The 56,474-nt window shown below is 41.3% G+C and carries 64 protein-coding genes, 1 tRNA gene and 1 pseudogene (2 of these 66 cut by a window edge); 57 read left to right on the top strand and 9 right to left on the bottom strand.

Annotation, left to right across the window (positions count from 1 at the left end; translation table 11 throughout):
* From BP74_RS03805 to rpsG, 3 genes are all read left to right on the top strand, one after another.
* Nucleotides 1–268 carry the 3' portion of a branched-chain amino acid aminotransferase gene (locus tag BP74_RS03805; protein ID WP_496371220.1) on the top strand. Its footprint begins 797 nt before the window's first position, so 268 of the gene's 1,065 nt are visible here — the last part of the coding sequence; the start codon falls outside the window, past its left edge; the stop codon is at nt 266–268.
* A 172-nt stretch (nt 269–440) separates the two neighbouring features.
* On the top strand, nt 441–839 hold the full coding sequence (gene rpsL / locus BP74_RS03800; RefSeq protein ID WP_072833562.1) for a 30S ribosomal protein S12: 399 nt from the start codon (nt 441–443) through the stop codon (nt 837–839).
* Between the two features lie 87 nt (nt 840–926).
* Nucleotides 927–1,394 (top strand): 30S ribosomal protein S7, encoded by a 468-nt coding sequence (gene rpsG, locus BP74_RS03795; protein WP_496371218.1) that lies wholly within the window; start codon nt 927–929, stop codon nt 1,392–1,394.
* 69 nt (nt 1,395–1,463) lie between these two features.
* On the opposite strand, the gene BP74_RS03790 is transcribed toward rpsG, so the two are convergent.
* The gene (locus BP74_RS03790) at nt 1,464–1,604 is read right to left on the bottom strand and encodes a hypothetical protein (protein ID WP_496371216.1); all 141 of its coding nucleotides are present in this window, start codon (nt 1,602–1,604) and stop codon (nt 1,464–1,466) included.
* A 1-nt stretch (nt 1,605) separates the two neighbouring features.
* Between BP74_RS03790 and BP74_RS03785 the strand changes: the two genes are divergently transcribed.
* From BP74_RS03785 to rpsA, 32 genes are all read left to right on the top strand, one after another.
* Nucleotides 1,606–2,433, top strand: coding sequence for a hypothetical protein (locus tag BP74_RS03785; protein ID WP_496371214.1), 828 nt, complete (start codon nt 1,606–1,608; stop codon nt 2,431–2,433).
* A 353-nt stretch (nt 2,434–2,786) separates the two neighbouring features.
* A complete protein-coding gene (gene fusA, locus BP74_RS03780; protein WP_496371212.1) occupies nt 2,787–4,934 on the top strand; it encodes an elongation factor G in 2,148 nt (715 codons plus the stop codon).
* A gap of 292 nt (nt 4,935–5,226) precedes the next feature.
* Complete coding sequence (locus tag BP74_RS03775; protein WP_496371210.1) at nt 5,227–6,024, top strand: DUF4382 domain-containing protein; 798 nt, start codon at nt 5,227–5,229, stop codon at nt 6,022–6,024.
* A 113-nt stretch (nt 6,025–6,137) separates the two neighbouring features.
* Nucleotides 6,138–8,333: a right-handed parallel beta-helix repeat-containing protein gene (locus tag BP74_RS03770; protein WP_496371208.1), complete on the top strand. Its 2,196-nt coding sequence runs from the start codon at nt 6,138–6,140 to the stop codon at nt 8,331–8,333.
* Between the two features lie 124 nt (nt 8,334–8,457).
* Nucleotides 8,458–8,709, top strand: coding sequence for a hypothetical protein (locus tag BP74_RS03765; RefSeq protein WP_496371206.1), 252 nt, complete (start codon nt 8,458–8,460; stop codon nt 8,707–8,709).
* Nucleotides 8,710–8,856: 147 nt separating this feature from the next.
* The gene (locus BP74_RS03760; RefSeq protein ID WP_496371205.1) at nt 8,857–9,321 is read left to right on the top strand and encodes a BON domain-containing protein; all 465 of its coding nucleotides are present in this window, start codon (nt 8,857–8,859) and stop codon (nt 9,319–9,321) included.
* Nucleotides 9,322–9,618: 297 nt separating this feature from the next.
* Nucleotides 9,619–9,924, top strand: coding sequence for a 30S ribosomal protein S10 (gene rpsJ / locus BP74_RS03755; RefSeq protein WP_028787065.1), 306 nt, complete (start codon nt 9,619–9,621; stop codon nt 9,922–9,924).
* 315 nt (nt 9,925–10,239) lie between these two features.
* Complete coding sequence (rplC, locus tag BP74_RS03750) at nt 10,240–10,857, top strand: 50S ribosomal protein L3 (RefSeq protein WP_496371202.1); 618 nt, start codon at nt 10,240–10,242, stop codon at nt 10,855–10,857.
* 1 nt (nt 10,858) lies between these two features.
* Complete coding sequence (gene rplD / locus BP74_RS03745) at nt 10,859–11,500, top strand: 50S ribosomal protein L4 (protein ID WP_496371200.1); 642 nt, start codon at nt 10,859–10,861, stop codon at nt 11,498–11,500.
* A gap of 117 nt (nt 11,501–11,617) precedes the next feature.
* Nucleotides 11,618–11,917: a 50S ribosomal protein L23 gene (gene rplW / locus BP74_RS03740; RefSeq protein WP_496371198.1), complete on the top strand. Its 300-nt coding sequence runs from the start codon at nt 11,618–11,620 to the stop codon at nt 11,915–11,917.
* A 54-nt stretch (nt 11,918–11,971) separates the two neighbouring features.
* Nucleotides 11,972–12,811: a 50S ribosomal protein L2 gene (rplB, locus tag BP74_RS03735; RefSeq protein ID WP_496371196.1), complete on the top strand. Its 840-nt coding sequence runs from the start codon at nt 11,972–11,974 to the stop codon at nt 12,809–12,811.
* A gap of 30 nt (nt 12,812–12,841) precedes the next feature.
* Nucleotides 12,842–13,111, top strand: coding sequence for a 30S ribosomal protein S19 (gene rpsS, locus BP74_RS03730; protein WP_496371194.1), 270 nt, complete (start codon nt 12,842–12,844; stop codon nt 13,109–13,111).
* Between the two features lie 83 nt (nt 13,112–13,194).
* Nucleotides 13,195–13,533: a 50S ribosomal protein L22 gene (rplV, locus tag BP74_RS03725; protein WP_072833551.1), complete on the top strand. Its 339-nt coding sequence runs from the start codon at nt 13,195–13,197 to the stop codon at nt 13,531–13,533.
* Between the two features lie 22 nt (nt 13,534–13,555).
* Nucleotides 13,556–14,362 carry a 30S ribosomal protein S3 gene (gene rpsC / locus BP74_RS03720; protein ID WP_496371192.1) on the top strand — a complete coding sequence of 269 codons (807 nt, stop codon included), beginning with the start codon at nt 13,556–13,558 and terminating at the stop codon, nt 14,360–14,362.
* Nucleotides 14,363–14,461: 99 nt separating this feature from the next.
* Nucleotides 14,462–14,884, top strand: a complete 423-nt coding sequence (rplP, locus tag BP74_RS03715) for a 50S ribosomal protein L16 (protein ID WP_496371190.1) — start codon at nt 14,462–14,464, stop codon at nt 14,882–14,884.
* Nucleotides 14,885–14,973: 89 nt separating this feature from the next.
* Nucleotides 14,974–15,180 (top strand): 50S ribosomal protein L29, encoded by a 207-nt coding sequence (rpmC, locus tag BP74_RS03710; RefSeq protein WP_496371188.1) that lies wholly within the window; start codon nt 14,974–14,976, stop codon nt 15,178–15,180.
* Between the two features lie 70 nt (nt 15,181–15,250).
* On the top strand, nt 15,251–15,538 hold the full coding sequence (gene rpsQ, locus BP74_RS03705; protein WP_072833547.1) for a 30S ribosomal protein S17: 288 nt from the start codon (nt 15,251–15,253) through the stop codon (nt 15,536–15,538).
* A gap of 104 nt (nt 15,539–15,642) precedes the next feature.
* A complete protein-coding gene (gene rplN / locus BP74_RS03700; RefSeq protein ID WP_072833546.1) occupies nt 15,643–16,011 on the top strand; it encodes a 50S ribosomal protein L14 in 369 nt (122 codons plus the stop codon).
* A 51-nt stretch (nt 16,012–16,062) separates the two neighbouring features.
* Nucleotides 16,063–16,392, top strand: coding sequence for a 50S ribosomal protein L24 (gene rplX / locus BP74_RS03695; RefSeq protein ID WP_072833545.1), 330 nt, complete (start codon nt 16,063–16,065; stop codon nt 16,390–16,392).
* A 2-nt stretch (nt 16,393–16,394) separates the two neighbouring features.
* On the top strand, nt 16,395–16,961 hold the full coding sequence (gene rplE / locus BP74_RS03690) for a 50S ribosomal protein L5 (protein ID WP_072833544.1): 567 nt from the start codon (nt 16,395–16,397) through the stop codon (nt 16,959–16,961).
* A 65-nt stretch (nt 16,962–17,026) separates the two neighbouring features.
* The gene (gene rpsN, locus BP74_RS03685; RefSeq protein ID WP_496371185.1) at nt 17,027–17,296 is read left to right on the top strand and encodes a 30S ribosomal protein S14; all 270 of its coding nucleotides are present in this window, start codon (nt 17,027–17,029) and stop codon (nt 17,294–17,296) included.
* 125 nt (nt 17,297–17,421) lie between these two features.
* Nucleotides 17,422–17,820 (top strand): 30S ribosomal protein S8, encoded by a 399-nt coding sequence (gene rpsH, locus BP74_RS03680; protein WP_072833542.1) that lies wholly within the window; start codon nt 17,422–17,424, stop codon nt 17,818–17,820.
* Between the two features lie 90 nt (nt 17,821–17,910).
* A complete protein-coding gene (rplF, locus tag BP74_RS03675) occupies nt 17,911–18,465 on the top strand; it encodes a 50S ribosomal protein L6 (RefSeq protein ID WP_072833541.1) in 555 nt (184 codons plus the stop codon).
* Nucleotides 18,466–18,563: 98 nt separating this feature from the next.
* Nucleotides 18,564–18,923, top strand: coding sequence for a 50S ribosomal protein L18 (gene rplR / locus BP74_RS03670; protein WP_496371182.1), 360 nt, complete (start codon nt 18,564–18,566; stop codon nt 18,921–18,923).
* An 84-nt stretch (nt 18,924–19,007) separates the two neighbouring features.
* Nucleotides 19,008–19,526: a 30S ribosomal protein S5 gene (gene rpsE, locus BP74_RS03665; RefSeq protein ID WP_072833539.1), complete on the top strand. Its 519-nt coding sequence runs from the start codon at nt 19,008–19,010 to the stop codon at nt 19,524–19,526.
* A 68-nt stretch (nt 19,527–19,594) separates the two neighbouring features.
* The gene (gene rpmD, locus BP74_RS03660) at nt 19,595–19,777 is read left to right on the top strand and encodes a 50S ribosomal protein L30 (RefSeq protein WP_496371180.1); all 183 of its coding nucleotides are present in this window, start codon (nt 19,595–19,597) and stop codon (nt 19,775–19,777) included.
* Nucleotides 19,778–19,880: 103 nt separating this feature from the next.
* Complete coding sequence (gene rplO / locus BP74_RS03655; RefSeq protein WP_496371178.1) at nt 19,881–20,330, top strand: 50S ribosomal protein L15; 450 nt, start codon at nt 19,881–19,883, stop codon at nt 20,328–20,330.
* A 69-nt stretch (nt 20,331–20,399) separates the two neighbouring features.
* Entirely contained in the window at nt 20,400–21,749 is a 1,350-nt protein-coding gene (gene secY, locus BP74_RS03650) for a preprotein translocase subunit SecY (protein WP_496371176.1), read from the top strand.
* 117 nt (nt 21,750–21,866) lie between these two features.
* Complete coding sequence (map, locus tag BP74_RS03645) at nt 21,867–22,667, top strand: type I methionyl aminopeptidase (RefSeq protein WP_496371174.1); 801 nt, start codon at nt 21,867–21,869, stop codon at nt 22,665–22,667.
* 42 nt (nt 22,668–22,709) lie between these two features.
* Complete coding sequence (locus tag BP74_RS03640; protein ID WP_496371172.1) at nt 22,710–23,942, top strand: BaiN/RdsA family NAD(P)/FAD-dependent oxidoreductase; 1,233 nt, start codon at nt 22,710–22,712, stop codon at nt 23,940–23,942.
* Nucleotides 23,943–23,993: 51 nt separating this feature from the next.
* Nucleotides 23,994–24,518 (top strand): hypothetical protein, encoded by a 525-nt coding sequence (locus BP74_RS03635; protein WP_496371170.1) that lies wholly within the window; start codon nt 23,994–23,996, stop codon nt 24,516–24,518.
* A gap of 190 nt (nt 24,519–24,708) precedes the next feature.
* Complete coding sequence (gene rpsA, locus BP74_RS03630; RefSeq protein WP_496371168.1) at nt 24,709–26,655, top strand: 30S ribosomal protein S1; 1,947 nt, start codon at nt 24,709–24,711, stop codon at nt 26,653–26,655.
* Nucleotides 26,656–26,742: 87 nt separating this feature from the next.
* Here rpsA and BP74_RS03625 read toward each other — a convergent pair whose 3' ends face one another.
* Nucleotides 26,743–27,453: an SIMPL domain-containing protein gene (locus BP74_RS03625; RefSeq protein ID WP_496371166.1), complete on the bottom strand. Its 711-nt coding sequence runs from the start codon at nt 27,451–27,453 to the stop codon at nt 26,743–26,745.
* A 107-nt stretch (nt 27,454–27,560) separates the two neighbouring features.
* Between BP74_RS03625 and BP74_RS03620 the strand changes: the two genes are divergently transcribed.
* Nucleotides 27,561–28,334, top strand: coding sequence for a lysophospholipid acyltransferase family protein (locus BP74_RS03620; RefSeq protein ID WP_496371164.1), 774 nt, complete (start codon nt 27,561–27,563; stop codon nt 28,332–28,334).
* Between the two features lie 68 nt (nt 28,335–28,402).
* Complete coding sequence (locus BP74_RS03615; protein ID WP_496371162.1) at nt 28,403–28,876, top strand: Dps family protein; 474 nt, start codon at nt 28,403–28,405, stop codon at nt 28,874–28,876.
* 31 nt (nt 28,877–28,907) lie between these two features.
* On the opposite strand, the pseudogene BP74_RS03610 reads toward BP74_RS03615, so the two are convergent.
* Nucleotides 28,908–29,195, bottom strand: a pseudogene (locus tag BP74_RS03610) (DUF1330 domain-containing protein).
* A 6-nt stretch (nt 29,196–29,201) separates the two neighbouring features.
* Nucleotides 29,202–29,714 carry an acyl-CoA thioesterase gene (locus BP74_RS03605; protein WP_496371160.1) on the bottom strand — a complete coding sequence of 171 codons (513 nt, stop codon included), beginning with the start codon at nt 29,712–29,714 and terminating at the stop codon, nt 29,202–29,204.
* A gap of 151 nt (nt 29,715–29,865) precedes the next feature.
* Here BP74_RS03605 and BP74_RS03600 point away from each other — a divergent pair, with 151 nt between their 5' ends.
* The 3 genes from BP74_RS03600 to BP74_RS03590 all read left to right on the top strand — a co-directional run bounded on the left by BP74_RS03600 (nt 29,866) and on the right by BP74_RS03590 (nt 33,747).
* On the top strand, nt 29,866–31,113 hold the full coding sequence (locus tag BP74_RS03600; protein WP_496371158.1) for a proline dehydrogenase family protein: 1,248 nt from the start codon (nt 29,866–29,868) through the stop codon (nt 31,111–31,113).
* A gap of 78 nt (nt 31,114–31,191) precedes the next feature.
* A tRNA-Val gene (locus BP74_RS03595) sits at nt 31,192–31,266 on the top strand.
* Nucleotides 31,267–31,584: 318 nt separating this feature from the next.
* Nucleotides 31,585–33,747 (top strand): catalase, encoded by a 2,163-nt coding sequence (locus BP74_RS03590; RefSeq protein ID WP_496371156.1) that lies wholly within the window; start codon nt 31,585–31,587, stop codon nt 33,745–33,747.
* Nucleotides 33,748–34,087: 340 nt separating this feature from the next.
* Here the strand turns inward: BP74_RS03590 and BP74_RS03585 are convergent, their stop codons facing one another.
* A complete protein-coding gene (locus BP74_RS03585) occupies nt 34,088–35,182 on the bottom strand; it encodes an MBL fold metallo-hydrolase (RefSeq protein WP_496371154.1) in 1,095 nt (364 codons plus the stop codon).
* Nucleotides 35,183–35,354: 172 nt separating this feature from the next.
* On the opposite strand from BP74_RS03585, the gene BP74_RS03580 reads away from it, so the two are divergent.
* The 9 genes from BP74_RS03580 to BP74_RS03540 all read left to right on the top strand — a co-directional run bounded on the left by BP74_RS03580 (nt 35,355) and on the right by BP74_RS03540 (nt 45,565).
* On the top strand, nt 35,355–36,149 hold the full coding sequence (locus BP74_RS03580; protein ID WP_496371152.1) for a thymidylate synthase: 795 nt from the start codon (nt 35,355–35,357) through the stop codon (nt 36,147–36,149).
* A gap of 80 nt (nt 36,150–36,229) precedes the next feature.
* Nucleotides 36,230–36,766: a dihydrofolate reductase gene (locus BP74_RS03575; RefSeq protein WP_496371150.1), complete on the top strand. Its 537-nt coding sequence runs from the start codon at nt 36,230–36,232 to the stop codon at nt 36,764–36,766.
* Between the two features lie 129 nt (nt 36,767–36,895).
* Nucleotides 36,896–37,618, top strand: coding sequence for an O-methyltransferase (locus BP74_RS03570; protein WP_496371148.1), 723 nt, complete (start codon nt 36,896–36,898; stop codon nt 37,616–37,618).
* A 117-nt stretch (nt 37,619–37,735) separates the two neighbouring features.
* Nucleotides 37,736–38,848, top strand: a complete 1,113-nt coding sequence (locus BP74_RS03565; RefSeq protein WP_496371146.1) for a Re/Si-specific NAD(P)(+) transhydrogenase subunit alpha — start codon at nt 37,736–37,738, stop codon at nt 38,846–38,848.
* Between the two features lie 15 nt (nt 38,849–38,863).
* A complete protein-coding gene (locus tag BP74_RS03560; protein ID WP_496371144.1) occupies nt 38,864–39,184 on the top strand; it encodes an NAD(P) transhydrogenase subunit alpha part 2 in 321 nt (106 codons plus the stop codon).
* Nucleotides 39,181–40,734 carry an NAD(P)(+) transhydrogenase (Re/Si-specific) subunit beta gene (locus BP74_RS03555; protein ID WP_496371142.1) on the top strand — a complete coding sequence of 518 codons (1,554 nt, stop codon included), beginning with the start codon at nt 39,181–39,183 and terminating at the stop codon, nt 40,732–40,734. Before BP74_RS03560 ends, BP74_RS03555 begins: the two co-directional genes overlap by 4 nt.
* Before the next feature lie 101 nt (nt 40,735–40,835).
* The gene (locus BP74_RS03550; RefSeq protein WP_496371140.1) at nt 40,836–43,070 is read left to right on the top strand and encodes a transferrin receptor-like dimerization domain-containing protein; all 2,235 of its coding nucleotides are present in this window, start codon (nt 40,836–40,838) and stop codon (nt 43,068–43,070) included.
* Between the two features lie 59 nt (nt 43,071–43,129).
* Nucleotides 43,130–44,527, top strand: coding sequence for a methyltransferase RsmF C-terminal domain-like protein (locus BP74_RS03545; RefSeq protein ID WP_496371138.1), 1,398 nt, complete (start codon nt 43,130–43,132; stop codon nt 44,525–44,527).
* Nucleotides 44,528–44,602: 75 nt separating this feature from the next.
* On the top strand, nt 44,603–45,565 hold the full coding sequence (locus BP74_RS03540) for a LysM peptidoglycan-binding domain-containing protein (protein ID WP_496371136.1): 963 nt from the start codon (nt 44,603–44,605) through the stop codon (nt 45,563–45,565).
* A gap of 78 nt (nt 45,566–45,643) precedes the next feature.
* Here BP74_RS03540 and fmt read toward each other — a convergent pair whose 3' ends face one another.
* Both fmt and BP74_RS03530 read right to left on the bottom strand, forming a co-directional pair.
* The gene (fmt, locus tag BP74_RS03535; RefSeq protein WP_496371134.1) at nt 45,644–46,612 is read right to left on the bottom strand and encodes a methionyl-tRNA formyltransferase; all 969 of its coding nucleotides are present in this window, start codon (nt 46,610–46,612) and stop codon (nt 45,644–45,646) included.
* A 73-nt stretch (nt 46,613–46,685) separates the two neighbouring features.
* Nucleotides 46,686–47,966, bottom strand: coding sequence for an exo-beta-N-acetylmuramidase NamZ family protein (locus BP74_RS03530; RefSeq protein ID WP_496371132.1), 1,281 nt, complete (start codon nt 47,964–47,966; stop codon nt 46,686–46,688).
* Nucleotides 47,967–48,175: 209 nt separating this feature from the next.
* On the opposite strand from BP74_RS03530, the gene BP74_RS03525 reads away from it, so the two are divergent.
* A complete protein-coding gene (locus BP74_RS03525; RefSeq protein WP_496371130.1) occupies nt 48,176–48,628 on the top strand; it encodes an FKBP-type peptidyl-prolyl cis-trans isomerase in 453 nt (150 codons plus the stop codon).
* Between the two features lie 63 nt (nt 48,629–48,691).
* On the opposite strand, the gene BP74_RS03520 is transcribed toward BP74_RS03525, so the two are convergent.
* Nucleotides 48,692–49,294 (bottom strand): hypothetical protein, encoded by a 603-nt coding sequence (locus tag BP74_RS03520; RefSeq protein ID WP_496371128.1) that lies wholly within the window; start codon nt 49,292–49,294, stop codon nt 48,692–48,694.
* Between the two features lie 134 nt (nt 49,295–49,428).
* On the opposite strand from BP74_RS03520, the gene pepT reads away from it, so the two are divergent.
* The 5 genes from pepT to BP74_RS03495 all read left to right on the top strand — a co-directional run bounded on the left by pepT (nt 49,429) and on the right by BP74_RS03495 (nt 54,304).
* A complete protein-coding gene (gene pepT, locus BP74_RS03515) occupies nt 49,429–50,676 on the top strand; it encodes a peptidase T (RefSeq protein WP_496371126.1) in 1,248 nt (415 codons plus the stop codon).
* A 72-nt stretch (nt 50,677–50,748) separates the two neighbouring features.
* Nucleotides 50,749–51,849, top strand: a complete 1,101-nt coding sequence (locus tag BP74_RS03510) for an OmpA family protein (RefSeq protein WP_496371124.1) — start codon at nt 50,749–50,751, stop codon at nt 51,847–51,849.
* A 63-nt stretch (nt 51,850–51,912) separates the two neighbouring features.
* Nucleotides 51,913–52,878: an SPFH domain-containing protein gene (locus BP74_RS03505; RefSeq protein ID WP_496371122.1), complete on the top strand. Its 966-nt coding sequence runs from the start codon at nt 51,913–51,915 to the stop codon at nt 52,876–52,878.
* A gap of 243 nt (nt 52,879–53,121) precedes the next feature.
* Entirely contained in the window at nt 53,122–53,814 is a 693-nt protein-coding gene (locus BP74_RS03500; RefSeq protein WP_496371120.1) for a MotA/TolQ/ExbB proton channel family protein, read from the top strand.
* 91 nt (nt 53,815–53,905) lie between these two features.
* Entirely contained in the window at nt 53,906–54,304 is a 399-nt protein-coding gene (locus tag BP74_RS03495) for an ExbD/TolR family protein (protein ID WP_496371118.1), read from the top strand.
* Between the two features lie 75 nt (nt 54,305–54,379).
* Here the strand turns inward: BP74_RS03495 and prmC are convergent, their stop codons facing one another.
* Nucleotides 54,380–55,276 carry a peptide chain release factor N(5)-glutamine methyltransferase gene (gene prmC, locus BP74_RS03490; RefSeq protein ID WP_496371116.1) on the bottom strand — a complete coding sequence of 299 codons (897 nt, stop codon included), beginning with the start codon at nt 55,274–55,276 and terminating at the stop codon, nt 54,380–54,382.
* A 47-nt stretch (nt 55,277–55,323) separates the two neighbouring features.
* On the opposite strand from prmC, the gene ribD reads away from it, so the two are divergent.
* Together ribD and BP74_RS03480 are read left to right on the top strand one after the other, a co-directional pair.
* The gene (gene ribD, locus BP74_RS03485) at nt 55,324–56,433 is read left to right on the top strand and encodes a bifunctional diaminohydroxyphosphoribosylaminopyrimidine deaminase/5-amino-6-(5-phosphoribosylamino)uracil reductase RibD (protein WP_496371114.1); all 1,110 of its coding nucleotides are present in this window, start codon (nt 55,324–55,326) and stop codon (nt 56,431–56,433) included.
* Nucleotides 56,420–56,474, top strand: the 5' end (the start) of a protein-coding gene (locus tag BP74_RS03480; RefSeq protein WP_496371112.1) for an IMPACT family protein. The gene runs 557 nt beyond the window's last position; only the first 55 of its 612 coding nucleotides appear in the window; the start codon lies at nt 56,420–56,422; its stop codon lies beyond the right edge, outside the window. The genes ribD and BP74_RS03480 overlap by 14 nt, the downstream gene beginning before the upstream one ends.

Here is a 56,474-nt window from a genome sequence, read left to right as displayed (position 1 = left end):
CTTGCTGAAAGAAGCAGGATTTACTATCGAAGAAAGAGATTTAAGCATTGATGAGATCATAGAAGCCTATAAAGCGGGTATCTTATATGAAGTGTTTGGTACAGGTACTGCGGCTACCATTACTTATATTAAAGAGTTGAGATACAAGGACTTTGTGATGAATTTAGATACTGACCACTGGAAAACAGCACCAACCATTAAAAAATGGCTCACAGATATACGCGAAGGCAGAAGGGAGGATAAATATGGCTGGATGGTAAAGGTTTAAGTAGTTACCGCCACCTAAACAGTATTTAGATAGTATCTATATAATTTGGAATAAAGTCCCTGTAAAGGGGCTTTATTTGTTTTTAGGAAAGTTTTTTACAATTTAAATTTTCAAATTTTGGTTATTCACCCTCAGGTCTTTACCTTTGCCGTCCAAAATTTAAAGGTTCGTAATGCCTACTATTCAGCAATTAGTTCGTAAAGGAAGAGAGATCATTCGTGCAAAAAGCAAGTCAAGGGCTTTAGACAGCTGTCCGCAGCGTCGTGGTGTTTGTACCCGTGTGTATACCACTACTCCTAAAAAACCTAACTCCGCGCTGCGTAAAGTAGCAAAAGTTCGTTTGACCAATAAAGTTGAGGTGATCGCTTATATTCCAGGTGAAGGTCACAATTTGCAGGAACACTCTATCGTATTGATCCGTGGTGGTCGTGTAAAGGATTTACCAGGTGTACGTTACCATATTGTTCGTGGATCTTTGGATACTGCCGGTGTAAAAGACCGTAAGCAGAGCCGTTCCAAATATGGTACGAAAAAAGAGAAAGCCGGTGCAAAACCAGCAGCTAAAAAGTAATTATTTGTATAAACGACTGCAGCACAGAGTAAAGTTTTAATACTTGAAGACAATCTGCCGCTGTGGTGACTTAAAAATTAAAATTTCATGCGTAAAGCACAAGCCAAAAAACTTCCGTTAGCACCAGATCCTCGTTTTAACGATAAACTGGTTACCCGTTTTGTTAACAATATTATGTGGCAGGGCAAAAAAAGCGTTGCTTATGATATTTTCTACGATGCCGTTGATAAAGTAGCCAAGCAAACAGGAGAGGATGGCTACGAGATATGGAAAAGAGCTTTATCAAACGTTACACCTGCAGTTGAAGTGCGCAGCCGTCGTATTGGTGGTGCCACCTTCCAGATACCTTCAGAAGTTCGTGCCGACAGGAAAATTTCTTTAAGCATGAAATGGCTGATCCGTTACAGTCGTGAAAGAAATGGCCGTAGCATGGCTGATAAATTGGCCAATGAGATCGTAGCTGCTGCAAAAGGTGAAGGTGCTGCTTTCAAAAAGAAAGAAGATACCCATCGTATGGCTGAAGCTAACAAAGCCTTTGCCCACTTTAAAGTATAATTTTACCTCGTTAAGTATAAAAAAACCATCACCTGCAAAGTGATGGTTTTTTATTTGGTATCTGTTTAATTAAACATTATCACTGTTTTCCATTGATGAACCACCGGCAATGCCACTATCGAAAATATCTGTAGGCGTAGTAACAGCTTCAGGTGTCTGTGTTCCTGTGCTGATATCAGAACCCTGGTATTGACCAGAACCCGGGGTCATTGTGCTGTTGGTATTGTTGGCTGTGCTGCGGCTTCTGCTGCGGCTGCCACTTGAAGATGACCCGGTTTTGCCTGCAGCTTTGGTTCTTGAGCTTTTGCTTGCGGAAGTCATACCTCTTGAAGAAGAACTGCTTCTGCTGGCTGATGAGCTCCCTTTGCTTGCAGAAGATCCTCCGCGGCTGGCTGAAGAACGACTGGCTGATGAACCACCTTTAGATGCTGCAGTGCTTCTGCTGGAAGTGGAGCTACCCCTGCTGGCTGAAGAACCACCACGGCTTGAAGAACCTGTGCTGCGTGATGCACTACGGCCGGTTGAACTTTTAGAAGCAGTTTTTGAACCTCCACGGCTTGAAGACCCGCCACGGCTGGATGAACTACTTCTTCCTGATGATGAACCTCCACGTGATGATGCAGATTTTTTAGAAGCTGCACTACGGCTGGATGAGCTTTTTGCTGCTGACCTGCTGGCTCCGCCACGGCTTGCAGAAGACCTGGAAGCAGATTTTTTAGGAGCTGCCTTTTTAGGAGCCGCTTTTTTTGCTGCTGATTTTTTAGGAGCTGCTTTTTTACTTGCTACTTTTTTGGATGCTGCTTTTTTAGATGCTCCGCCCCTTGAAGCAGAGGACCTTGAGGATTTGGAGGCTGTTTTAGATGCTGTTCTACGACCAGAAGATGAGCCACCTCTTGAGGATGAGCTGCTGCGGCTGGCTGATTTAGATGCTCCTTTTTTGGAAGCTCCTTTTGAAGAAGATCTGCCGCCAGCGCTCTTGCTCGCCGATTTTTTAGGTGCGGCCTTCTTGGTTGATTTTGCCATTGTTGATAGGATTTAATGAGAGTTAATAAAATTTATGTTTTGAAATTACGAATGATTATATGAATTGCAAAAATTATGCATAAGGAAAGCAGTTGATTTATGGGCGATTATTCAACATTTGAATGCATTCATTTAACAAACATTGTTTCTCAGATTGCATGAAATGCGATGTATTTCCCTACCTTTGCACACTCAATTTTCAGTTTGGCGTAATCTGTGTGCATGAAATGGCTGAAACGTTGATGGGTAGCGGGTAAACAGGAACGATAGAAATGGATGTGAAGAATGCAATGTGTACCCAGGTATCTTGAAATTCCGGTAATAATTATTAGCGGAAAAATTATTTGACAATATTCAATTTTTATAATCATGGCAGATTTGAGATTTCAACGCAACTTTGGTATCGCCGCTCACATTGATGCGGGTAAGACTACCACTACTGAGCGTATTTTGCGCTACACCGGTATGATCCATAAAATTGGTGAAGTACACGATGGTGCCGCCACTACTGACTGGATGGAGCAGGAAAAAGAAAGAGGTATCACTATTACCTCCGCTGCTGTTAGCTGCCAGTGGAACTTCCCGACTGTAAAAGGAAAGGCAGACGCCAATACCAAAAAATATTATTTCAATATCATCGATACTCCAGGACACGTAGACTTCACCGTTGAAGTTGAACGTTCTATGCGTGTATTGGATGGTTTGATCGCGTTGTTCTCTGCCGTTGATGGTGTGGAACCACAGTCTGAAACTGTTTGGCGCCAGGCCAACCGTTACCGTGTACCACGTATCGGTTTTGTAAATAAAATGGACCGCTCCGGTGCAGACTTTTTAATGGTGGTAAACCAGGTAAAAGAAATGCTGGGTGCTAAAGCAGTGCCACTGCAATTGCCAATTGGTGCTGAAGATGATTTCAAAGGTGTTGTTGACCTGATCACCAATAAAGGTGTTGTTTGGCATATGGAAACAGAAGGTATGACCTTCGACGAAATTCCAGTTCCGGAAGACATGAAGGAAGACGTTGAATTGTGGAGACAGAATTTGATCGAGTCAATTGCAGAATATGATGATAAATTAATGGAGAAATTCTTTGATGATCCTAACACGATCACTGAAGATGAACTGCATGAAGCTATACGTAAAGCAACAATTGATCTGAGCATCGTACCAATGATGTGCGGATCTTCATTCAAGAATAAAGGTGTGCAGACTGCATTGGATGCTGTTTGTCGTTACCTGCCTTCTCCAATGGATATTGAAGCCGTAAATGGAGTGAATCCTGATACCGGTGAAACAGAAGCACGTAAGCCGGATGCAAAAGAACCATTTGCTGCCTTGGCTTTCAAGATCATGACTGACCCATTCGTTGGTCGCCTGGCCTTCTTCCGCGTATACTCTGGTCATCTTGATGCCGGTTCTTATGTATTGAATGTAAGAAGTGGTAAGAAAGAGCGTATCTCCCGTATCATGAAGATGTTTGCCAACAAGCAAAACCCGATCGACTTTATTGAAGCTGGTGATATTGGTGCCGCTGTTGGTTTTAAAGAGATCAAGACCGGTGATACATTGTGTGATGAGAATCACCCGATCACTTTGGAGAACATGTTCATCCCTGAGCCTGTAATCGCCATTGCAGTTGAGCCAAAAACCCAGGCTGACGTTGATAAAATGGGAATGGCTATCTCCAAGCTTGTTGAAGAAGATCCTACACTGCGTGTAAATACAGATGAAGATACCGGTCAGACCATTTTACGTGGTATGGGTGAATTGCACCTTGAGATCATCATCGATCGTATGCGTCGTGAATTTAAAGTTGAAGTAAACCAGGGTGCTCCCCAGGTTGCCTATAAAGAAGCTTTCAACACCACAGTTCAGCACAGGGAAGTCCTGAAAAAGCAGTCCGGTGGTCGTGGTAAGTTTGCCGACATCATGTTTGAATTAGGTCCTATAGATGCTGATTGGAAAGAAGCAAATCCTGACAAGCATTACCAGTTTGTGAACGACCTGTTTGGTGGATCAATTCCACGTGAATTTGTTCCTGCCATTCAAAAAGGTTTTGAAAACTCAATGGGAACTGGTGTATTAGCATCTTACCCTGTTGACAATATGAAGATCCGTGTGTATGATGGTAGTTTCCACGCGGTTGACTCTGATGCCATGTCATTTGAACTTTGTGCCAAGCAAGGTTTCCGTGAAGCAGCACGTAAGGCTAAGCCAGTATTACTGGAGCCAATCATGAAAGTGGAAGTGCTGACACCTGACCAGTACATGGGTGATGTTACCGGTGACCTTAACCGTCGTCGTGGTATGATGGAAGGTATGGATACACGTGCAGGCGTACAGGTTATAAAAGCAAAAGTTCCATTGAGCGAAATGTTTGGCTATGTTACGCAATTGCGTTCCCTGTCTTCAGGTCGTGCTTCATCTACCATGGAATTTTCTCACTATGCGCCGGCGCCAAATGGTATCGCTGAAGAAGTGATAGCAAAAAGCAAGGGAAAGGTGAGTGCTGAATAAGTAGAAATCACAAGATCATAATAGTTAAAACCCCTGGCATTTAGCGCAGGGGTTTTTTGTTTTGATAAATTTTAATTAAGATCAATGGATCGGGGATTTTAGGCATTGCATTTGTTTTGCTATGATTGTTCGATTCCCGTTTTTAGGATCCCGTTTTGATCCGGCCGTTGGGCTTATGAAAAACACCAATCTGGTAATTGAACCCTGGGCTCTTTGGAGCCCATTTTTATTAACACCCGCCTGGAATTGTTAAAATGGCATCAAACTTGCCAAGCTCTGCGTAAAGTAATCTATGAAACTCAAAACAATCCTTGCCTTAACATTCGTATCCATTACGACTGTGGCTATCTACTCGTGTTCTAAAGACAACTCAGCATCTGCAAGCGCAGGAAAATCCAGGCTACAGGTATACCTCACCGATGATCCGGGTAATTATGATGAAGTGGTAATTGATGTCCAGGATATCAAAGTGAATTATTCCACCGATTCTACCAACGGATGGGAAAGTCTTACCAGCGTAAATAAAGGTTCTTACGACATTTTGAAGTTGGTGAATGATAAGGATACCCTGCTGGGCGATGCGGAGTTGAATCCAGGTAAAATTGAACAGATACGCCTGATCCTGGGTCCCAATAATTATGTAACAGTAGATGGTCAAAAGATCCCGTTGACAACACCAAGTGCACAGCAATCAGGTTTGAAGCTGAATATAAACCAGGATGTGAATGCGGGGATTACCTACAAATTATTAATGGATTTTGATGCTTCACGGTCTATCGTAAAAACCGGTAATGGAAAATATATTTTAAAACCGGTTATACGTACCAGCCTGGCTGCAATTGGCGGAAGCATTAAAGGTTATGTGTTGCCAAATACCATCAACACTGCTGTATATGCTATACAGGGAACTGATACTATCACGGGTACTTATACTTCCAATGGAAGTTATATGGTAAAAGGTTTGAACGCCGGAAGTTATACACTGGCTTTTGCTCCTGGTGATACAACCTATAAAAGCCAGAATGTTACCGGAGTGAATGTTACCACAAATGCCGTAACAACTGTTGATACGGTAAGACTGGTGCATTAAAGAATAAATTATATACTATTAAGGCCACCCTTTGAATGGGTGGCTTTTTTTTGCCCGCGAATTTATTTTGTTAAGCTGTTTGGCAAATTTCATTTCATTAACTTGACGCTGAAATGAAAACGCTAATGATCAAATATTTTATCGGCTTAATTATGCTAATGGGAGCCTTTGCTTCCCAGGCGCAGGAAAGGACCTTGAAGAGTGGAATGATACTACGTACTTCTCAAAAAATAAAACCAGGAAAGTATGCCCTTAAGGCTTCTGACAGTTTGAATACAGCAGTCATTATTATCGAAGGTTCGGATATCACTATAGATTTCAATAATGCCGTGGTAAGCGGAGGTCTTTCAAGTGAAGCCCCCGACGATTTTTGCGGAGTCGCCATATATATCAGATCTGGTAAAAACATCACTATAAAAAATCTTTTAGTAAGTGGTTATAAAGTAGCCTTACTGGCCAGGAATATAGAAGGTCTGAAGATTGAAAATTGCGATCTGAGTTATAATTACAGGCCTCATTTAAACAGTAACCAGGAACAGGAGGATATTTCTGACTGGATGAGTTACCACCATAATGAAAACGATGAATGGTTGCGTTATGGTGCTGCCATGTACCTGCAGGGATGTAATAATGCTGCTATAACCAATTGCAAAGTTACCGGTGGGCAAAATGCTTTAATGATGGTGCAATGTAATAATGGTATGATCTATAATAATGACTTTTCCTTTAACTCGGGAATAGGTCTTGGTATGTATCGTTGCTCCAATAATAAGATTTGTTACAACAGGATCATTTTTAATGTAAGGGGATATAGTGACGGGGTGTACAATCGGGGACAGGATAGCGCCGGTATATTGATATATGAACAAAGCAATAACAACCTGTTTTATAAAAATGCTGTGACGCATGGCGGAGATGGATTTTTTCTTTGGGCCGGACAAACAACAATGGATACCGGCAAAGGGGGGTGTAATGATAATGTTTTATTGGATAATGATTTTTCTTACGCACCTACGAATGGGATAGAAGCCACTTTTAGCAGGAATAAGATCATTCACAACAGGGTTTTTGAATGTGATCATGGTATTTGGGGCGGGTATAGTTATGAGACAGATATCAGTAATAACCAATTCCGGTACAACCGGATTGCTATTGCTATAGAACATGGTTTAAATAACCGTATCCATCATAATTTATTTTATGAGGATAAGCAGGCCATGAAATTGTGGTCCAATAAAAATCAATCACCTGATTGGGGTTATCCAAAGTACAGGGACACCAGGAGTGCAGCTTACATTATTGCCGGGAACAGTTTTAACAAGAATCCTGTTGTTTATGATATAACGCGGACGGATAGCCTGAGAATTTTTGACAACAGGATATCACTATGTGATGTGGAATACAAAACTGATTCAACAGTAACGGCCATCGATACCGCATTCAATGAAGAATTAATGTACCAGCTTTCAGAAGATTACCAACCTGATCTTCCTGTAATAAACAATCCAAAAGATCCTTTTAAGGGTGGTGGCAAGCTGGCAGGTAGAAAAAACATAATGATCACGGAATGGGGTCCTTATGATTTCAGGTATCCTTTGATCTGGAATACCAATCCCGTTGATACTTCCGGCAAAATGAACTTCACTGTTTTAGGGCCAGCAGGTCGTTGGAAGATCATTTCAACAAAAGGGCTTAAAAATATTTCTATGACCAAAGGTGTACTGCCTGCAACTTTTACTGCGGAACTTCAAACCAAATCCCGAACGGATATCCAGGTCATAGCCGAATATAGCGGTCAGAGATTTACAGACCCATGGGGCAGGACTATTTCACCAGGTAAACCTTTCCGGTTCAAATTCAGAAAATTCTTTCAGCCCATAGATTTTACCGTAAAATGGTATGCGATTGATTCTTTCAATTTCAAAGATCCCAATGCTGTTCCTTCTATCATTAACCAGTCCATGCCTTTCAAAACTTCCACTGTAAATAAACTCAATTATGCCTGGTGGGGCGGGATAAAGGCAGGCGAAAAGCAATATTCCAAATTCCTGACCATTGCAGAAGGTAAGGCTGCAATGGAGGCAGGCAATTATGAAGTAAGAGTTTCATGGGACGATGCTGTTAAATTATATATTGATGGTAAGCTCATCATTAAAGAATGGGATCCTTCAAAATATGTATTTGATGAATCCCCTAACCGCAGGACAATCTTACATCTGGATAAGGGTATGCACCAGTTTAGGTTGGAACATGTGGAATTGGGAAATTTTGCCACTTTAAGCCTGAAACTTCAGAGACTGGATCAATAAGCCCATCACAAATTATAGTTGGAATTTGAACTGAACTCATCTGCAAGTCATTGAATGATAACAAGATGGGCATAATTTTTTATGTACATCCCATTATATTTCTTCATTTTAAAATCCTTATATTATGGCAAAGAATAATCAAAAGGATGATTTTCAATCTTACAACCAGGATTGGGAACAAAATCAAAATCGTAACTATGACCAGGACGATTATAACAAGGGAAATTATGGAAATGTAGGGTACAGGGGCTACAGCCAGAAGGATAAAAACCGGATGGGCTATGATAGATATCGTAATACTGGTAGCAGGAACCTGGAGAACAGGGGAAGAAATGACATGGACAACGAACAAAGAAATGATTGGAGAAATGTATAAAGGGGTTATGGTTCATCCTATGGAAGTGATTACAGGCAGGATGATGACTGGAACCGTGGGCAAGGTCAATGGAGGGATACGGGTAATTATGGACAATCATATGGCGTATCAGGAGGGTATGGCAACAATGAAAGAAACTATCATGGCATGAGTGGATACCGGGGAGATAATTATAGCTCACTGAACAGGGATATGTATGGTGGTAAATATAATACCAGCAATTATGGAGAAAGAAACAGGGGACAGGAAAGTATTTATGGCGGAGATACCAGTAATTATGGTAATGCCAACCAGGGAGGAGTTGACAGGGGCTGGTGGGATAAGACAAGGGATGAAGTTTCCTCCTGGTCTGGTGACGATGATGCAGAAAGAAGACGCCGGATGGATGAGCTTCGCTCTGGTGGAAATAGAGGGAAAGGGCCAAAGGATTACAGGAGATCTGCAGACCGGATAAGGGAAGATGTATGTGACAGGCTTAGTGATGATGATTACCTGGATGCCTCCAATATAGAAGTAAAAGTAGAAGGAGATGAGGTGATCCTTTCCGGTACAGCATCCTCACGAGAGGAAAAAAGAAGAGCCGAAGACCTGGGGAAGCGATTTCGGGGGTAAGAAATGTAGAGAACCGGATTCGTGTGGATTCAGGAACCTCATCTTATACAAGGGAATAACTATAGTTAATGCGGTAAGCAGTATAAAACGCCCCTGGTTTGGGGCGTTTTTCTTTTATTAAGAGTTGATTATGAAGCTTTATGCAATCTTTGATTAAGAAATGCAGCTATTTTTGGGTAGAATTTCTCACTTGTTTTTCCTTTAATGGTTTCTTCACAAAATTTGTTTGCTAAACTTTTGTCTGTTTAAACTCAACCCGTTACCTTTGCACTCCCATTCCAAAAATGGGTATGGCATATGTCACAAAGAATCAGAATCAAATTACAGTCTTACGACCACAACCTGGTAGATAAATCAGCAGAGAAAATAGTTAAGACTGTTCGCAGCACAGGTGCGGTAGTAACAGGTCCTATTCCTCTTCCTACCCGCAAGAAGATCTTTACAGTTTTACGATCACCACACGTGAACAAAAAAAGCCGTGAACAGTTCCAGCTAGCTACGCATAAGCGTTTGCTGGATATCTACACATCTTCTTCCAGAACAGTAGATGCACTTTCCAAGCTGGATCTTCCATCTGGTGTTGAGGTTGAGATCAAGGCATGACGGATGACCTGCATGACAGGTCCTTTAGAAAAAATTAGTTCTTATCAAAATAATAGTCATCTCTCAACTTCCCGCAGAAAGCAGGAAAGAAAAGAGCTCTGATCAAGAAACTTCCCCACTACCTACAGGTACGGGGGTTATATATAAACAAGCCCTTCGAGGTTTGTTTGTCACCGGTACTTCCGAATCGATACCCATCGAACCAAAGGAAAAGGTCGGCTGATGAACCAGGATTGACCCTTCGACAAGCTCAGGGATGAGCTTCCCAATCGAAGAATGTCTTGCATAACCTTGCGGGGAAAAACCGCAAAGAAAATGAAAGGAATCATTGGTAAAAAAATTGGGATGACCAGCATCTTCGATGCAAGCGGCAAACAGACTGCTTGTACGATCATTGAGGCTGGTCCTTGCGTTGTTACCCAGGTTAAGACGCAGGAATCAGACGGCTACAATGCCTTACAGGTCGCTTTCGGCGATAAGAAAGAGAAACACACGATCGGTGCAGAGAAAAATCACTTCGCTAAAGCCAATACTCCGGCTAAAAAGTGTGTAAAAGAATTCAGAAACTATTTCGAGGAAAAAAATATTGGTGATACCATCACTGTTGACATTTTCGCTGAAGGCGATAAAGTTGACGTAGTTGGTACAACAAAGGGTAAGGGTTTCCAGGGTGTTGTAAAGCGCCATGGATTCTCTGGTGTGGGTGAAGCATCCCACGGCCAGCACGACCGCCAGAGAGCTCCGGGTTCTATTGGTGGATCATCTTATCCAAGCCGTGTATTCAAAGGAATGCGCATGGCGGGCAGAATGGGCCAGGATAGGGTGAAAGTAAAAGGTCTGAAAGTAGTAAAGATCTTCGCTGATAAAAACTACATATTGGTTGGTGGTTCTGTTCCAGGCCACGATGGTTCAATCGTTTTAATCCAGAAGTAAAATGCAAGTAAAAGTATTAAACATACAAGGACAAGAAACAGGTAGAACTGTTGAACTTCCTGAAGAAATATTTGGTATCGAGCCAAATAACCACGCCATATATCTTGCTGTAAAGCAATACCTGGCTGCGCAGCGCCAGGGCACGCATAAAGTGAAAACCCGTGCCGAGGTACAAGGTGCCAGCCGTAAGCTTCACCGTCAGAAAGGTACCGGTGGATCCCGTAAGGGTAACATTCGTAACCCTTTATACAAGGGTGGTGGTACCATTTTCGGACCGAAGCCTCACAAATACGATATCAAATTGAATCGTAAAGTGAAGGACCTGGCCAAGATGTCGGCACTGGCTCACAAGGCTAAGGACAATGCGATCTTTGTTGTTGAGGATGTTCAATTAGAAACTCCAAAGACAAAAACGTTCATGAACATGCTGAACAGCCTGAAGGTTGGTGATAAGAAACTGATGTTCATTCTTCCTGAGTATAACGAAACAGTATATGTGAGCTCCCGTAACATTCCGTCTGTATTGACCATGTTAATGAGTGATGTGAACACATACGACCTGGTTAACTCTGAAGTATTGGTATTAACTGAAAGCGCTGCCAAAATATTTGCCGGCGGTGAGGAAGAAGAAGTAGCAGCATAATCAATTAGCCAACTGGCACTGCCAGTTGACTGATATAAGTTCTTATAGTAAAAGACAGGTGGTTTTGAATATTCATTGTCACATTGTTGAATTGTCAAATTTTCAAATTGAATTCAGATGAAACTTTCTGAAGTACTGATAAAACCAATTTTAACCGAAAAAGCAAACAGCCAGCAGGAAAGCCTGCGTCGTTATGCTTTCAAGGTTGCCCGTAAAGCCAACAAACTCGAGATCAAGAAAGCTATCGAAGAGTTTTACGGAGTAAGCGTAGTGGATGTAAACACTGCCGTTGTTCCTGGTAAGAACAAAACCCGTTATACAAAAAAAGGATTCACCAAGGGCCAGAAACCTGCTTACAAGAAAGCAATGGTTACTGTAGCAGAAGGTGAGAACATTGATTTGTATTCTAACATCTAATTCGTAAACAAGAATGGCTTCAACAGCCGCAAATGTTGAAAAAGAAATAAAGTCATGGCATTAAAAAAGTATAAACCCATCACAGCCGGTACTCGTTGGAGAATCGGTAATGCATACGCAGAGGTTACTACCAATGAGCCTGAAAAATCATTGGTTGAAATTAAGACACGTACTGGTGGTCGTAACTCCCAGGGTCGCAGGGCAATGCGCTACATAGGTGGCGGTCATAAGAAGATGTACCGTATCATTGATTTCAAAAGGAACAAGAAAGATATTCCTGGTACTGTTGCTACTATTGAGTATGATCCAAACAGAACCACATTCATCGCCTTGTTGCATTATGCAGACGGTGAAAAAAGATATATCCTGGCACCACAGGGCTTAACAGTTGGAATGACTGTAATAAGCGGTGATGCAGTTGCTCCTGAATTAGGAAATGCTTTACAGTTGAAGAACATGCCGTTGGGTACTGTTGTTCACAATATTGAAATGCAGCCTGGCCAGGGTGGAAAGATCGCCCGTAGCGCAGGTGCCTCAGCACAGCTTTCCAATAAGGAAGAAAAATATGCTGTTCTTAAAATGCCAAGTGGCGAGTTAAGAAAAGTTTTGATCAATTGTTATGCAACCGTTGGTATCGCTTCTAACAGTGATCACCAGTTGCAGTCAATGGGTAAGGCTGGTAGAAACCGTTGGAAAGGTATTAAGCCAAGAAACCGTGGTGTTGCGATGAACCCTGTAGATCACCCGATGGGTGGTGGTGAAGGTCGTGCTTCCGGAGGTCAACCTCGTAGCAGGACTGGTCAATACTCACGTGGTTTGAAGACCCGTACAAAGGGTAAAGGCAGTGATAAGCTGATCATTCAACGCAAGAACGGTAAGAAGCTGGCTAAATAATTAAACTGACAATTCTAAACAGAATATAAAATGGCTCGTTCAATTAAAAAAGGTCCTTATGTAGCAGCTAATCTTGAAGGCAAGGTGTTGGCTATCAACGAGGGCAAAAACAAGAAAGGTGTGATCAAAACCTGGAGCCGTCGCTCAACGATCACTCCTGATTTTGTAGGTCACACGTTTGCTGTACACAATGGGAACAAGTTCATCCCTGTGTATGTTACAGAGTTCATGGTGGGACATAAATTAGGTGAGTTTGCACCAACCAGGAACTTTAAAGGACATTCAAGTAAAAAAGGATAAAAAGGTTTATGGTTTGAGGTTGATGGTTTCTTGTTAAGAGACCAACCAAAAACCAAAAACTATAAACAAGAAATTATATAAAAATGGAAGCAGTAGCAAAACTGAGAAATTATCCAACATCTCCACGCAAGATGCGCTTACTCGCGGATTTGATCCGTGGCATGCAAGTAGAAAAGGCTTTGGCTGTTTTAGAGCACAACCCAAAGCACCCTGCAGTGCCAATGCGTAAGTTGGTGTTGAGTGCCATAAGCAACTGGAAGCAGAAGAACGAAGGTGGTGACGAAGGGCAGTTGTTTGTTAAGACCATATTTGTTGATGGAGCAAGAACATTAAAGCGTATGCGTCCGGCACCCCAGGGTCGCGGATACCGTGTACGCAAAAGAAGCAATCACGTAACTGTAATTGTAGACGCTAAACCTTAATTCAAATTATTAAAGTATAATCATGGGTCAAAAAGCAAATCCTATTGGTAACAGGTTAGGCATCATCAGGGGATGGGAATCTAACTGGTATGGCAATAAAAAAGACTTTGCAACCAAACTGATCGAAGACAACAAGATCAGGACATACCTGAATGCACGTATCAATAAAGGTGGCATAGCCAAGATCGTTATTGAGAGAACATTAGGAAAACTGATCGTTACCATTCATACATCCAAGCCTGGTATCATCATCGGTAAAGGTGGTGGCGAGGTGGATCGCATCAAGGAAGAGTTGAAGAAACTTACCGGTAAAGATGATGTGCAGATCAACATCCTGGAAATCCGTCGTCCTGAGCTGGATGCTATGATCGTAGGAGATACGATTGCCCGCCAGATCGAAAATCGTATCAACTTTAAAAGAGCTACTAAAATGGCTATTGCTTCTTCACTGCGCATGGGTGCTGAAGGAATAAAAGTAAAGTTAAGCGGCCGTTTAGGTGGAGCTGAGATCGCCCGTAGCGAAGAATTCAAGCAAGGCCGTACACCTCTTCATACATTCCGTATGGATATCGATTATGCCAATGTATTTGCTCAAACAGTATATGGTAAAATTGGTATCAAAGTATGGATCTGTAAAGGTGAAGTATTACAAAAGAGAGATCTGAATCCAAACTTTGTTGGTGGTAAGAGCGATGTAAGCGACAGAAGAGAAAGAAGAGACGAGAGAGGTGGTGGTTTCAGAGGTGGTGAAAGAAGGCAAGGCGGTGGAGGTCAGGGCGGAGGCCGTGATTTCAACAGGGGCCGTGGCGGAAGAGGTCAGCATCAATAAGTGGTCAGCCTTAGTTGACAAAGAGAAACAAAACGATTATAAAATAGGATATGCTGGTGTGAGAGCATTGGCAAATTATCGAATTATCAAATTGATTTTATGTTACAGCCGAAAAGAACAAAGCACAGGAAAATGCAGAAAGGTCGCATGAAAGGCGATGCTAAAAGGGGAACAACCATCTCTTTTGGTTCTTTTGCACTGAAAGCTTTGGAAAATCATTGGATCACCGATCGTCAGATAGAAGCGGCGAGACAAGCGTTAACCCGTCATATGAAACGTGAAGGTAACGTGTGGATCCGCATATTCCCTGATAAACCAATTACCAACAAGCCTGCAGAGGTGCGTATGGGTAAAGGTAAAGGTAACCTTGAGTACTGGGCTGCTGTAGTGAAGCCAGGTCGCATCCTTTTCGAGATTGATGGAGTAACTGAGGAAGTAGCAAAAGGAGCATTGAACCTTGCAGCAGGTAAATTACCCATTGCAACAAAATTTATCAAGCGCCGCGATTTAGCGGAGGCATAAGTAATTAGCAAATTTGGAAATTGGTTGGTGTGTAAATGAACTGTGTCATTTTTCAGATTTTCAAATTATAACATTTTCAAATTAAGAACATGTCAAAGACAGTAGATTTCAAAAAAAGCATTCAGGGTTTAAGCGAGCAGGATCTGCAAGCCCGTATCAAAGAAGACGAGCAACGCTTAAAAAAGCTTGAATTTGCACATGCTATTTCTCCATTGGAAAATCCAATGAACATCAGGAACCTGCGTAAGGAAGTAGCCCGTTTGAAAACTGAATTAAAAAAGAAACAACTAGGATAGAACAGCTGCAAGCTGTTAGCTGCGGGCCCTGGCTTGTAGCAAAACGCTTGAGGCTTAAAGCTTAAATAATATGGCTGAAAATACAACTACAGCAACAACAACGGAAAGCCGGAACCTGAGAAAAACCAGGATCGGTGTTGTTACCAGCAACAAAATGACTAAGACCATTACTGTTGCCGTGGAAAGAAAAGTTAAACACCCGATCTATGGTAAGTTCGTAAAAAAGACTACCAAGTTCCATGCTCATGATGAGAAGAATGAGGCAAGCATTGGAGATGTGGTTCGTATCATGGAGACTCGTCCTATGAGCAAGACCAAGCGTTGGAGATTAGTAGAGATCGTTGAGAAAGTGAAATAAGAAAGTCCTGCAGATCGGAAGCCCCGCTTTCTGCTGCAGATTCAAATAAATATTGTAATAATTGCTATTAGCTGTAAAGCTTATAGCTCAAAGCTTAAATAAAAATGATCCAGCAAGAATCCCGTTTAAACGTAGCGGATAACAGCGGTGCTAAAGAAGTGCTTTGTATCCGGGTATTGGGTAACAGTGGTCAGCGTTACGCAGGAGTGGGTGATAAGATTGTGGTGACTGTAAAAGACGCTATCCCTGCAGGCGGTATCAAAAAAGGTACTGTTGCCAAAGCGGTTATCGTTCGTACTAAAAACAAATTGCGTCGTAAGGATGGTTCCTATATCCGTTTCGATGATAATGCAGTAGTGATACTTAACGCAGCAGATGAGCCAAGAGGTACACGTATTTTCGGGCCAGTAGCCAGGGAACTTCGTGATAAAGGTTATATGAAGATCATTTCATTGGCACCTGAAGTTCTTTAATAAAATAGTAAATGTATCCCCGTTGGAATGGGGAGGTAAAAGAAAAATAAAATGAAAACAAGATTTAAACCAAAGTATAATATCAGGAAAGGCGACCAGGTGGTTGTGATCACTGGTGATGATAAGGATCTGAAAAAGCCACGCCTGGTAAAAGATGTACTGGTTGAAGAAGGTAAAGTGATCGTGGAAGGTGTGAACATCATCACCAAACACACAAAACCTTCAGCTCAAAACACAAAGGGCGGAATCATTAAGAAAGAAGCACCGATCAACATCAGCAATGTTATGTTGTGGGATGGCAAGCAAGGTGCTAAAGTGAAGAGAGAAGAAAAAGACGGTAAAAAAATTCGTATATCTAAAAAATCTGGAGGGGTTATATAATCATGGCTACAGCAACATATACTCCGAGATTAAAAAATAAGTATAAGGATGAAGTGATCCCTGCGTTGATGAAACGTTTCGGATACAAATCCATTATGCAGGTTCCTAAACTGGAAAAGATCGCTATTAACCGTGGTGTTAATGGTGCAGTGAATGATAAGAAATTGGTTGACATCGCCCTGGAAGAACTGACAACGATCAGTGGCCAGAAGGCAGTTTCAACAATGTCTAAGAAGGACATTTCCAACTTCAAATTGCGTAAGAACATGCCAATTGGCGCACGTGTTACTTTACGTGGTGAGAAGATGTATGAATTCCTTGACCGTTTGATCTCCGTTGCACTTCCCCGTGTACGTGATTTCAAAGGTATCAATGAGAAGTCCTTTGACGGTCGTGGTAATTATACCATGGGTGTTACTGAGCAGATCATCTTCCCTGAGATCGATATTGATAAGGTGAATCGCATCACTGGTATGGATATCAGTTTTGTTACTACCGCTCAAACAGATGAAGAAGCCTTCGAACTGTTGAAAGAGTTAGGTATGCCTTTCAAAAACGTAAAGAAGTAATTTGATAATAGGATCCTGGTTAATTCCAAGGTCACGAATTCAGAAATAAAAAATAAAAATCAATTATGGCTAAAGAATCAGTAAAAGCCAGACAACGTAAAAGAGAAAGAATGGTAGCCCAATATGCTGAAAAAAGAGCAGCATTGAAGGAAGCCGGAGATTGGCAGGCATTGGATGCCTTACCAAAGAATTCGTCTAAGGTGCGTTTGAAGAATCGTTGTCAGTTAACAGGTCGTCCAAGAGGGTATACCCGTTATTTCGGTATTTCCAGGATCGCACTGCGTGACATGGCTTTAAATGGTATGATACCAGGTTTGAAAAAAGCAAGCTGGTAAAATACACCTGATCCAAAGGTTGATACAAAAGTGTAACAGCCGGGGTCAATGACAGTAAACAATAAATTAAAAAATTTAAACTATCCAATTGTTCCGCTCCGGCGGAATGTAGGAGGGCTAATAATATGGTAACAGATCCTATTGCAGATTATTTGACAAGAATCCGTAATGCGCAAATGGCAGGCCACAGAATCGTTGAGATCCCGGCTTCTAACCTGAAAAAGCGTATGACCGAGATCCTATACAACCAGGGTTATATTCTGAAATACAAATTTGAGGATGATAACAAACAAGGCTTGATCAAAATAGCCCTGAAGTATGATGCTCAAACAAAACAGCCGGCTATTCACAGCCTGGAGAGAGTGAGCCGTCCGGGTTTGCGTCACTACTCAAAGCCAGGTGATTTCCGCCGCGTTAAAAACGGTTTAGGTGTAGCGATCATCTCTACTTCTAAAGGTGTTTTGACAGACAAAGAAGCTAAGGTGCAGAATGTAGGTGGTGAAGTTCTTTGTTATATATATTAATACCAGTTGTTGATACATTAAGCCGACACCTATCCAGGCTGACCGGTCAATAACGTAATAACTTTAATCAAATAATTTAAAACATATTTTATGTCTCGTATAGGTAAAGCTCCAGTTGCAGTTCCCGCCGGCGTAACAGTTAGCGTAGGTTCTGATAATGTGGTTACTGTAAAAGGTCCTAAGGGTGAATTAAAGCAGCCGATTGACCGTGATATCAAAGTGGAAGTAAAAGACGGACAGATCATTGTTACCCGTCCTACGGACCAGATCCGCCACCGTGCACTTCATGGTTTATCCAGGGCTCTTGTAAGCAACCTTGTAAAAGGCGTTACAGATGGCTATACTAAGAAACTGGAATTGATAGGAGTAGGTTTTAAGGCAGCTAATACAGGAAATGTATTGGACCTTGCTTTAGGTTACTCTCACAATATCATCTTTGAAATTCCTAAGGAATTGAAAGTGGCTACTGAACAATTAAAAGGTCAGAATCCAACTATTACTTTGGAAGGAACAGACCGTCAATTGATCGGTGCTGTTGCTGCAAAGATCCGCAGCCTGCGTAAGCCTGAACCATACAAAGGAAAGGGTGTACGTTACCAGGGTGAGGTTGTTCGTAAGAAAGCTGGTAAAGCTGCAGGTAAGTAATAGTTTTTTGTTTGGGTTTCTGAACTATTTGATAGAGGAAACCTGGAAAATAAAATATAAAATATCCCTGGCAGTATCAGGGAGTTAAACAGAATAAAATGAGAACAAGCGCAAAATTATCCAGGAGACAGAACATACGCTACCGTATCCGTGCCAAGATAGCAGGAACGGCGCAAAAGCCACGTCTTTCTGTATTTCGCAGTAATGCAGATATATATGTTCAATTGATTGATGATGACAATTCAGCCACACTAGCGGCTGCATCATCAAGAGATAAAGACATAGCTGCCCAAAAAGGTACTAAAACTGAAAAAAGCAAACTGGTAGGCCAGGCTATTGCCCGCAAAGCAAAAGACCTTGGAATTGAAACAGTAGTATTTGACCGTGGCGGTAACTTATACCATGGCCGTGTGAAGCAACTGGCAGAAGGTGCAAGAGAGGGCGGACTGGTATTTTAATTTTAAGATTGAAGATTTAATATTTAATAGTTAAGTCATTCAATCAAATATTCAATCTTACATATTAAATCTTAAATAGATTAAATGGCAAAAGCAATTTTAAACAGAGTAAAAGCAGGCGACCTGGAATTAAAAGAAAAGGTAGTTGCTATTAATCGTGTAGTAAAAACTACCAAAGGTGGTCGTACGTTCAGCTTCTCTGCATTAGTGGTTGTTGGAAATGAGCAAGGTGTGGTTGGTCATGGCCTGGGTAAAGCAAAAGAGGTTCAGGAAGCTATAACCAAGGGTATTGAAGATGCAAAGAAAAACCTGATCAAGGTTCCAGTAATGCACGGAACAATTCCTCATGACCAGTTAGCTAAAGTTGGTGCAGCTAAAGTATTGATAAAGCCAGCAGCACATGGTACCGGTGTAATCGCCGGAGGTTCTATGCGTGCAGTTTTAGAAAGTGCAGGCGTTACCGACGTATTGGCAAAATCATTGGGTTCTGCTAATCCTCATAACGTGGTAAAGGCAACTTTTGAAGCCCTGGCATTGTTAAGAGAGCCAATTTCTGTGTCAAGAACAAGAAGAATTGGTTTAAAGAAAGTATTTAACGGATAATCCAGGCGGAAGTCCTTCATGTTTAGGTTCATTCCTTATCATGAGCTTTCACCTTCAATCTTATTAGTATGAAAAAGATAAAGATCACTTTAGTAAAAAGCCCTATTGACAGGCCTGAGCGTCAGAAGTTAACCCTTCAGGCTTTGGGTTTGAACAAAATGAATGCAACTAAAGAAGTTGAGGCTACTCCACAGATTTTAGGCATGGTTCGCAAGGTTGAACACATGATTACTGTTGAAGAAGTTGCTTAACACAGCAAAGCAAAATGAAATAGGATCCCCTTGATCTCTTTTTCATTTTTATATTTTTAATTAACAAGCGAGGGGAGATTCCCCGTAAGTAAAAATCAAACAAATGAATCTACACAATTTACGCCCTGCAAAAGGCGCAGTTCATAAAGAGAAACGTATTGGTCGTGGTGAAGCTTCCGGTCATGGTGGCACATCAACAAAAGGTAACAAAGGTGGTCAAAGCCGCGCTGGTTATAAAAGGAAAATGGCTCACGAAGGTGGCCAGATGCCAATCCAGCGTCGTGTTCCAAAACGCGGATTTAAAAATCCTAACCGTATTGAATATAAAGTTTTCAACTTAGGCCAGATTGAGCAATTAGTTGAAAAGTATGGTATCAAGGAGTTTTCATTGGAGAATTTATATACAAATGGTCTGATCAACCAGACTGACAGAGTTAAGATCTTAGGAAACGGAGAATTAAAATCGAAGCTGAGCTTCAAAGTGAACGCAATGAGCGAGAAAGCGAAGCAGGCTATCGAAACTGCGGGTGGTTCGGTTGAATTAGTGAAGTAATTTTTAGTAAATTGCAAGGCGCAGCAATGCGTCTTTTTTTGTTTATGGACCGTAAACTTTGAATTTTCCGTGAAAAATTTAATCAAGACTTTAAAAAATATCTGGAGCATCGAGGAATTGCGCAGTAAGATCCTGTATACTCTGCTCCTTATTTTCATTTATCGTGTAGGTACGCATATCGTGCTACCTGGTATCGACCCAACAGCGTTGGGACAGGTGGCAAAGCAGGCAAGTGGCGGTATCCTTGGCTTAATTGACACATTTGCTGGTGGTGCTTTTTCACAGGCATCCATTTTTGCATTGGGTATCATGCCTTACATTTCTGCCTCAATCTTCATCCAGCTGATGACTGTTCTGGTACCACAATTCCAGAAAATGCAGAAAGAAGGTGAAAGCGGCCGTAAAAAGATCAACCAATGGACAAGGTACCTGACTGTAGGTGTAACAGTGGTCCAGGCTTCGGCATATGTTGCCTACCTGAAGCAAATAACTGCACAAAGCGGTGGTGTGATGCCTGGCTATGCAGATTATTTTTGGCTTTCCACAGTTGTTACCTTAACTGCAGGTTGTTTATTCGTAATGTGGTTAGGTGAGAAGATCACTGATAAAGGTTTAGGTAATGGTACCTCCCTGATCATCATGATCGGTATCCTTGCCCGTTTACCGCAATCATTTTTACAGGAGTTGACCAATAAATCAGTTCGTTCAGGCCAGATACTTGTTTTCATCATTGAGATCGCTGTTCTGATCGCTATCATTCTTGGATGTATATTATTGGTTCAGGGTACACGTAAGATACCTGTTAACTATGCCAAGCAGATTGTTGGAAACCGCCAGTTTGGTGGTGCCCGTCAATTCCTGCCTATCAAAGTAAACAGTGCCGGTGTAATGCCAATCATCTTTGCACAGGCCATCATGTTCCTTCCAACACTTTTCAACCTGACAAGTTTAGCAAAGACAGAAACAGGGCAAGGTATCAACAGGATATTTACAGACCATACCAATGTTTGGTATATGACCATCTATGCTGTTGTGGTAATTGGATTTACCTTCCTTTACACGGCCCTGATTTTTAATCCTAAGCAGATTTCTGATAACCTGAAGCAAAACAATGGTTTTGTTCCCGGTGTAAAACCAGGTCAGCCAACAGCTGATTATATCGGTGCTATTATGGATAAGGTTACTTTACCGGGTGCCTTTTTACTTGCATTGGTTGGTATCCTTCCCGGTATTGCACAATTACTTGGCGTTACAGCAGGATTTTCTACTTTCTATGGTGGTACATCCCTGTTGATCATGGTAGCCGTAATTTTGGATACACTTCAACAGATCGAAACACAATTATTAATGCGTCAATATGATGGATTAATGAAAAGTGGTCGTATCCAGGGAAGAACTGTTACCCAGGCTTCTTATTAATAAGAATAAAAATAGTTTAATGAAACCTGGTAAGCTTACTTGCCAGGTTTTTGTTTGTTAAATGGTTAGCGTTACATTATTGATTCTAGAATAATTTTTTAAGCAGGAACTAATTATATGATCCATTACAAAAACAACGAGGAAGTTGAATTGATGAGAGAAAGTGCATTACTGGTAAGTAAGACACTTTCAGAAGTTGCTAAAATATTGATGCCTGGAATTACTACTTTATCGATAGATCTTTTTATTGCAGCATTTCTCCAGGACAATAAGGCCGTTCCATCCTTTTTAAATTACCATGGCTACCCCTATAACTCCTGTATATCGGTGAATGATGTAGTCGTACATGGTTTTCCGGGATCTTATGAACTAAGAGAAGGGGATATTGTATCTGTTGATATAGGTGTTTATAAAAACGGGTTTCATGGTGACCATGCCTATACATTTATGATTGGCAAACCTGCAGATGAAGTTATCCAGTTGGTACGGGTAACTAAAGAATCTCTTTTTAAAGGCATTGAAAAGGCTATTGCCGGTAACAGGCTTGGCGATATATCTTTTGCCATACAGGAGCATACAGAAAAGAAGCATGGTTATGGTGTAGTGCGCGAACTGGTTGGTCATGGATTGGGAAGGAGTATGCATGAAGACCCTCAGGTGCCTAATTATGGTAAAAGAGGGGCAGGGCCTGTTCTTAAAGAGGGTTTGGTGGTCGCCATAGAGCCAATGATCAATTTGGGAAAGAAGGATGTTTTTACAGATGCTGATGGTTGGACTGTGAGGACAAAGGATGGAAAGCCTTCTGTTCATTTTGAACATGATGTATGTATAAGAAAAGGCAAGGCAGATATATTATCAAACTATACACCTATAGAGGTTGCCGAGAAAGCCAATACTAATCTTTTCTCGGATTATTAGTTTCCTTCTTCTTATAATTTACCTGACCTGAATGTAAAGTTTATGCCCCGGAAGAAATTAATAGTAATAGGAGGAGGGGCTGCAGGGTTTTTCTGTGCGGTTAATGCAGCAAGGAGGAATCCGGATCTGCAGGTAGAATTATTGGAGAAAACCAGTAAGCTTTTGTCCAAGGTAAAAATATCGGGGGGAGGACGGTGTAATGTTACCCATTCCTTATTTGATATAACGGAAATGAGCAGACGTTATCCCAGGGGACAGAATTTTGTCAAAAAAACATTTTACCAGTTTTTCACTACAGATACCATAAGGTGGTTCAATGAACGAGGTGTTTCGTTGAAGACAGAAAAGGATGGAAGAATGTTTCCATCTACCGATTCCTCTGAAACCATCATTAATACCCTCTTGAATGAAGCCAATAGTTATGGTGTTGATATAAGGCTGAATACTGAAGTCAAGTATCTTCAATCCAGGGATGGAATATTTCATATTCAGTTAAATAATGACAGGCAGGTAACTGCTGATTATGTTTGTATTGCCTGTGGTGGTTATCCCAAATTGTCTATGTTTCAATGGTTACAAAATGTAGGACATTCCATTTCTGAACCTGTGCCATCATTGTTTACTTTTAATATTCCAGGTCATCCCATTACTCAATTAATGGGCGTATCTGTAGAAAAGGCCAGGGTGAAGATTGAAGGCACCAAATTATCGGAAGAAGGTCCTGTACTCATCACCCATTGGGGATTAAGTGGTCCAGCTATTTTACGACTGAGTGCCTGGGGGGCCAGGGAACTTGCGCAAAAAAATTATGCATTTTCCATCCACCTGAACTGGATCCCGGAGTACAATGAACAGAACCTAAAGGAAGCCTTTCAAAACTTCCGCATTGCGCTTGCAGGAAAGAAAATTGTCAACCATGTTATGAGCCAGTTGCCAGCCCGCTTGTGGCAGTTCCTGGTTCAACAGGCAGGAATTTCTGCAGATATGCGGTTTGCTGATCTGCCGGCCAAATTGGAAAACCTCCTGATCAAAAATCTTGTTGATTATATTTTAATAGTCAAGGGGAAAACCACTTTTAAGGAGGAATTTGTTACTTCCGGGGGTATTGCTTTATCAGAGGTTGATCCTCAATCTATGATGAGTAAAAAAGTTCCTCATTTATTCTTTGCAGGTGAGATATTGGATGTGGATGGGATCACTGGGGGCTTCAATTTTCAACATGCATGGACCAGTGGTTGGATAGCCGCAAAAGCTATTGCTGAAAATGATGCTTAATCATATAGCGTTTATTATTTATACTCTATATTGCCAGCCAAAACCAAAAAAATGAAAACTATCTGCTTATCTCTTCTCATTGCCCTCACTTTCTTTTCATGTAAAAAAGATAGCACGGAAACTACTTATGGAATTAAATGCAATATCAATGGTGTTCCCAAGACCTTTAATATCATGATGAATGCGCACAGGGAAGAAGATAATGGCTACAAATCGGTTTCTATAGGAGGAATGAATAATGGTTCAAGCGAAGAATATATTACAGGTATAATTATCAATATGCCTTCTCAAAAGGCCATAGATGCAGGTACTTATACTGATGCTTCAAAAGAGTATGAATTGTTATTTACCTATTCTTTAGGCTTCTCAGGACCAGATTATGAAGCTGGCAGAACATTATATGAAGAGGCTCAATACAGGGGAGTTACAATCTCCAATCCTCTCAAGGTTACTATCACATCACTTACCAACGAAGTAGTTAAGGGTACATTTTCTGGTGATTTTTATTTTGAAGCAGATCCTGGTGCTGAAAAAAAGAGTATTACCAATGGTGAATTTGCCTTGAAATTTCAGTAGCATGATTTATAACTGCCTGTTTGTAAGATTTTTAGGGCAGAAGATGGATTTATTGTAATAGGTGCCCATAATTGTATTTCTAATACTTAAATTCTCCCAACCAGAATAACAAAAATCTCACAGGAATAGCCCCATTTTTCGGGCATTTTAGCCTATTTTTGCCGCCCCGAACAAAAACACGGGGTTTATTATGGAAGAAAATCAAATTGTTAACCCAAACGCTGAAGGACAGGAGAATGCACCTGCTGCTGAACAAGCAACAGAGCAGGCTACAGCGACAACAAATGTACCTGTTCAGGAGCCTGTTGAAGAAAGAATCGTAACAGCTCATGATGATTTTGACTGGAGTATCGACAAACGTAATGTTGCTACATACAGCCAGGAAGAAAAAGAAAAGTACGATAAAGTGTATGAAAACACTTTCGTGCAATTGAACGATGGTGAGATGATCAGGGGACTTGTGGTTGGTATCACTAAAACAGACGTGGTTTTGAACATTGGTTTCAAATCTGATGGTCTTGTATCACTGAACGAGTTCCGCGATATCCAGGGACTGAAAGTTGGTGATGAAGTGGAAGTTATGGTAGTGGAAAAAGAAGACCGTGATGGTAATCTTAACCTGAGCCGTAAGCAAGCCCGCATTACCCGTGCCTGGGAAAGAATTGTGGAAGTTCATAAAACTGGTGAGATCGTTACCGGTACTGTTACCAGCAAAACTAAAGGTGGCCTTATCGTTGATGTATTTGGCATGGAAACCTTCCTGCCAGGTTCTCAGATCGACGTGAAACCAGTGACCGACTACGATCAGTTTGTTGGTAAAACAATGGAATTCAAAGTGGTTAAGATCAACGAAGCCATTAAGAATGCTGTTGTATCTCACAAAGCTCTTATCGAAAGCGATATTGAAGCACAACGTGCACAGATCATTGGTAAACTCGAAAAAGGCCAGGTACTGGAAGGTACTGTTAAGAATATCACCGATTTCGGTGCGTTCATGGACCTTGGCGGTTTAGATGGTTTGTTGTACATCACAGATATTTCATGGGGACGTATCAACCACCCAAGCGAAGTATTGAAATTAGACCAGAAGATCAACGTTGTTGTGTTGGATTTCGACGACGAGAAAAAACGTATCTCTCTTGGTTTAAAACAATTGACTCCGCATCCTTGGGATGTGTTGCCTGAAACAATTACAGAAGGTTCTATCGTTAAGGGTAAAGTAGTGAACATTGAAGACTACGGTGCTTTCCTTGAGATCCTACCTGGTGTTGAAGGCCTGGTTCACGTATCTGAAATTACATGGGCTAACACACCAATCAACGCAAAAGAATTCTTCAAACTGGGTGACGAGCATGAAGCTAAAGTGGTAACACTTGACAAAGACAGCCGCAAAATGAGCCTGTCTATCAAGCAAATGTCTCAGGATCCATGGAGCGATATCGAAACTAAATTCCCTGAAGGAAGCCGCCATACTGGTGTAGTTAAAAACATCACTCCTTACGGTGTGTTTGTTGAACTGACTTCTGGTATCGGTGGAATGATCCACATCTCTGACCTGAGCTGGTTGAAGCGTTTCAATCACCCAACTGAGTTTACTAAAGTTGGTGAGAACATTGATGTGATCATCCTGGGTATTGATAAAGAAAACCGCAAACTGCAATTAGGTCATAAGCAATTGGAAGAAGATCCATGGAACAGCCTGCAGGATACATTCGCCGTTGGTTCTATCCACGAAGGAACTGTATTACGCAAGGATGATAAAGGAGCTATTGTACAATTGCCTTATGGTTTAGAAGGCTTTGCGCCTAACCGTCACCTTGCTAAGGAAGATGGTAAGAGCGTAGGTGCTGATGAAACCGCAGAATTCATGGTAATTGAATTTGATCGCAATGAAAAACGCATTGTTGTTTCTCATGCCAGGATTTGGGAACAGGCAAAAGCTGATGAAAAAGATGCTGCCCGTAAGGAAGCAAGAGCTGATGCTGACAAAACCAAAAAAGCAGTGAAAAGCCTGCAGGGTAAGGTTGAGAAGCCAACCCTTGGTGACCTTGGTGCTTTGGCACAGATCAAAGAAAGATTACAGCAGGAAGAGAAAGGTGGTTCAGCCGCTGGTACTACTCCTGAAACTGAAGGATAATCCTATTTCATCCTATTATAAAGTCCTCAACATTCGTTGAGGACTTTTTTTATGCCTGCTTAATTGTTAAATGATAATACAGGTATTTTACTGGAGGGAGAAAATAACAGTAACATCATACCTCATCTTTATCTTTTTAAATGTTACAGCTGCATCTTCCTGGGGTGCTGACTGATCCCTCAATTGCATATTTGATACCTTCATATTGTAAACATAGGGCGTATAATATTCTACCGGTTCATTGATCGTTACTGCAACACCAGCTTTTTCATTGATTGCCTCTGAAAGATAAACGGCTTTATCTTTTGCAGCTTTAATAGCATCTATCTTCAGCTTCTTGCGAAGCTCTTCCATTCTGCTCGTAGCTGTTCGTTGGATAAAGAAATTTTCTGTAGCATTATCATCTAGCAGGTCAACAAGTTGGTCAAGTTGGTTGCTATTGCTTACTTTGACCTGGTATGAAATGGAGGCATATAGCTCATCTTTTTTATGTTTCTTCCTCCACCATGGATTACTATTCAGCCCATCATAAGCAGAAATGCTAACCAGGGAATCAGGTATTCCTATTCTCTTGACTGAGCGAAGAAAATCCTGTTTGATGCGATCAATAGCCATCTTTCCCTGGCCTTTCTTATCGTATTCTTTAAGATCCACCTGTACATAAATTTCATCCGGGATGATTTCCATTTCTGCACTACCGGTTACGGTAATGGTTTTGGGATAAGGATTTTTATCAGCCTGTGCATACAAATGCAACAGGCTAAACAGCATCAATAGGGTAATACTTATTTTTTTCATGGCATTAATTTTTAGTATAGATGTTTTGTAAATTATTTTACATAAGCCCTGCATGCGCATTAACAATATGTAAACATGTAACTTTAACTATCAAATTTGCTTGCAGCATGAGTATTTGGAAAAAGTTAGCTGAATTCCAATTTGTAAGAAAAATAGTGTATGCTATTGTGGGTATATTTTCCTACCCTGGATTGGCTATAGTAAACAGGTTAAAAATATCAGGTACCGAACATATTGAAGATCTCCCCACGAAAAATGTTTTATTTGTCAGTAACCATCAAACCTATTTCGCCGATGTAATTACTTTTCTGCATATTTTCTGTGCGGTGAAATGGAGAAGAAGAAACATGCTTGGGTTGCCATTTTATCTCCTCAATCCATTTACAAGTGTATACTATGTGGCTGCAGAAGAAACAATGAAAAGCAGTTGGATCAGCAGGCTATTTACGCTTGCCGGGGCATTAACGGTGAAGCGAACCTGGAAGAAAGATGGTAATGAAACCAGAAGAGGCTTAGACCCCTCTGATACACGTAAAATAGAAAGATCACTAAACAACGCCTGGGTTATCACTTTCCCGCAGGGCACTACCAAACCATTCGCTCCGGGCCGAAAGGGCACCGCCTATATCATCAAACATTGCAGGCCCGTTGTGATTCCCGTTGTGATCCAGGGATTCTGGAGAGCTTTCAACAAAAAAGGCCTGAAGTTTAAAAAGACCGGGGTTCAGCTTTCCGTACGTTTTAAAGAGCCATTGCAAATTGATTACGAAGCACCTGCTGAGCAAATACTGGCACAGATCATGGATGCAATTGAGCAAAGCAAGGATCACATGTTGATGGGGGCACACCATTGGAAAACTAAGGAAGAAGCCGTTGCATGATCCTTAGCTAAGTCTTCTATTTTTTCCGTTTTTAATTTCAAGAAAGAAGTTTGTAAATGTATTTACCTATGGCTAATAAAAATGAGATAGGACTAGACACAGACGAATCGAAAAAGCTGGCAGATAGTTTAAATATATTATTGGCGAACTACCAGTTATTTTATATTAATGCACGTGGATTTCATTGGAATATTACTGGCGAAAAATTCTTTGAGCTCCATGCAAAGTTTGAAGAGCTATATAACGACCTGTTGCTAAAGGTTGATGAAGTAGCAGAACGAATTCTCACTCTTGGAAATACGCCTTTGCATACCTTCTCAGATTATCTTGAGACAGCCACGATCACTGAGGCAAAGAATATTTCGATAGATAAAGATGCTATGCAAAACATAGTCGATTCCTTCCGCACCTTGATCACATTACAGCGGGAGATAGCAGGCGTAGCCGATGATGCAGGTGATGAAGGCACGAGCGCCTTAATGAGCGATTACATTCGTGAACAGGAAAAACTGGTCTGGATGTATTCAGCTTATTTAAAATAGCCTAAATGGAATTTTCGTATTAAACTGGTTTTCATATTCCTTCAACAAGTAGCATTTTTGTTGTGGAAGCTCCCTGGCGAATAGCTTTGGCAGGGGCATATTCTTCTGAAGCCCACCATTGTTTGGCCAATTCTGTCGTCGGAAATTCCAATACTACAATTCTTTCCGGGTTCCAGTTTCCCTCAAGTGTTTATGTTTGACCACCCCTAACAATAAACTTACCCTTGTAATTTTCCAGTGTTCCAAGGGTTAATTTTTTATAACCCTCATAGGCTTCATGATCATGGATGGCTATTTCAACAATAATGTAAGCAGGCATAACAAATTATTTAAAGAATAAAGCTTTTAATTCAGAAGCATCATTAGGGTGCATCTTTCCCCCCAGTATCAGGCGAATCTGCCTTCTTCGTAATGCGCCTTCGAATAAGTTTTTTTCGTCTTCGGACTCTGGTACCAATTCGGGAACTATTCTTGGTTTCCTGTTCGGGTCAAGAGCAACGAATGTATAATAGGCTTCATTGCTTTTATATTTATACTGTTGTGTAAAATCTTCACCCCACACTTTTAAATGTACTTCCATGGAGGTGTGAAAGGCCCGGCTCACTTTTGCCTCAATATGAACCGTATTGCCCAATTTTATGGGGTTTTCAAAAGAAATATTATCTACCGAGGCGGTCACAACAGGTGCATTACAATGGCGCTGCGCGGCTATGGCGGCTGCAATGTCCATCCAGTACATCAGTCTTCCTCCCATAAGGTTCCCAAAAACGTTGGTATCATTGGGCAGCACTATCTCGGTCATCATGGTCATACTATCCGCAGGTGTTCGCTTTTGCATACTTGAAATTTGCGCAAAGCTAAGGTTAAGAGGGGTTATGATAAAAATCCCCGACGGCGCTATCAGGCCATCTTGTTAATGGTTTATGATTTTTGTCATTGTGGGTCCAACTTATCTTTTTTCACTCATTTATCTATTAGATTTGCAAGCCATGAATACCAAAGTTTTGCAGCCGATTACTACCAATATGTCCTTCGATAATACGGACATCGCCTTTGCTCATTTATCTAATGATGATTTAAAACAAAGTCATTGGTTATTTGGATTAATGGGCAAGCCATGGTTAGTAAACCTGGGAGTAAAATTGACCCCTTGGGCCATAAAAGCCGGCCTGCCGGTAAAAGGTATAATCCGTAAAACCATATTCAGGCATTTTGTTGGGGGTGAGACAATGGAAGCTTCCATTCCTGCTATTGAAAAAATGGCCCAATACCATGTACAGGTGATCCTTGATTATGGTGTGGAAGGCAAACAGGGTGAAGCAAATTATGACCATGCCCGTGATGAATTTATACGAGTGATCAATTTTGCTTCCACTCAGGATAATGTGCCTTTTATGAGTGTGAAAGTTACAGGCATTGCCCGGTTCGGATTACTGGAAAGACTGGATTCATTAATGCACATGTCTCCAACCGATTCCCTGATAAAAAAGTACAATGATGCACTCGCTAAATTAAGCAATGAAGAAAGAGCTGAATGGCAAAGGGTTTGTGATCGCTTTGATCTTATTTGTAAAGCAGCAGACAAGGCTAATGTTGGTTTTCTTGTTGATGCAGAAGAAACATGGATACAGGATCCTGTTGATGCTTTGACCATGCTGATGATGGACAGTTTCAACAAAGAAAAGCTTGTCATCTATAATACACTTCAATTATACCGTCATGACAGGGTCGAATTCCTGAAGCAATGCTTCAAAGCCGCGGAAGAAAGAAATTTTTTCCTGGCTGTGAAACTTGTACGTGGAGCGTATATGGAAAAAGAACGCAAAAGAGCCCAGGAAAAAGGATATCCTTCACCTATTCAGCCTGATAAGCAATCTACTGATAATGATTATGATGAAGCTGTCCGGTTTTGCATTGAACACTACGATCGTATAGGAGTTATAGTGGCCTCGCATAACGAACGAAGCAATTTACTGGCTACACAATTAATGGACAAAGAAGGGCTTTCCCACGATCATCCCCATGTGCATTTCAGCCAATTATATGGTATGAGTGATAACATCACCTACAACCTGGCGGCTGCAGGATTTAGTGTAAGTAAATACCTTCCTTTCGGTCCTATTAAAGATGTAGTTCCTTACCTGATGCGCCGTGCCGAAGAAAATACATCGGTTGGGGGACAGACAAGCAGGGAACTTTCTTTGATTGAAAAAGAATTAAAGAGAAGAGCCATTTAATTACCACAAACTTTCTTCGGGTAACGAATTGAATTCTATAAGCAGAAAGTATAGATTTCGTATTTTGCCACCATTAATGGACTGTTAGCTCAGTTGGTTTAGAGCATTACTTTGACAGAGTAGGGGTCACTGGTTCGAATCCAGTACAGTCCACATCCTTTTTACAGTAAATTCCTTTCTTGATCTATTCCTGATAATTTACCCTTTTCTGATAGCTTTCAACCAGGATAGGTGGCTCATAATTTCTATCTCAATAATTCGGTTATAATTTACACCGGAAACACAGGGTTCCCTCATCAACAATAAAGTTGATATTAATGGAATGACCGTGATTCATTCCTTAAGCCCGTACATATTACTTTAACTATAAGGCCAGGTGGTTTAATTATTGCATAAATGCAGGTACTCTCTTTTGTTATTTCATCCTCCCTTTAGACAACTACCATTTTTTAATACAACTAAATTAATCTTATGGCCAAATCAACCAGGAAGAACACCCGTGTCAATAATAAGTTGGAAGACCTTTCCAGAAACATGGCTGACGGAACCGATCAATTTATGACCACTGACCAGGGACTAAGAATCAATGATGATCATAATTCGCTGAAAGCGGGTGAACGTGGTCCCAGTTTACTGGAAGATTTTATTTTGCGTGAAAAAATTACCCATTTTGATCATGAGCGTATTCCGGAACGTATTGTTCATGCACGGGGATCTGCTGCACATGGTGTGTTTAAGTTAACAACATCCTTATCTAAATACACCAAGGCTGCTTTTTTAAATGACACCTCCCGGGAAACTCCGGTCTTTGTTCGCTTTTCCACGGTGGCTGGTTCAAGAGGATCTTCTGATCTTGCACGCGATGTAAGAGGTTTCGCTGTTAAATTTTATACTACTGAAGGCAACTATGACCTGGTAGGGAATAACATCCCGATATTTTTTATCCAGGATGCCATGAAGTTTCCCGATCTGATACATTCGGTGAAGCCGGAGCCGGATAATGAAATTCCCCAGGCTGCCTCCGCGCATGACACTTTCTGGGATTTTGTTTCATTGATGCCTGAAAGTTCCCACATGATCATGTGGGCCATGAGTGACCGTGCCATACCAAGAAGCTTGCGTATGATGGAAGGATTTGGCATCCATACCTTTCGCTTTATCAATGAAAAGGGGGATAGCCATTTTGTAAAATTCCATTGGAAGCCTTTGCTCGGCGTGCATTCTGTAGCATGGGATGAAGCCCAGAAGATATCGGGTAAGGACCCGGATTTTCATAGGCGTGATCTGTGGGACAGCATTGAAAATGGTGCTTTTCCCGAATGGGATCTTGGCGTTCAGATTGTTCCTGAAAAGGATGAACATAAATATGATTTTGATCTTTTAGATCCTACCAAGATCATCCCCGAAGAACTGGTACCGGTACAGATCGTTGGCAGAATGACACTGAACCGCAATCCGGATAATTTCTTTGCCGAGACCGAACAGGTGGCCTTCCATCCCGGGCATGTTGTTCCCGGAATTGATTTCACCAATGATCCATTATTGCAGGGAAGATTGTTCTCTTATACAGACACCCAATTATCACGATTAGGCAGCCCCAATTTCCACGAGATTCCTATCAACCGTTCGGTCAATACTATATTTAATAACCAGCGTGATGGGCATATGCGCCAGCAAATAGACAAGGGCAAAGCAAGCTATTCCCCCAATAGTGTGGGCGGCGGATGCCCGTTTTTAGCCAAGGCAGCAGAAGGCGGCTTTACAAGCTTCCAGGAAAGAATTGATTCTTCAAAGATCAGGGGTAGAAGTAAAAGCTTCCTGGATCATTTCAGCCAGGCGACTTTGTTTTATAATAGCCAGTCTGAAGCTGAGAAACAACATATCAAAGACGCTTTCAGTTTTGAATTGTCATTGGTCAACTTTCCTGAAATCAGGCAAAAGGTTGTAGATCATTTTTCCAATGTTGACCTGGGACTGGCACAATATATTGCCAATAAAATTGGAGCGATTCCCCCTAAAAAGGCAATGCCGGTGCAGAATGGTGCGATTCCTGCCGATGGGAATCCAAAAGCTTATCAACCTGTAAAGGGTAAATCGGCTATAGATAAGTCAGGCCCTTTGAGTATGGCCAATACCATCAAGAATACGATCAAGTCAAGGCAAATAGCTGTCTTGATAGCAGATGGTGTGGATGAAGCTTCATTAAAGAATCTGGATAGTAAATTATTGGCTGAAGGAGCGATGGTAAAATTGATAGCTCCCAGGCTTTCCCCGGTGAAAGGTTCAAAGGGTGGCAGTATAAACCCTGATAAGACCTTTTTTAATGCAGCTTCAGTATTGTTTGATGCTGTTTATATCCCGGGAGGAGCAAAAAGTGTGGCAGCTTTGAGAGAAGAACCGGATGCCATCCATTTTGTAAACGAAGCTTTTCGCCATTGCAAGGCTATTGGAGCTGATAAGGATGCTGTGGCTTTTTTGGAAGATACTTATATTACAAAAAAGCTGGGAACTGATTTATCTAAAGACCATTCTTCCAATGGAGTGATTACCAATGGTAATATTAAAAACTTCAGGGATGCTGTAGCCAGGCACCGCTTTTGGGAAAGGGAAATGTTAAGTAAAGTACCTGCTTAATTCATTAAAGGCTGCTATTTCTTCAGGGCAGCCTTTTTACTTACATCTACTGGTACTTCCTTTTTTGAGCGCCCGGATCCTATCATTACCAGGTTAGGCTGAGAAGTATAGCTTCCTCCATTCTACGCCCTATCAACCCCCTATCTACTCCCTACCTAAGGTATACATAGTGCGTGATTACCACGCAGTATCTATACTCCAGGTAGGGAGTAGATAGGGCGCACATTGGGAGTTGCTATATTGGAAAAGGGAATTTCCAGGTAAGTTGTACCATGAAGTAAACCCAATAATTATACTCTAACCGGGGTTAGTAGGGTTATTTATCCAATTCGAAATTATTCTAAGTAATTGATTCCCACCACTTGAGGCCTTTGAAAGGCTGTTTAAAATAGAGCGCTTCCCCGATTAAAGGGTGTAAAATCTCCAAATTCCTGGTAATTGCCTCATTGGTGACCCTTTTAATTGGTTCATTCCAGGGATGATTGCCAAGGGCAAATTTGGACCAATGAACTGGTAGTAAACGCTTTGCATGCAGGTCTTCTGCTGCCCTGACTACTTCTTCAGGAAGCATATGTATGTATTTCCAGTTTTTATCATATTGGCCATTCTCAAGAATGACCAGGTCAAATGGGCCAAACTTATCTCCAATGGTTTTAAAATGATCGTCATAACCGGAATCGCCCCCAATAAAAATTCTATTAGATGGAGTGGTCAAAATATAACTGCTCCATAATGTGGTGTTTCTTTTAAATGTACGTCCCGAAAAATGCCTGGCGGGCGCACTATTTATCAAAAAACCACGTTCAAGCAGGGTTTCTTCGTTCCAATCCAGTTCTGTGATTATTTCCGGATCAAAGCCCCAATGCTCAAGGTGGGCGCCCACACCCAGGCCGGTAATTACTTTACCCACCCTTGATTTTAATTTGACCACGGTATTATGGTCAAGATGGTCCCAATGATCGTGGGTGATGATCAAATAGTCTATATCCGGAATGTCTTCTGTAGAGTACACATCGCTGCCGGGAAAAGACCTTGTTGTAAACTTAAGGGGCGAGGCGCTTCCACTGAGTACAGGGTCAACAAGGAACTTTTTCCCATCTACCTGTAAAAAATAGGAGGAATGACCAAACCAGGTAAGTACAGCCTCACCTGGGTCCAATTTGAATAAATCGGTTCTTTGAGAAGGGAGTTGGCTTGTGGGTTTTCTATGCTCCTTTTTTTCCAAAAAAAATTCTTTCAGTACGGAAGTATAACTAACTCCCTCTGTGAGGGCTGGTGTGGGGTTCAGATTTTGAAACTGCCCATTTTTATAATTGGGAGAATTTTTCATCCTTTCCCTTCTTTTGCCTGAAGCTGCCTTTCCAAATTTTGGCTGTTGCATGAAAAAATAAATAACCAGGCAAAGGATAACAATGATACCGGCAAGAATCCACATATATTATACGTAAGACTATTTAAAATATTGAACCGAAGGGGAAAAGGGCAATTTACGAACGGTTTCTAACATATTTTCCTCAATGGAACCAGCATAGTTAAAACGAATTTGGCGCTAATGCTTTCTATGGCTAATTTTCACCCAATCAATTATATTTTTCAAGGGCCTATTTATGCAACAATATCTTGATCTTCTTCAGCATATATTAGATAATGGAGTAGCTAAAACTGACCGGACCGGTACAGGCACCATCAGCACTTTTGGCTACCAGATGCGCTTTGATCTGCAGCAGGGATTTCCCCTGGTAACTACCAAAAAGCTCCATGTAAAAAGCATCATCCATGAATTACTGTGGTTTTTAAAGGGAGAAACAAATATTGCTTATCTGAAAGAAAATGGAGTAAGCATCTGGAATGAATGGGCTGATGAAAATGGCGACCTGGGCCCGGTATATGGAAAGCAATGGAGAAGCTGGGAGGGTCCTAAAGGGGAGGTGATTGACCAGGTGGCAGATGTGGTTAAACAAATCAAGACCAATCCTGATAGCCGCAGAATGATCATTAGTGCATGGAATGTGGCTGATCTTCCAAATATGGCCCTGATGCCCTGCCATGCCTTATTTCAATTTTATGTAGCTGATGGTAAATTAAGCTGCCAGTTATACCAGCGGAGTGCTGATGTTTTCCTTGGTGTACCATTTAATATAGCATCGTATGCACTTCTTACTATGATGATGGCTCAGGTATGCGAACTGCAACCGGGAGATTTCGTCCATACATTTGGCGACGTTCATATTTATAACAATCACCTGGAGCAGGTGCATTTGCAATTGAGCCGGAAACCCTATCCATTGCCGGTATTAAAGATAAATCCCGTTATAAAAGATATTTTTGGATTTAAGTATGAAGATTTTACATTGGAAAACTATCAATTCCATCCTGCTATCAAGGCACCAGTAGCAGTGTAATAAAATTTCCACGAAATAGAACAGGACTTTAATCATAAAACTGCTGTTAGTAGTTTTCTAAATTTGCCCAACTTTACCGAATGGAGAATGAGAATGGACCTGGTCCAGGGAATGACCAATTTGTTGTAAGCCTTCTGGTTGCTGCAGATGAAAATAATGTGATTGGCAAAAACAATGAACTACCCTGGCATTTACCTAATGATTTGAAATATTTTAAAAATCAAACCTGGGGCATGCCCATCCTGATGGGACGGAAAACTTTCGATTCAATAGGTAAAACATTGCCCGGCCGAAAAAGTATTGTCATTACCCGGAATCAAGACTGGAGTTATCCAAATGTGGAAGTGGTGCATTCCACCGGAGAAGCCATAGTAAAGGCTAAGGAATATGGAGCAAAGGAAATATTTGTGATTGGGGGTGCTGAGATCTTTACTTCTTCTTTTGACCTGGCAAAAAGAATATACCTGACCAGGGTACACCACCAGTTTGATGGTGATGTTTTTTTTCCGGCGCTTGATGCTACAGAATGGTTGCTCGTACATAACCGTTTTTGTGAAGCAGATGAAAAAAATGCATGGTCGCATACGTTCCAGGTTTGGGAAAGAAAGAATGGATAAGGATAGTTAATAAAATTGATCAAAAGTTCTATTGTAAACAACATACATCAACCGTTGCATTCATCATTTGAATTAGCCAAAAAGTACCTGCATTATTATTTGACCGCATCCAATAGTAGGGGCCATGGCATGCATTCGCCATTTGTTTATGATTTTATACGGAATGTTCTGAACAATGGAAAAAATTATAAAGCACCAGTTTCTATTGAACTTTTACGCGAGGAATTAAAAAAAGACCATGAGCAACTCGAAATTGAGGACCTGGGGGCAGGTTCACGAATGGGTTCTGCAAAAACGAAAACCATTAATCAACTTGCTTATACTGCTTTAAAGCCGAGAAAATATGCAAGGCTTTTATATAGGCTGGCTAAGCACTATCAACCTCAAACTATCGTAGAATTGGGAACATGCCTGGGACTGACCACAGCCTATCTATCGGATGCCTGTCCCGGCTCAAAAATAATAACCATCGAAGGCAGCAGTGCGATAACAGCTAAGGCAAGGGCTAATTTTAAAAAGTTAGGGATAAATAATATACAGTCTTTGCTGGGAGATTTTGACAATGTATTGCCTGGAGTGTTGGAGCAAGAAAGTATTATAGACCTGGCTTATATAGATGGTAATCACAGGTATGAGCCTACGATGCGTTACTTTAACCAGTTTCTTAATAAAACAAATGATGCATCCATACTTGTTTTTGATGATATTCACTGGAGTGATGAAATGGAAAGGGCCTGGAGTGAAATAAAGGATCATCCCTTGGTTCAGTATACGATTGATGTTTTCTTCCTGGGTTTTGTGTTTTTCAGGAAGGAATTTAAGGAGAAGCAGCATTTTAAAATAAGGTTCTGATCAAAGACTTTGTAACAATGGCTTTCAATGAGCAAGAACTTTCAATGACTGTTCGTAAAAACACAAAAAAGAAGTGATTAATAGAATGAACAATATTTTTTGATATAAATTGAACGCATGATTGCAGGTATATTGAAAGAGCCCCAGTATGAATCAAGGGTTACATTACTACCCGAAGGGGTAAACCAGCTAACTAAAAAAGGGCACACTGTCATTGTCGAATCAGGTGCCGGCCTGAAAGCCTCAGCTTCAGATAGTGATTATGAAAAGGCAGGTGCTACTATCACTTCAGCAGCTGAAGTGGTAGCCGCAGCAGAAGTGATACTTTGTATTCATCAACCTTCTATCCCGGTTCCATCTTCCAAGGTATTGATTGGAATGTACCAGCCCCTTTTTCACCAGGAACAAATGAAGAAATGGGCAGGAGAGGGATTGACTGTATTCAGCCTGGACATGTTGCCGAGAACAACCAGGGCACAATCAATGGATGTTCTTAGTTCGCAGGCCAATATAGCTGGTTACAAAGCTGTACTGGTAGCGGCAAATGACTACCCAAGGTATTTTCCAATGTTCATGACAGCCGCCGGGAGTATCACGCCGGCAAAGGTGCTGATCCTTGGGGCTGGTGTAGCAGGATTGCAGGCCATAGCTACAGCCAAAAGACTTGGTGCAATAGTGGAAGTGTTCGATACAAGACCCGCGGTCAAAGAAGAGGTAATGAGCCTGGGAGCTAAGTTTGTGGAAGTTGAAGGGGCTGCAGATGCTTCAAAAGCAGGGGGGTATGCCGTGGAACAATCTGAAGAGTACAAGCAAAAACAACAACAAAAGATCTCGGAAAGCATAGCTAAAGCTGATATTGTCATCACAACTGCACAGATACCTGGTAAAAAAGCTCCGGTACTGATCACGGAAGAAATGATCAACAGGATGAGGAATGGATCTGTGATCGTAGACATTGCAGCTGCAACAGGTGGTAATACACCATTTACAAAAGATGGAGAGATCGTCATCCATAATGGGGTGAAAATCATTGGTAGCGGTAATCTTCCTGCTGCCATGTCATCAGATGCCAGTAAACTTTATGGAAAAAACATCCTGAACTTTTTACAATTGCTTACCACTAAGGAAGGTGCACTGCAATTGAATTGGGAAGACGACCTGGTAAAAGGCAGTTGTATAACGCATGGAGGTGAGTTGGTCCATGAGAGGATAAAACAATTAACCAATTAAATATAATTTTTACAAATGGAGAATGCTTTGACATGGATTGCGGGCAACCAGCAGATCATCTACATAGTCATCCTGATGATCTTCGTAGGTATCGAAGTGATAGGACGCGTGCCCAGCGTGCTGCATACACCCCTGATGAGTGGCGCTAATGCTATTCATGGAGTAGTGATCATTGGTGCCATCATAGTTATGGGCCGCGCCGACAGTAATAATTACTTCGCCCTGATCCTAGGCTTCCTTGCTGTAATATTAGGAACCTTGAATGTGGTGGGTGGCTTTGTAGTTACTGACAGGATGTTAGAAATGTTTAAATCTAAAAAGAAAGGATCTAAATGAACTTTAGTATACTCACAATAATATACATCATCTCCTCTGTTACTTTCATTTTGGGATTAAAAATGCTGTCTCATCCAGAAACCGCACGCAAGGGAAACCTGGTGGCAGCAGGAGGAATGTTCCTGGCGATCTTCGGAACTATTTTTTTATATGAAGATCTTGATTCGGGAGAAAGATTGCACAACTACATATGGATCTTCAGTGGTTTGGTCATTGGTGGCATTATTGGTACTGCAGTAGCCAAGAAAGTGAAGATGACGGCCATGCCTGAAATGGTGAGCCTGTTCAATGGAATGGGTGGTGCCTGCGCAGCGCTGATCTCTATTTCGGAATTCAATCATTTCGCTTCTTCCAATTTTGCCTATCATATTATCCAGTCTTTTCCCGGTGAAAAAACAGTAGATGTAGGAGCCTTTGAACTTCCACTTCAAACAACCACGATGATCACCATTTTTCTTGGTTTGATCATCGGGTCAATTTCCTTTGCAGGAAGTATCATTGCCTGGGGTAAGCTGAATGGAAAGATCAAGGATAAATCATTTACTGGTCAGCATATAGTGAACCTGGGCGTATTAGCCGCCATTATTGGTATAACTATTTTTCTTTTAGCTACTATCTCCTCTTCTTTTGAAGTCAACAATGGTTTGCTTACCAATACTGCTAAAAGAATTTCCATTGAAGGCCTTAATATTCACATGAATACTTCGGTCTATGTTTTGTTCTACCTTGTATTCTTTCTTTCACTTGTGTATGGTGTCCTATTTGTTCAACCGATCGGGGGAGCAGATATGCCTGTGGTCATTTCCTTGTTGAACTCCTTTACAGGGGTTGCGGCGGCATGTGGTGGATTTTTATATGATAATAAAGTGATGCTCACAGGAGGTATCCTTGTGGGTGCTGCTGGTACTTTATTGACCATACTGATGTGCAAAGCCATGAATCGTTCTCTTGCCAATGTATTGATCGGTTCCTTCGGTGGTGCCAAAGCCGGTTTGCAGGGAGATGCTAAAGCCCAGGGTGCCTATAAAGAGATCAGCCTTACGGATGCAGCGGTTGTCATGACCTTTGCTAACAAAGTAATGATCGTGCCGGGTTATGGGTTGGCAGTGGCGCAGGCCCAACATGCCTGTCATGAATTGGAAAAATTGCTGACTGACAAGGGTGTTGAAGTTAAATATGCCATTCACCCTGTAGCGGGCCGTATGCCTGGTCATATGAATGTGCTGTTGGCCGAGGCAGATGTGAGTTATGAAAAGCTGGAAGAGATGGAGCAGGCAAACGAAGAATTTCCCAATACAGATGTAGTACTTATTTTAGGAGCAAACGACGTAGTGAACCCTGCAGCTAAAACTGATACAACTTCACCTATTTACGGAATGCCCATACTTGATGTTGAATTGGCCAAGACAGTAATAGTCAACAAACGAAGCATGAAACCCGGTTATGCTGGTATTGAAAATGACCTGTTCTTCCGTCCTAAGACTTCGATGTTGTTTGGAGATGCAAAAAAAGTATTGCAGGACCTGATAGGGGAGATCAAGAATTTATAATTTGATCTTCTCGTGTTCATTCTATGGAGAAGTTAGCATTTAAGTGCTGTTGCAAAGCTCATTAGTAGTACATTAGCAAACACACTTAAATATACTTTGACATGCGGATGTTATGTATCCTGTTACTGTTCTTTTGTATTCATTCAAATGCTCAGCAAAAGCTTATAGGCTTTACTGATGCAGGTTCTGATAAACAAAAGGGTCTTGAAAAACAATTTGATGCCCTTATGAATGCCGGAAACCTGGACACTTGGATGAAATTTCTTTCTTCCAATCCCCACCATGTGGGTTCAGCAAAGGGAAAGGGTAATGCCGATTACATGGCTGACCTTTTTAGACAATGGGGATATCAAACACAAATAAGTACGTATTATGTTTTATTTCCTACTCCCAAAACAAGGTTGCTGGAGTTATTAGGTTCCAAACCTTATAAAGCCAAACTCGAAGAGCCCTCTTTGACAGAAGATAAAACTTCAGGTCAGAAATCAGAACAATTACCCAGCTATAATGCCTATTCCGCCGATGGGGATGTTACTTCAGAACTGGTTTTTGTCAATCGCGGTATACCTGCAGACTATGAAGAACTGGAACGTATGGGCATAGATGTAAAAGGTAAAATTGTGATCGCTAAATATGGGGGTTCATGGAGAGGTATTAAACCAAAAGTTGCAGCAGAACATGGTGCTATTGGTTGCCTTATCTATTCCGACCCTGCAGACGATGGCTATGTGCAGGGAGATACCTATCCTGATGGCCCATTCCGCAGGGCTGATGCTGTTCAGCGTGGATCTGTAATGGATATGCCAGTCTATCCAGGCGATCCACTTACGCCTGACGTTGGTGCCACTAAAAATGCAAAGCGTTTGGATATAAAGGATGTTAAGACCATTATGAAGATACCGGTGCTTCCTATATCTTATGAGGATGCATTGCCCTTGTTACGTTCTCTAGGCGGACCTGTAGTTCCTGCAGCATGGAGAGGCGGTTTGCCCATAACCTATCACGTTGGCCCCGGTAAGGAAAAAGTGCATTTGAAACTGGCTTTTAACTGGGATCAAAAACCAGTGCATAATGTGATCGCTACAATGGTTGGTTCTGAATTTCCAGACCAATGGGTGATCAGGGGCAATCACCACGATGGATGGGTGAATGGTGCTGCTGATCCCCTAAGTGGTATGGTGGCTGAAATGGAGGAAGCAAGGGCCCTTGGTGAATTGGTGAAGAATGGATTCAAGCCACGCCGAACCGTTGTTTATTGCGCCTGGGATGGTGAAGAACCTGCATTGCTTGGATCTACAGAATGGGCTGAAGATCATCAGAAGGAATTGAAAGAAAAGGCAGTGGCCTATATCAATTCTGATGGTAATGGACGCGGGTTTATTGGTGCAAGTGGTTCGCATACCCTGGAGCCTTTTTTTAACCAGGTAATAGAAGATGTGAAAGATCCACAGACCGGGGTTTCGGTTAAGGAACGCCGTTATGCGAAGCAACTTATTGATGCTGATAAAGCCTCAAGGTCAAAGTTGCTGGGTAATAAGTATATGAAACTGGGTGCTCTTGGTGCAGGGTCTGATTATTCTCCCTTTATCCAGCATATGGGGATCGCATCTATGAATCTTGGCTATGGGGGAGAAGATCCGGGAGGAGAATATCATTCCATTTATGACTCCTATGACCTGTATACAAGATTTAAAGATCCGGGATTTCAATATGGTGTTGCTCTTGCAAAAACTGCGGGACGCATCACTATGAGGCTTGCCAATGCAGATGCACTTCCCTTTGATTTTAATTCATTTTATAAAACGCTAAATGATTACGCCACAGAAGTAAAGACTTTGCTGGACAACCAGAGAGTGGAAACAGAGACTGAAACAAAGATGATCCAGGATAACCTGTTTACAGAAGCAAAGGATCCCAAAAAAACCTATGCTGATCCATTGGTGAAGTCACCGGTTCCCTTCCTGAATTTCAGTGAGCTGGATAATTCACTCATGCAATTAAAAGCATCAGCAGAAGAGTTCCAGAAGGTATATGGCAATGCCACCAGTTTGCCAGTTGAAAAGCTAAACCAGTTGAACCTGTTATTATATAAAGCCGAAAGAAGTCTTATTGATCCGGAAGGCTTACCACGCAGGCCCTGGTATAAACACCAGGTGTATGCCCCGGGATTTTATACAGGCTATGGTGTTAAAACATTGCCTGGCATCAGGGAAGCTATTGAACAGCGGAACTGGAAGGAAGCGCAGGACAATATTGGCATAGTTTCCAAAGTAATTGAAGCATACAATACACAGGTGCAGCATGCTGCCACCCTGCTATCTAAACCTACTTTTTAAATAACCGATCCACGATCTGCAATTACCTTTGACTCTCACCAGTCAAAGGTTTTTTTGTCATGCAATTGCCCGCAGCGTTTTTACATTCATTAGAAGGTGTCAGAGGATTTGACAGGGAGGCATTTATTAAAGTGCATGAAGAAGGAAAACAGGTAACTTCCATTCGTATCAATCCTTCAAAAACGGAAAGTGAGATTATTTGGAAAGCTGGCAGCGGGCAATGGCAACCGGAAAGGGTTCCCTGGACAGAATATGGGTATTACTTACCTGAACGACCTTCTTTCACCTTTGATCCATTATTTCATGCAGGTTGTTATTATGTGCAGGAAGCTTCCAGTATGTTCCTGGAGCAGGCTATGCGCCAGCTGACCGACCTGTCACAACCTTTAAAAGTATTGGATCTAAGTGCAGCTCCCGGTGGGAAATCCACTCATTTGCTTTCATTACTTTCAGATGAAAGTTTACTGGTAAGTAACGAAGTAATAAGGGCGCGCTGTAATATTCTAATTGATAATATTATTAAATGGGGAAAATTTAATTCCATAGTAACCAATAATGATCCGGCTGCATTCAAAAAACTACCCGGCTTTTTTGATGTTATCGTTGTTGATGCTCCCTGCAGCGGCAGCGGATTGTTCAGGAAAGATCCAGGTGCGATTGCTGAATGGAGTGAAAATAATGTAGCTCTTTGCAGCCAGAGACAACAAAGAATTCTTGCTGATGTAATTCCATCTTTAAAAGAAAATGGACTGTTGATCTATTCAACCTGTTCCTACTCCGAGACAGAGGACGAGTCTATCGCTGATTGGCTGGTGAACGATCTACATATGAAAAATGAACAGCTCCAACTAATAGAGGATTGGGGTATAGTGGAATCTGCTTCTCCGGAACATGATGCAACGGGATATCGGTTTTATCCTGATAAGGTAAAAGGGGAGGGATTTTTTATTTCCTGTTTCCGGAAGCAAGATGAAGAAAAGGAGCCTGGTGGTAAACTACCAAGGGTAGAAATGGCAAGTGTAAAAGAGAAAGAAATTCTTAAGACATGGTTAAATAAAGACCAGGTGGAAATTATTAAAGACCACGACACTTTCAGGGCATTACCTGCAACCATGATCAATGATTTTTCACGGCTGCGGAGCAGTTTAAATATTCAATATACAGGGACTGAACTTGGCCAAATAATGAAAGAAAGATTGATTCCTCATCATGCACTTGCTTTAGGCACCCTCTTATCAGACGATGTGCCTACGACAAACCTGTCTTACGAAGAAGCCATTAAATACCTGCAAAGAAAGGATTTATCCTTAACCCCTGAAACCAAAGGCTGGCAAACTGTAAGCTACCAACAGCATCACCTGGGCTGGATTAATGCATTAGCCAACAGGATCAACAACTATTATCCTAAAGAAATGCGTATTTTAAAGCAATCTAACGATTCGGCTTTTGAAAAATAATGAGCATATTTGTAAGGCTAATCTGGAGCCATGCACTGAACCATGCATGGCAATTGAAAAACTAATTATATCCACATGAAAAAGTCATTATTGCTTGCCACCATTCTTTTTTGCTGTTCATTCGCTTTTGCCCAGAATGAATTAGTGGTACATAATTCTGATAAAGGCCTTTACCTGTTGCATACTGTTGCGCCAAAAGAAAATTACTATTCCATTGGCAGACTTTATAATGTTTCTCCAAAGGAGATAGAAGCGATGAATGCGCTTGATATGAACAAGGGTTTGAATATTGGTCAATCTATAAAGATCCCTTTAACTTCTACCAATTTTACCCAGGCGTCCGAAAAAGGGAGAGGTCTCTACTACGTTGTAGGAGATAAGGAAGGTTTATATAGAGTAAGCCTGAAAAACAACAAGGTATTGATGGCCAACCTGCGCAAATGGAACCATCTCTCAACAGACAATATCACAACAGGCCAGAAACTGATTGTAGGATACCTGATATCGCCTGAAGCCAATAATATTGTACAGAGCAACCCTGTACAAACGGAGCCGGTAAAAAAGGAAGTAGTACCAACCAATAAAGATGTGGTTGTGCATGAACCAGTTGAACAGAAAAAACCTAATGAGGAAGTAAGGACTAAAGAGCCAGAAAAGAAAACGGAGGCCACCATCACAAAATCACAACCTGTTCCCGTGGCTGTAAATGATGGGAATGGAGGGTATTTCAGAACTTTATTCGAAAAGCAGGTTAAGGCCCAGCCACTTTCTGCAGATGAAACTGCCACAGCAGGCATATTTAAAACTGCAAGTGGCTGGCAAGATGCCAAATACTATGCGCTAATGGATAGGGTGGAACCGGGTACTATCGTCCGTATAGTTAATCCTTCCAATAATAAAGCTGTATACGCTAAGGTGTTAGGTGAAATGAGTGGTATCCGGCAGAACCAGGGTTACAATTTACGCCTGAGTAATGCTGCAGCTTCGGCACTTGATATCAATGATACAGAGAAGTTCATTGTAAGGGTTAACTATTGATAAACAATCTAAACGCTTATATAAAACACAAGGCCTCTTTTTAAAGAGGTCTTGTGTTTTTCAGTCATGTTAATTTCATTAATTATCGGGTTGGGTATTTGCGAATTTGTAGCCCCTTAAGAAATCTTCCACATTCATTCTCTTTTTACCTTCCAGTTGAAGTTCTTTTATAGTAATAAAACCATCAACACATGCAAACCGAAGGAATGTTTTTCCATCCGTTTCAAATTCTCCCGGATTCATTGCGGTGGAAGTTGAAAGTTTTTCATCACGGTATATCTTAAGCATTTTCTGATCCAAAAAAGTGAAAGCCCCTGGAAATGGTGAAAGCCCCCTGATCAGATTATGAACTTCAGTTGCCGTTTTATTCCAGTCTATGCGGCAGGTTTCTGTAAATATTTTGGGCGCATGTTTCAGTTCTGATGTATCTGGTATTTTATTGCCGGTACCCTTCACCTGGGACTGCCCTTTTAATCTTCCACTTGACAGTTCTTCTATCGTACGTACCAGCAATTTTGCCCCAATTTCCTTCATCCGGTCATGTACTTCTCCTGCAGTTTCATTTTCACTAACCGGAATTGTTTCCTGCAACAATATATCCCCGGTATCAATTTCGTGTTGCAATTTAAAAGTAGTGACTCCTGTTTCTTTTTCCCCATTGATAATGGCCCAGTTGATGGGTGCTGCTCCCCGATATTGGGGCAATAATGATCCATGTACATTAATGGTACCCATGGGAGGCATATTCCAAACTACCTCAGGCAACATCCTGAAGGCAACAACCACCTGCAAATCGGCATTTAATTCTTTTAACTCTTCCAGGAATTGAGCATTCTTTAGTTTATCTGGTTGCAATACTTTCAACTCTTTTGTAATGGCATATTGTTTCACTGCGCTTTCCTGTAATTTCATACCCCTGCCTGCAGGTTTGTCCGGTGCAGTTATTACACCAACAATATTGCATCCTGCCTGCACCAGTGCATCGAGCGAAGCAACCGCAAATTCAGGTGTTCCCATGAAAATGATGCGCAGATCTTTATAGTTCATTGTAATGTACCTTGTTAAATACTATTAATTCAAAAGCTGGCTTTTAGCACCAGTGATTTTTTAATTGATGCCCTTATTCAAAATCAGGATATAACAGGTATTTTTTACGGATCGCTTTAAACTGTTTTAGTTGGGGTTCCCAGCTTTTACGAATCACTTCTTCTGAAGCACCAGATTTTACTTGCTGCATCAATGATGCATTGCCTGCCAATTTATTAAAAAATGCCTGGTCCATATCTCCGGATTTTGGTTTAATAAAGAAAGACTCCTTATCGGGAAATAACCGAAAAGCATCAAGCAGGTATTTTAGCTGGATCCTGTTATCGATTTTTTTTAGCACATGTGCCGGTGTGCCACTGATATTCCACCCGTAGCAAACCTGGTCTTTTAGTTTGGGATCTTTGGCACCATCTTTTGACACTGGTGTGAATTTGTAAAGATTTTTGGGTAGGGATGGGTGGCCAAAAATCTGGAAAGGTTTGTCTGTACCACGTCCTTCACTTAATACAGTTCCCTCAAAAAAGCAAGTTGATGGATACCAGTATATGGATTGTATTTCTGGCAGGTTAGGTGATGGTTTTACCGGCAATTCATATTTACTGTTATGGGTATAATTGCCGCACTTGATCACCATAAAATGAAATGAGGTGTCAGGAGGAGAGTTTTTAGCTACTTTATAATATTCACTACGCAAGTTTGCCTTCACACTCAGCCACTTTTCTCCGCTAAGCATCATGGCATATTCACCAATGGTCATACCATACACTACCGGCACAGGCTGCATTCCTACGAAGGATTTGTATTTCGGTTCCAGCACTGGTCCATCTACATAAAATCCATTTGGATTTGGCCGGTCAAGGATCAATAATGGTTTTCCGTATTCAAAAGCGGCATTCATAAACTCCTCCAGTGAGGAGATGAAAGTATAAAAACGTACGCCTACATCCTGTATATCAAATATCAGGATATCAACATCTTTCACATCTTCAGCAGATGGGCCTCTTTTGCTGCCATATAATGAAACAACAGGTATGCCTGTTTCCTTATCAATATAATTTCCAACCTTTTCCCCGGCGTCAGCTGTACCCCTGAATCCATGTTCAGGTCCAAAGATCACTTTTATGGATACACCTGATTTTTTAAGCGTATCTACCAGGTGTGTATGACCAACCATTGATGTTTGATTAGCAAAAATGCCTACCGTTTTACCTTTTAAAAGGGGCAGGTACACTGATAATCGTTCTGCTCCTGCAACAACAGGATTCATATTGGCAGGGTTGGCTTTTATAGGTGTTTTTTGCGCCGTGCACGATAAACCCAGGCAGGAGATAAGAAAAGCTAAAACAATCTTCATCGTTCAAATTTCAGGAAAAATTGGCAAGCAAAACGTGAAAGATTAGTACCTTGCCAGCCTTCAGAAACAAAACATCTTCCTGCTTTTGCCCCACCTGGTTGTTGCAGATTAATGTTTGGTTCCGGAACTGTAAACAGGAGATTGCCGGGTGAAGAACAACCAATTGGAAACATTTATTTAAATAATTTATTGACACAAAAATCGAAATCATGCAACAAGTGCAAAATGGTGACAAGATAAAGGTTCATTATCATGGAAAGCTCCGTAGCGGAGAAACTTTTGATACTTCTGATGGAAGGGAACCGCTGGAATTTACAGTGGGTAGCGGGCAAGTTATCAAGGGGTTTGATGAAGGTGTTAAAGGCATGCAGGTAGGTGATAAAAAAACTGTGGAAATTCCTGTGTTGGATGCTTACGGTGAAAAGCAACAGGAAATGATGATAGAATTTCCAAAAGATCAATTTCCTGCAGATATGAATCCTGAAGTGGGCATGCAGTTGATGATGAGCAATGGTTCAGGCCAACAGTTCCCCGTAACTGTAGCAGAAGTGAAAGAGGAAAGTGTTGTATTGGATGCCAATCATCCATTGGCAGGACAGGAGCTTATTTTTGACCTGGAGTTGGTTTCCATTGAGCCTGCTTCAAGGATCATTATGCCATAATTGTACTGTAATAAATAAAAAATCGCCCTCTTTCTGAGGGCGATTTTTTTATTTTGAAAAGGATCAATCTGTGGCCATTTCCAAAGATGGTTCCCTTGTATTGTTTACTATTTTGTGTCTTGCAGACCTCCCAAACCACCAGGCTAACCAAAAACCTACTAATCCCCAACTGACAATGGCATCTGCCAGGTGAGCCCATGTATCAAAATTCTCATACCAGATGGCACCCGTATAAGGAGCATTTAAAAATACGATCAATCCTACCACCAGTGCACTTCCAACTATGGTGTTGAAACGCGGAGCATTCATTTTTTTCAGTAGCCAGCAAAACAGTAAAACAATGATAATATCCACTAAAAATCCTCGTACCATATTCATCACCATATTGTTTTTCAATGTATGATGATATTGAACAATTGCCCATGGCTTGCCTTCCGCATTTTTCATAGCCTCCTCTCTTTGGGCTGATGTGGAATTGTCTGGAATATTAGGCAGGAAATATCCTCCTTCAGGCAATTGTTGTGAATTCAGGAAGTTCATAATGGCGTCCTGCTTGTCAGTGTAATTTTGTGCAGGCTTATGGAAGTTGATGAGTGCAAACGATAAGAATTGCCAAATGAAAATAATGACGCCTCCAACTATGGCGGCTACAATTGTTTTTTTCATTGCGAGTAGTTTTGATTCTTGTTAAGTTAAGAAAAAATCAATAATAATTGCCTGAATGCATAATTGGCTGCATGATGTTACCGAATTCCAAACCAATCATTTGAATACCCTATCCGTTGCCGTACATTTGAAGCATGTTTGAAAACTATTCCTTTACGGCAGCTGAACGGTTCATGCGTTATGTTCAGATTGATACCCAAAGTGATCCACTTTCGCAAGCCCAACCTACAACTGAAAAGCAGAAAGATCTTTCAAAGGTTTTGGTGCAAGAACTTCAGGCTATGGGAATTACAGATGCCCATTTGGATGAATTCGGGTATGTATATGCTACAATTCCTTCCAATACCACAAAGAAGGTGCCGGTACTTTGTTTTTGTGCGCATGTTGACACCGCACCTGATGCAAGTGGTACGGGAGTAAAACCCATACTCCATAAAAATTACCAGGGAGAGAATATAGTGTTGCCGGACGATGCCGCCCAGGTTTTGAAAAAGGAAGACTTTCCTTATTTAGAGGGGTTAATGGGACATGATATCATTACAGCCAGCGGTACTACCTTACTAGGTTCAGATGATAAGGCAGGTGTTGCGGAAATTATGGATGCAGCTAATTTCTGGATGGCAAACCCACAGGTAAAACACGGTGCCATACGTCTTTTATTTACACCGGATGAGGAGGTAGGAAAGGGAACAGTCAAGGTGGATCTTGAAAAGTTAGGTGCCGATTTCGGTTATACATTGGATGGGGGTGAGGCAGGCTCGCTGGAAGATGAAACTTTTAGTGCCGATTCTGTGCAGTTGATCATTCATGGGGTTATTACCCATCCGGGTTATGCGAAAGATAAAATGGTCAACGCTTTAAAAATTGCGGCAGATGTACTGGCTTCCTTGCCCCGTGCTGAACTGTCGCCGGAAACAACTCATGAAAAGCAGGGATTCATTCATCCCATTCGTATTGATGGAATAGCAGAGAAGGCCACTATCGATTTTATTATAAGAGATTTTGTTACTGAAGGATTAAAGAAAAAGGAAGATTTTTTATTGAGTGTTGTGGAAATGGTTATGGAGAACTATCCAAAGGCCAGTTTTGATTTTAAGGTAACAGAACAATACCGAAACATGAAGGAAGTGCTCGACCAGCATCTGCAGGTAGTTGACTATGCAAAGGAAGCAATTTCAAGAGCCGGGCTCTCATTAAAGATGGAAAGTATTCGGGGTGGCACTGATGGAAGCAGGTTATCATTTATGGGTTTACCATGTCCCAATTTATTTGCAGGAGAACAGGCCATACATTCCAAACTGGAATTCATTAGTATCCAGGATATGAATAAGGCTGTGGAGACCATTATCCATATTGCAGGTATCTGGGAGGAAAAAAGTTAAGGTCTGTATCCATTTTATAAACTGTTATGTGACAGAAAGCAAATTAAGCTTAGTGACTAACAATAAAACTCTGTGAGACTACACGTCTTTTATATTTTGCTGTTTCCATTACAGGTAATAGGGCAGGAATTACTTGTAAATGGAGGATTTGAAGAAGAGAATATCTGTTCTGAATACAAAGTGAACTGTGCTCCTGAAGCATGGATCTATACTGTTCCATCTTACTTTTATTATTTTAAGGACCGCGAATTGGCACACGGTGGTGAACATTTTGTTTCCATCATAGCGGGGCATGCTAAAAAGCCCTATTACCGCACCTTCGTTAGGAGCAGGTTGTTGTGCGGTTTGCGTAAGGATCATATATACGAGTTACGCTTTTTTATAAAATCACTTCATCCTGTTCTTGACAGTATTGGTGTATATTTTACAAACTATGATTTTCTATTTGAGAAAGAGCCCTATAGGAAAATCACTCCAACATTATTCCTCAGGGATGCGCTTCAAAGACCTGCGAAATCATCAGCATGGCAACCAATAACTTTCCAGTACAAGGCTACAGGTATTGAATCGTATATCACCATTGGAAATTTTAAAAGGGGTGATATTACAGGTCCCACTGGCCTGAACAGGGAAAATAACTATTTTGTTTTGCTCGACGATATTTCCCTTCGACCCATAGATCCTAAAGAGCAATTATGTCCCGACTGGAGAAAAACAATGGAAGAAATCTATGCACAGGATGAACGTCATGAATATCTTTCCAGGGAGATAAAGGAATCTAAGGACAAACCACTTCAAAGGGTTCGCAATTCAGTGACGCAAATACAAAAGATCGATACATTGGTGTTGCCGGATGTATTATTTGCCACCAACAGCTATGGTCTTACAAAGGAAGCCAATACAGTTCTTGACAGCTTCATTCTTTCTGCAAGGAAATTTACGGTTGATTCCATCCAGGTACATGGTCATACAGATAACAGGGGTAGTTACACTTATAATGAAATGCTTTCCCAAAAAAGAGCCTTAACTGTACTGGGATACCTTCAACCTCATTTTAATGCTAATATCCAGGCCAATGGTTGGGGAAGTTCCAGACCTGTTGCTGACAACAATTCAATAGCTGGAAGGCAAAAGAACAGGAGGGTGGAAATCTACCTGTATGCACGGGAATAATGCTTTCATTTCCATAGATATGGTATCTTAGTCGATCAAACAAGCAACCAAAAATAATACTTCATGTACCTTTTACAGACTGATTCTAATTCTCTTCTTAATTTTCTGTTGAACTACTGGTGGCTGATACTTCTTATCCTGATTGTGTTTAGTGGCCTTTTCACGGTGAACCAGGGATATGTAGGCGTCATTACGTTATTTGGCAAATACAGGCGTGCAGCACGCCCGGGACTGAATTTCAAGATCCCTTTTTTCGAACAGGTAATGAAAAAGATTTCAGTTCAGAACCGTTCTGTGGAAATGGAGTTCCAGGCTGTTACTATAGACCAGGCCAATGTGTATTTTAAAAGCATGTTGCTTTACTCCGTTCAGAATACCGATGAAGAAACCATTAAAAGAGTGGCCTTTGTATTTATCAGTGACAGGGACCTGATGCAGGCTCTTACTCGTACCATTGAAGGCTCTATCCGCGCCTTTGTGGCAACAAAGCGACAATCAGAGATCCTTGGACAGCGTAAAGAGATCGTTGATTATGTCAAAGACCAGATTGACCATACATTGGAGCAGTGGGGTTATCATTTGCAGGATCTGCAGATCAATGATATCACTTTTGATAAAGCCATCATGGACTCCATGAGTAAAGTGGTTGCTTCCAACAATTTGAAAGCAGCGGCAGAAAATGAAGGCCAGGCATTGCTGATCACCAAAACAAAAGGAGCTGAAGCAGAAGGAAATGCTATTAAAATTGCGGCAGAAGCTGAAAGGGAAGCAGCCCGTTTGCGCGGCCAGGGTGTGGCGCTTTTCCGCCAGGAAGTGGCAAGGGGTATGACCGAGGCAGCAGAACAAATGAAACAGGCGAACCTGGATACCAATGTGATACTGTTTAGCATGTGGACAGAAGCTATAAAGAACTTTGCAGAATATGGAAAAGGCAATGTGATATTCCTGGATGGAAGTTCCGAAGGCATGGAAAAAACCATGAAACAAATACAGGCGTTAATGATAAAGCCGGCAGGAACCCAGTTGTAATCATCAAGGGATTGACCCGGATCATCTATAATACGTGAAAAGATTTACAGGAGTAATTGATAAAAGGCAGCCAAAACTGAACTTACTGGCTAATAATTACTCTTGTTAAAACTCTGAAAAAGTTAAAGCCTGCTTAAACAGCAGGCTATTTTATAGCTCTTATTTGCAATACAAAATAATAGGCGTTGCCTAACGTTATTCATCACGTTATATTACATTTACCGCTAAAAGACGAAATTTCGTATGATAAACCTGCTACAAATTGTAGATACCGTAAGCAAGACTGCTACTTCACAAGCTGATATGAACAAGGACGGGAGCATAAGCTTAGGCGAATTGCTCACTATGGGAGGTTGGGTGATGATTCCACTGGTAGCCCTTTTCCTGGTTACTATTTTTGTTTTCTTTGAGCGTTTTATCGCCATCCGCAAGGCTTCCCGTATCGATACCAATTTCATGAACATCATACGGGATCACATTGTCAATGGAAATGTTAGCGCGGCCCGGAGTTATGCAAAGAATACCAATAACCCTGTAGCCCGCATTATAGACAAAGGCATTCAACGAATTGGTAAGCCCATTGATAATATCGAGAAAAGTATGGAGAACGTGGGCAAACTTGAGCTGTATAATATGGAGCGTAACCTTTCAGTATTATCACTGATTGCAGGTATTGCTCCTATGTTTGGATTCCTTGGAACTATCGTTGGTATGTTCGAATTGTTCTACCGTCTGGCATCCACCGGTGATTTTACGATCCAGACCATGGCCAACGGTATTTATACCAAAATGATCACATCGGCTTCAGGTTTGATCATCGGTTTGCTGGCTTATATCGCACATAACTTTTTAAGCACACAGGTTGATAAGACAGCCAATAAAATGGAAGGATCCAGTGCAGAGTTTATTGATGTACTGCAGGAGCCAACGAGGTAGTTGCTGCTTTTGGCAGGATTAAAGTTTATGGTTGACTAAAATTGTTTGAATTAGGGTTTTAACAGCCAGAACAAACACCAGATATAGAAACATGAATATTCGCAGAAAATTAAGAGCCCATACAGAAGTACATACAGGACCACTGAATGACATCTTGTTCATTCTGCTGCTTTTCTTTTTGATCGCCTCCACATTGGCCAACCCTAACCTGGTGAAAGTTAACAATCCCAAGGGGTCAAAGGACATGAAAGCCAAACAAAATATTATAGTGTCTGTAAATAAGGAACACCAGTATTTTATGGGTCAAACCCCTGTGGATTATACCCATATGGACAGCCTGCTCAAGCACCAGATAGAAAATGCGAGGAAATTAGTTGATACGCCTTCGGTTATTGTCAATGCAGATACTATTGCTTATTGGGGAGAAGTATTTAAGATCATGAGCATTGCTAAGAAATACAATGCGAAAGTGGGCGTGCATGTGAAATAAACCCTGGTAATACCTGATTATATTTATTCAGGAAAGGGGTCAGTATTTTTGGCCCTTATGTAAAAAGATGCCGCATCATTTTTTAACCTTTACCATCCTGTTCTTGCCCTGCATATCTTTTTTCATTTCTACTGAAAAGTATCCTTCTTCTTTAAATAGGTGTGTAACCTGTATGCCCAGGTCTTCGTGAATTTCCATATACATACTTCCATTTTCGGAAAGATGGTTCCTTCCAAACATTGCCAATGCTCTATAGAAAACCAACGGATCATCCTCAGGTACAAACAGGGCTATATGGGGTTCATGCTCCACTACATTCGGGTTCATTTCCTCTTTGTCTTTAAGGGGAATATAGGGCGGATTACTGACCAGAATATTTACAGTAGGCAATTGTCTTTGTTGTACCAGGTCTAAAAAGTTCAATCCCTGGAAATCAACCCTTATATCCAAAGCCGAACCATTTCTTCTTGCTACATTTAAAGCTCCTTCGCTCACATCGCAACCCCATACTTCTGCCAGGGGCATTTCTTTCTTCAAGGCCAGTGCAATGCAGCCGCTCCCTGTACCTATGTCCAGTATCTTCAATAAGGTTGTTTTATCAGACTCTGTGGCATTCCTGGTAAATACGTTAAGCCCGGAGGCTTTTACATCTTTTACTATCCATTCTACCAGTTCTTCAGTTTCAGGGCGGGGTATTAATACTGAAGGATCAACATATAATTCCATCCCGTAAAACCAGCTTTTATTCATTATATACTGTATGGGTTCATGATTCAGTAATCGCTTGAGTTCAGCTAATAGGGTCCTATATTGGTCCCCGCTCAGTTCATAATCCTTCCTGGTTAATCTTTCATTTTTGGAAAGTGAAGTGATATGTTCTATCAACAGAGCGGCAATGTTCCGGGCTTCACTTTCCTCATAAACTTCATTCAAACTTTCAGTTAGGTACCTTTCTGCTGCTGCTAATTTCATTAACCAAACTTAAAGCATGTTGGTTTAAATTTGCCAATTGCAAAAGGATGAATGACCTGCATGAGATATATATGGCCCGGTGCCTGCAACTGGCACGATTGGGAATGGGTTATGTAGCACCCAACCCAATGGTTGGTGCTGTTTTGGTATATAATGATACAGTCATCGGGGAAGGCTACCACCAAAAATTCGGAGAACCCCATGCAGAGGTCAATTGTATACATTCTGTCAGCTTAGAGCACAGGGACCTGGTTAAGCATTCGGTTCTGTATGTTTCATTGGAACCTTGCGCTCATTTTGGTAAAACACCTCCCTGTGCCGACCTGATTGTAAAAATGGAAATACCTACAGTAGTTATTGGTTGTCGTGATCCATTTGTGCAGGTAGATGGAAAAGGTATCGAGAAACTCCGTGAAGCAGGAGTGAAAGTTATTACAGGAATATTGGAAGAGGAGTGTAAAGAGCTGAACAAACGCTTTTTTACATTTCACCAGCAGCTTAGGCCCTACATTGTTTTAAAATGGGCACAAACGGCTGATGGATATATGGCTTATAATGCCAGTGAACAGGATAACACTTTAGCTTCTTCCCGACTTTATATTAGCAATGAGCTCAGTAACCGCCTGGTTCACAAATGGCGAAGTGAGGAAATGGCAATATTGGTTGGAACCAGGACAGCATTATGGGACGATCCTTCTCTAAATACAAGGCTATGGCCTGGCAATAACCCTGTACGATTGGTTGTTGATAGGGAATTAACCTTACAGGCAGGCTTAAAACTATTTGATAGTTCCATACCTACTATAGTATTCAATAAAAGCAAGCATACCATTGAGGATCTGAAAATGGCAAGGAATATCCCGGGCGTACATTTTTATCAGCTGAAAGAAGGTGCAGGCCTTGTACAACAAATACTGGCTGCTTTATACAGTATGGATATACAATCCCTTATTGTTGAAGGTGGTTCCGTATTATTGCAATCTTTTATAGAAGAAGATCTGTGGGATGAAATTAAAGTGATCACCAACGAAGAAACGATTCTGGGGCAAGGTTTGGCTGCACCCAAATTTTATAATGAAGTATTGATACATTCGGTGCATTTATCTTCTGATACCATCCGCACTTATCGCCACACTGAAACAAATGAACCATTATAACACCATTGAGAAGCCTTCTAGTGCAGGATATAAGGACAGGG

Source organism: Flavisolibacter ginsengiterrae DSM 18136 (genome assembly GCF_059568575.1).
Note: the sequence above shows the minus strand (reverse complement) of the source record. Positions and strands in the feature narration are given on the sequence as shown.

Coding starts and splice junctions, on each gene's coding strand:
- rpsA (WP_496371168.1), top strand. CDS start 24,709: ATGGAAGAAAATCAAATTGTTAACCCAAACGCTGAAGGACAGGAGAAT.
- BP74_RS03640 (WP_496371172.1), top strand. CDS start 22,710: ATGCCCCGGAAGAAATTAATAGTAATAGGAGGAGGGGCTGCAGGGTTT.
- rplD (WP_496371200.1), top strand. CDS start 10,859: ATGCAAGTAAAAGTATTAAACATACAAGGACAAGAAACAGGTAGAACT.
- BP74_RS03790 (WP_496371216.1), bottom strand. CDS start 1,604: ATGACCCCGGGTTCTGGTCAATACCAGGGTTCTGATATCAGCACAGGA.
- rpsE (WP_072833539.1), top strand. CDS start 19,008: ATGGCAAAAGCAATTTTAAACAGAGTAAAAGCAGGCGACCTGGAATTA.
- BP74_RS03590 (WP_496371156.1), top strand. CDS start 31,585: ATGGCCAAATCAACCAGGAAGAACACCCGTGTCAATAATAAGTTGGAA.
- rplW (WP_496371198.1), top strand. CDS start 11,618: ATGAAACTTTCTGAAGTACTGATAAAACCAATTTTAACCGAAAAAGCA.
- BP74_RS03635 (WP_496371170.1), top strand. CDS start 23,994: ATGAAAACTATCTGCTTATCTCTTCTCATTGCCCTCACTTTCTTTTCA.
- rplO (WP_496371178.1), top strand. CDS start 19,881: ATGAATCTACACAATTTACGCCCTGCAAAAGGCGCAGTTCATAAAGAG.
- rplF (WP_072833541.1), top strand. CDS start 17,911: ATGTCTCGTATAGGTAAAGCTCCAGTTGCAGTTCCCGCCGGCGTAACA.
- BP74_RS03770 (WP_496371208.1), top strand. CDS start 6,138: ATGAAAACGCTAATGATCAAATATTTTATCGGCTTAATTATGCTAATG.
- fusA (WP_496371212.1), top strand. CDS start 2,787: ATGGCAGATTTGAGATTTCAACGCAACTTTGGTATCGCCGCTCACATT.
- ribD (WP_496371114.1), top strand. CDS start 55,324: ATGAATGACCTGCATGAGATATATATGGCCCGGTGCCTGCAACTGGCA.
- rplC (WP_496371202.1), top strand. CDS start 10,240: ATGAAAGGAATCATTGGTAAAAAAATTGGGATGACCAGCATCTTCGAT.
- rpsN (WP_496371185.1), top strand. CDS start 17,027: ATGGCTAAAGAATCAGTAAAAGCCAGACAACGTAAAAGAGAAAGAATG.
- BP74_RS03575 (WP_496371150.1), top strand. CDS start 36,230: ATGGAGAATGAGAATGGACCTGGTCCAGGGAATGACCAATTTGTTGTA.
- rplV (WP_072833551.1), top strand. CDS start 13,195: ATGGAAGCAGTAGCAAAACTGAGAAATTATCCAACATCTCCACGCAAG.
- rpsJ (WP_028787065.1), top strand. CDS start 9,619: ATGTCACAAAGAATCAGAATCAAATTACAGTCTTACGACCACAACCTG.
- BP74_RS03495 (WP_496371118.1), top strand. CDS start 53,906: ATGAATATTCGCAGAAAATTAAGAGCCCATACAGAAGTACATACAGGA.
- rplX (WP_072833545.1), top strand. CDS start 16,063: ATGAAAACAAGATTTAAACCAAAGTATAATATCAGGAAAGGCGACCAG.
- prmC (WP_496371116.1), bottom strand. CDS start 55,276: ATGAAATTAGCAGCAGCAGAAAGGTACCTAACTGAAAGTTTGAATGAA.
- pepT (WP_496371126.1), top strand. CDS start 49,429: ATGTTTGAAAACTATTCCTTTACGGCAGCTGAACGGTTCATGCGTTAT.
- BP74_RS03540 (WP_496371136.1), top strand. CDS start 44,603: ATGAAAAAGTCATTATTGCTTGCCACCATTCTTTTTTGCTGTTCATTC.
- fmt (WP_496371134.1), bottom strand. CDS start 46,612: ATGAACTATAAAGATCTGCGCATCATTTTCATGGGAACACCTGAATTT.
- BP74_RS03760 (WP_496371205.1), top strand. CDS start 8,857: ATGAGTGGATACCGGGGAGATAATTATAGCTCACTGAACAGGGATATG.
- BP74_RS03580 (WP_496371152.1), top strand. CDS start 35,355: ATGCAACAATATCTTGATCTTCTTCAGCATATATTAGATAATGGAGTA.
- BP74_RS03500 (WP_496371120.1), top strand. CDS start 53,122: ATGATAAACCTGCTACAAATTGTAGATACCGTAAGCAAGACTGCTACT.
- BP74_RS03585 (WP_496371154.1), bottom strand. CDS start 35,182: ATGTGGATTCTTGCCGGTATCATTGTTATCCTTTGCCTGGTTATTTAT.
- rplE (WP_072833544.1), top strand. CDS start 16,395: ATGGCTACAGCAACATATACTCCGAGATTAAAAAATAAGTATAAGGAT.
- BP74_RS03520 (WP_496371128.1), bottom strand. CDS start 49,294: ATGAAAAAAACAATTGTAGCCGCCATAGTTGGAGGCGTCATTATTTTC.
- BP74_RS03550 (WP_496371140.1), top strand. CDS start 40,836: ATGCGGATGTTATGTATCCTGTTACTGTTCTTTTGTATTCATTCAAAT.
- BP74_RS03600 (WP_496371158.1), top strand. CDS start 29,866: ATGAATACCAAAGTTTTGCAGCCGATTACTACCAATATGTCCTTCGAT.
- rpsL (WP_072833562.1), top strand. CDS start 441: ATGCCTACTATTCAGCAATTAGTTCGTAAAGGAAGAGAGATCATTCGT.
- BP74_RS03545 (WP_496371138.1), top strand. CDS start 43,130: ATGCAATTGCCCGCAGCGTTTTTACATTCATTAGAAGGTGTCAGAGGA.
- BP74_RS03765 (WP_496371206.1), top strand. CDS start 8,458: ATGGCAAAGAATAATCAAAAGGATGATTTTCAATCTTACAACCAGGAT.
- BP74_RS03625 (WP_496371166.1), bottom strand. CDS start 27,453: ATGAAAAAAATAAGTATTACCCTATTGATGCTGTTTAGCCTGTTGCAT.
- rpsG (WP_496371218.1), top strand. CDS start 927: ATGCGTAAAGCACAAGCCAAAAAACTTCCGTTAGCACCAGATCCTCGT.
- rpmD (WP_496371180.1), top strand. CDS start 19,595: ATGAAAAAGATAAAGATCACTTTAGTAAAAAGCCCTATTGACAGGCCT.
- BP74_RS03555 (WP_496371142.1), top strand. CDS start 39,181: ATGAACTTTAGTATACTCACAATAATATACATCATCTCCTCTGTTACT.
- BP74_RS03525 (WP_496371130.1), top strand. CDS start 48,176: ATGCAACAAGTGCAAAATGGTGACAAGATAAAGGTTCATTATCATGGA.
- BP74_RS03505 (WP_496371122.1), top strand. CDS start 51,913: ATGTACCTTTTACAGACTGATTCTAATTCTCTTCTTAATTTTCTGTTG.
- BP74_RS03560 (WP_496371144.1), top strand. CDS start 38,864: ATGGAGAATGCTTTGACATGGATTGCGGGCAACCAGCAGATCATCTAC.
- rpsC (WP_496371192.1), top strand. CDS start 13,556: ATGGGTCAAAAAGCAAATCCTATTGGTAACAGGTTAGGCATCATCAGG.
- rplR (WP_496371182.1), top strand. CDS start 18,564: ATGAGAACAAGCGCAAAATTATCCAGGAGACAGAACATACGCTACCGT.
- rplP (WP_496371190.1), top strand. CDS start 14,462: ATGTTACAGCCGAAAAGAACAAAGCACAGGAAAATGCAGAAAGGTCGC.
- BP74_RS03530 (WP_496371132.1), bottom strand. CDS start 47,966: ATGAAGATTGTTTTAGCTTTTCTTATCTCCTGCCTGGGTTTATCGTGC.
- BP74_RS03570 (WP_496371148.1), top strand. CDS start 36,896: ATGCATTCGCCATTTGTTTATGATTTTATACGGAATGTTCTGAACAAT.
- rpmC (WP_496371188.1), top strand. CDS start 14,974: ATGTCAAAGACAGTAGATTTCAAAAAAAGCATTCAGGGTTTAAGCGAG.
- BP74_RS03615 (WP_496371162.1), top strand. CDS start 28,403: ATGGCTAATAAAAATGAGATAGGACTAGACACAGACGAATCGAAAAAG.
- BP74_RS03775 (WP_496371210.1), top strand. CDS start 5,227: ATGAAACTCAAAACAATCCTTGCCTTAACATTCGTATCCATTACGACT.
- rplB (WP_496371196.1), top strand. CDS start 11,972: ATGGCATTAAAAAAGTATAAACCCATCACAGCCGGTACTCGTTGGAGA.
- rplN (WP_072833546.1), top strand. CDS start 15,643: ATGATCCAGCAAGAATCCCGTTTAAACGTAGCGGATAACAGCGGTGCT.
- map (WP_496371174.1), top strand. CDS start 21,867: ATGATCCATTACAAAAACAACGAGGAAGTTGAATTGATGAGAGAAAGT.
- BP74_RS03620 (WP_496371164.1), top strand. CDS start 27,561: ATGAGTATTTGGAAAAAGTTAGCTGAATTCCAATTTGTAAGAAAAATA.
- BP74_RS03565 (WP_496371146.1), top strand. CDS start 37,736: ATGATTGCAGGTATATTGAAAGAGCCCCAGTATGAATCAAGGGTTACA.
- rpsH (WP_072833542.1), top strand. CDS start 17,422: ATGGTAACAGATCCTATTGCAGATTATTTGACAAGAATCCGTAATGCG.
- rpsQ (WP_072833547.1), top strand. CDS start 15,251: ATGGCTGAAAATACAACTACAGCAACAACAACGGAAAGCCGGAACCTG.
- rpsS (WP_496371194.1), top strand. CDS start 12,842: ATGGCTCGTTCAATTAAAAAAGGTCCTTATGTAGCAGCTAATCTTGAA.
- BP74_RS03605 (WP_496371160.1), bottom strand. CDS start 29,714: ATGCAAAAGCGAACACCTGCGGATAGTATGACCATGATGACCGAGATA.